This is a genomic window from Rhizobacter sp. (assembly GCA_019635355.1).
GTDB lineage: Bacteria > Pseudomonadota > Gammaproteobacteria > Burkholderiales > Burkholderiaceae_C > Rhizobacter.
The window spans coordinates 4,197,185-4,252,071 of record JAHBZQ010000001.1; the positions used below are offsets into that span (position 1 = coordinate 4,197,185).

General features: G+C 68.3%; 56 protein-coding genes, 8 tRNA genes and 1 riboswitch (2 of these 65 running past the window's edge). Of the genes, 31 read left to right on the top strand and 33 right to left on the bottom strand.

What is annotated here, in order from left to right:
• The 11 genes from KF892_19525 to KF892_19575 form a co-directional block, all read right to left on the bottom strand.
• Positions 1-1,590: the start of a DNA repair ATPase gene (locus KF892_19525; protein ID MBX3627215.1), read on the bottom strand. 3,561 nt of this gene lie to the left of the window's left edge; only the first 1,590 of its 5,151 coding nucleotides appear in the window; it begins with the start codon at positions 1,588-1,590; its stop codon lies off the left edge, out of view.
• A gap of 21 nt (positions 1,591-1,611) precedes the next feature.
• Complete coding sequence (locus tag KF892_19530) at positions 1,612-2,160, bottom strand: hypothetical protein (GenBank protein ID MBX3627216.1); 549 nt, start codon at positions 2,158-2,160, stop codon at positions 1,612-1,614.
• A 25-nt stretch (positions 2,161-2,185) separates the two neighbouring features.
• Positions 2,186-4,354, bottom strand: a complete 2,169-nt coding sequence (locus KF892_19535; GenBank protein ID MBX3627217.1) for a hypothetical protein — start codon at positions 4,352-4,354, stop codon at positions 2,186-2,188.
• 78 nt (positions 4,355-4,432) lie between these two features.
• Complete coding sequence (locus KF892_19540; protein ID MBX3627218.1) at positions 4,433-5,062, bottom strand: ubiquinone biosynthesis protein; 630 nt, start codon at positions 5,060-5,062, stop codon at positions 4,433-4,435.
• A 33-nt stretch (positions 5,063-5,095) separates the two neighbouring features.
• Positions 5,096-5,431, bottom strand: a complete 336-nt coding sequence (locus KF892_19545) for a hypothetical protein (GenBank protein ID MBX3627219.1) — start codon at positions 5,429-5,431, stop codon at positions 5,096-5,098.
• Positions 5,428-6,138, bottom strand: coding sequence for a PspA/IM30 family protein (locus KF892_19550; protein MBX3627220.1), 711 nt, complete (start codon positions 6,136-6,138; stop codon positions 5,428-5,430). Before KF892_19550 ends, KF892_19545 begins: the two co-directional genes overlap by 4 nt.
• 22 nt (positions 6,139-6,160) lie before the next feature.
• On the bottom strand, positions 6,161-6,577 hold the full coding sequence (locus KF892_19555; GenBank protein MBX3627221.1) for a DUF2170 family protein: 417 nt from the start codon (positions 6,575-6,577) through the stop codon (positions 6,161-6,163).
• 123 nt (positions 6,578-6,700) lie between these two features.
• The gene (metF, locus tag KF892_19560; GenBank protein ID MBX3627222.1) at positions 6,701-7,540 is read right to left on the bottom strand and encodes a methylenetetrahydrofolate reductase [NAD(P)H]; all 840 of its coding nucleotides are present in this window, start codon (positions 7,538-7,540) and stop codon (positions 6,701-6,703) included.
• Positions 7,541-7,550: 10 nt separating this feature from the next.
• On the bottom strand, positions 7,551-8,309 hold the full coding sequence (locus tag KF892_19565) for a TlyA family RNA methyltransferase (protein ID MBX3627223.1): 759 nt from the start codon (positions 8,307-8,309) through the stop codon (positions 7,551-7,553).
• A 5-nt stretch (positions 8,310-8,314) separates the two neighbouring features.
• Positions 8,315-9,742: an adenosylhomocysteinase gene (gene ahcY / locus KF892_19570; protein ID MBX3627224.1), complete on the bottom strand. Its 1,428-nt coding sequence runs from the start codon at positions 9,740-9,742 to the stop codon at positions 8,315-8,317.
• Between the two features lie 82 nt (positions 9,743-9,824).
• Positions 9,825-9,911, bottom strand: a riboswitch (S-adenosyl-L-homocysteine riboswitch).
• A gap of 82 nt (positions 9,912-9,993) precedes the next feature.
• Complete coding sequence (locus KF892_19575) at positions 9,994-11,160, bottom strand: acetyl-CoA acetyltransferase (GenBank protein MBX3627225.1); 1,167 nt, start codon at positions 11,158-11,160, stop codon at positions 9,994-9,996.
• 239 nt (positions 11,161-11,399) lie between these two features.
• Between KF892_19575 and KF892_19580 the strand changes: the two genes are divergently transcribed.
• From KF892_19580 to KF892_19605, 6 genes are read left to right on the top strand one after another with little or no spacing between them, the layout of a single operon-like run.
• Positions 11,400-12,575, top strand: a complete 1,176-nt coding sequence (locus tag KF892_19580) for an MFS transporter (GenBank protein ID MBX3627226.1) — start codon at positions 11,400-11,402, stop codon at positions 12,573-12,575.
• Positions 12,572-13,165, top strand: coding sequence for a TetR/AcrR family transcriptional regulator (locus KF892_19585; GenBank protein MBX3627227.1), 594 nt, complete (start codon positions 12,572-12,574; stop codon positions 13,163-13,165). Before KF892_19580 ends, KF892_19585 begins: the two co-directional genes overlap by 4 nt.
• Complete coding sequence (locus tag KF892_19590) at positions 13,162-13,962, top strand: HAD-IIB family hydrolase (protein ID MBX3627228.1); 801 nt, start codon at positions 13,162-13,164, stop codon at positions 13,960-13,962. The genes KF892_19585 and KF892_19590 overlap by 4 nt, the downstream gene beginning before the upstream one ends.
• Positions 13,963-13,967: 5 nt before the next feature.
• Positions 13,968-15,146, top strand: coding sequence for a YbfB/YjiJ family MFS transporter (locus tag KF892_19595; GenBank protein ID MBX3627229.1), 1,179 nt, complete (start codon positions 13,968-13,970; stop codon positions 15,144-15,146).
• Entirely contained in the window at positions 15,143-16,102 is a 960-nt protein-coding gene (locus KF892_19600; GenBank protein MBX3627230.1) for an MBL fold metallo-hydrolase, read from the top strand. Before KF892_19595 ends, KF892_19600 begins: the two co-directional genes overlap by 4 nt.
• Positions 16,103-16,115: 13 nt before the next feature.
• Positions 16,116-17,081: a hypothetical protein gene (locus KF892_19605; GenBank protein ID MBX3627231.1), complete on the top strand. Its 966-nt coding sequence runs from the start codon at positions 16,116-16,118 to the stop codon at positions 17,079-17,081.
• Positions 17,082-17,093: 12 nt separating this feature from the next.
• Here KF892_19605 and KF892_19610 read toward each other — a convergent pair whose 3' ends face one another.
• A complete protein-coding gene (locus KF892_19610; protein MBX3627232.1) occupies positions 17,094-18,191 on the bottom strand; it encodes a YcaQ family DNA glycosylase in 1,098 nt (365 codons plus the stop codon).
• A 169-nt stretch (positions 18,192-18,360) separates the two neighbouring features.
• Between KF892_19610 and KF892_19615 the strand changes: the two genes are divergently transcribed.
• The 3 genes from KF892_19615 to KF892_19625 all read left to right on the top strand — a co-directional run bounded on the left by KF892_19615 (position 18,361) and on the right by KF892_19625 (position 21,484).
• Positions 18,361-18,915: a carboxymuconolactone decarboxylase family protein gene (locus KF892_19615; GenBank protein ID MBX3627233.1), complete on the top strand. Its 555-nt coding sequence runs from the start codon at positions 18,361-18,363 to the stop codon at positions 18,913-18,915.
• Between the two features lie 80 nt (positions 18,916-18,995).
• Positions 18,996-19,652: a response regulator transcription factor gene (locus tag KF892_19620; GenBank protein MBX3627234.1), complete on the top strand. Its 657-nt coding sequence runs from the start codon at positions 18,996-18,998 to the stop codon at positions 19,650-19,652.
• On the top strand, positions 19,652-21,484 hold the full coding sequence (locus KF892_19625; protein ID MBX3627235.1) for a sensor histidine kinase: 1,833 nt from the start codon (positions 19,652-19,654) through the stop codon (positions 21,482-21,484). Before KF892_19620 ends, KF892_19625 begins: the two co-directional genes overlap by 1 nt.
• A gap of 217 nt (positions 21,485-21,701) precedes the next feature.
• On the opposite strand, the gene KF892_19630 is transcribed toward KF892_19625, so the two are convergent.
• The gene (locus KF892_19630) at positions 21,702-22,547 is read right to left on the bottom strand and encodes a helix-turn-helix transcriptional regulator (protein MBX3627236.1); all 846 of its coding nucleotides are present in this window, start codon (positions 22,545-22,547) and stop codon (positions 21,702-21,704) included.
• Positions 22,548-22,684: 137 nt separating this feature from the next.
• On the bottom strand, positions 22,685-23,869 hold the full coding sequence (metK, locus tag KF892_19635; protein ID MBX3627237.1) for a methionine adenosyltransferase: 1,185 nt from the start codon (positions 23,867-23,869) through the stop codon (positions 22,685-22,687).
• 136 nt (positions 23,870-24,005) lie between these two features.
• Between metK and KF892_19640 the strand changes: the two genes are divergently transcribed.
• The 8 genes from KF892_19640 (at position 24,006) to KF892_19675 (ending at position 30,461) form a co-directional block, all read left to right on the top strand.
• Entirely contained in the window at positions 24,006-24,869 is an 864-nt protein-coding gene (locus KF892_19640) for a lysophospholipid acyltransferase family protein (protein MBX3627238.1), read from the top strand.
• A gap of 44 nt (positions 24,870-24,913) precedes the next feature.
• Positions 24,914-25,765 carry a lipid A biosynthesis acyltransferase gene (locus tag KF892_19645; GenBank protein ID MBX3627239.1) on the top strand — a complete coding sequence of 284 codons (852 nt, stop codon included), beginning with the start codon at positions 24,914-24,916 and terminating at the stop codon, positions 25,763-25,765.
• 36 nt (positions 25,766-25,801) lie between these two features.
• Positions 25,802-26,659, top strand: coding sequence for a diaminopimelate epimerase (dapF, locus tag KF892_19650; protein MBX3627240.1), 858 nt, complete (start codon positions 25,802-25,804; stop codon positions 26,657-26,659).
• The gene (locus KF892_19655; protein MBX3627241.1) at positions 26,656-27,333 is read left to right on the top strand and encodes a DUF484 family protein; all 678 of its coding nucleotides are present in this window, start codon (positions 26,656-26,658) and stop codon (positions 27,331-27,333) included. The genes dapF and KF892_19655 overlap by 4 nt, the downstream gene beginning before the upstream one ends.
• 6 nt (positions 27,334-27,339) lie before the next feature.
• A complete protein-coding gene (locus tag KF892_19660) occupies positions 27,340-28,275 on the top strand; it encodes a tyrosine recombinase XerC (GenBank protein ID MBX3627242.1) in 936 nt (311 codons plus the stop codon).
• A 96-nt stretch (positions 28,276-28,371) separates the two neighbouring features.
• Positions 28,372-28,806: a MarR family transcriptional regulator gene (locus tag KF892_19665; GenBank protein MBX3627243.1), complete on the top strand. Its 435-nt coding sequence runs from the start codon at positions 28,372-28,374 to the stop codon at positions 28,804-28,806.
• A complete protein-coding gene (locus KF892_19670; protein MBX3627244.1) occupies positions 28,803-29,240 on the top strand; it encodes a DUF4442 domain-containing protein in 438 nt (145 codons plus the stop codon). Before KF892_19665 ends, KF892_19670 begins: the two co-directional genes overlap by 4 nt.
• A gap of 36 nt (positions 29,241-29,276) precedes the next feature.
• Entirely contained in the window at positions 29,277-30,461 is a 1,185-nt protein-coding gene (locus tag KF892_19675; protein MBX3627245.1) for a class I SAM-dependent methyltransferase, read from the top strand.
• Here the strand turns inward: KF892_19675 and KF892_19680 are convergent.
• Positions 30,448-30,936 (bottom strand): Lrp/AsnC family transcriptional regulator, encoded by a 489-nt coding sequence (locus tag KF892_19680; protein MBX3627246.1) that lies wholly within the window; start codon positions 30,934-30,936, stop codon positions 30,448-30,450. The genes KF892_19675 and KF892_19680 overlap by 14 nt on opposite strands.
• A 137-nt stretch (positions 30,937-31,073) precedes the next feature.
• Here KF892_19680 and glmS point away from each other — a divergent pair, with 137 nt between their 5' ends.
• Complete coding sequence (gene glmS / locus KF892_19685) at positions 31,074-32,966, top strand: glutamine--fructose-6-phosphate transaminase (isomerizing) (protein ID MBX3627247.1); 1,893 nt, start codon at positions 31,074-31,076, stop codon at positions 32,964-32,966.
• Positions 32,967-33,007: 41 nt separating this feature from the next.
• Here glmS and KF892_19690 read toward each other — a convergent pair whose 3' ends face one another.
• Positions 33,008-33,322, bottom strand: coding sequence for an acylphosphatase (locus KF892_19690; GenBank protein MBX3627248.1), 315 nt, complete (start codon positions 33,320-33,322; stop codon positions 33,008-33,010).
• Positions 33,323-33,412: 90 nt separating this feature from the next.
• Here KF892_19690 and KF892_19695 point away from each other — a divergent pair, with 90 nt between their 5' ends.
• Positions 33,413-33,679 (top strand): hypothetical protein, encoded by a 267-nt coding sequence (locus KF892_19695; GenBank protein ID MBX3627249.1) that lies wholly within the window; start codon positions 33,413-33,415, stop codon positions 33,677-33,679.
• 14 nt (positions 33,680-33,693) lie between these two features.
• Here the strand turns inward: KF892_19695 and KF892_19700 are convergent, their stop codons facing one another.
• The 16 genes from KF892_19700 to KF892_19775 all read right to left on the bottom strand — a co-directional run bounded on the left by KF892_19700 (position 33,694) and on the right by KF892_19775 (position 43,453).
• On the bottom strand, positions 33,694-35,895 hold the full coding sequence (locus tag KF892_19700) for a response regulator (GenBank protein ID MBX3627250.1): 2,202 nt from the start codon (positions 35,893-35,895) through the stop codon (positions 33,694-33,696).
• A 58-nt stretch (positions 35,896-35,953) separates the two neighbouring features.
• On the bottom strand, positions 35,954-37,171 hold the full coding sequence (locus tag KF892_19705; protein MBX3627251.1) for an RtcB family protein: 1,218 nt from the start codon (positions 37,169-37,171) through the stop codon (positions 35,954-35,956).
• A gap of 50 nt (positions 37,172-37,221) precedes the next feature.
• A complete protein-coding gene (locus KF892_19710; protein ID MBX3627252.1) occupies positions 37,222-38,367 on the bottom strand; it encodes a slipin family protein in 1,146 nt (381 codons plus the stop codon).
• Between the two features lie 307 nt (positions 38,368-38,674).
• Positions 38,675-38,745: transfer RNA gene (locus KF892_19715), tRNA-Gly, on the bottom strand.
• Between the two features lie 181 nt (positions 38,746-38,926).
• Entirely contained in the window at positions 38,927-39,946 is a 1,020-nt protein-coding gene (locus KF892_19720) for a hypothetical protein (protein MBX3627253.1), read from the bottom strand.
• Positions 39,947-40,008: 62 nt separating this feature from the next.
• The gene (locus KF892_19725; GenBank protein MBX3627254.1) at positions 40,009-40,587 is read right to left on the bottom strand and encodes an HNH endonuclease; all 579 of its coding nucleotides are present in this window, start codon (positions 40,585-40,587) and stop codon (positions 40,009-40,011) included.
• Between the two features lie 39 nt (positions 40,588-40,626).
• A tRNA-Ser gene (locus KF892_19730) sits at positions 40,627-40,717 on the bottom strand.
• A gap of 33 nt (positions 40,718-40,750) precedes the next feature.
• On the bottom strand, positions 40,751-40,867 hold the full coding sequence (locus tag KF892_19735; protein ID MBX3627255.1) for an SEC-C domain-containing protein: 117 nt from the start codon (positions 40,865-40,867) through the stop codon (positions 40,751-40,753).
• Between the two features lie 121 nt (positions 40,868-40,988).
• Positions 40,989-41,073, bottom strand: a tRNA-Leu gene (locus KF892_19740).
• Positions 41,074-41,106: 33 nt separating this feature from the next.
• Positions 41,107-41,177: transfer RNA gene (locus KF892_19745), tRNA-His, on the bottom strand.
• A 19-nt stretch (positions 41,178-41,196) separates the two neighbouring features.
• A complete protein-coding gene (locus tag KF892_19750) occupies positions 41,197-42,345 on the bottom strand; it encodes a PcfJ domain-containing protein (protein MBX3627256.1) in 1,149 nt (382 codons plus the stop codon).
• 35 nt (positions 42,346-42,380) lie between these two features.
• Positions 42,381-42,456: transfer RNA gene (locus KF892_19755), tRNA-Pro, on the bottom strand.
• Positions 42,457-42,545: 89 nt separating this feature from the next.
• Positions 42,546-42,631 (bottom strand) — tRNA-Cys (locus tag KF892_19760).
• Between the two features lie 7 nt (positions 42,632-42,638).
• Positions 42,639-42,715: transfer RNA gene (locus tag KF892_19765), tRNA-Arg, on the bottom strand.
• Between the two features lie 22 nt (positions 42,716-42,737).
• A tRNA-Asp gene (locus KF892_19770) sits at positions 42,738-42,812 on the bottom strand.
• 482 nt (positions 42,813-43,294) lie between these two features.
• A complete protein-coding gene (locus KF892_19775) occupies positions 43,295-43,453 on the bottom strand; it encodes a hypothetical protein (protein MBX3627257.1) in 159 nt (52 codons plus the stop codon).
• Between the two features lie 142 nt (positions 43,454-43,595).
• Here KF892_19775 and KF892_19780 point away from each other — a divergent pair, with 142 nt between their 5' ends.
• The 3 genes from KF892_19780 to KF892_19790 all read left to right on the top strand — a co-directional run bounded on the left by KF892_19780 (position 43,596) and on the right by KF892_19790 (position 45,963).
• A complete protein-coding gene (locus KF892_19780; protein MBX3627258.1) occupies positions 43,596-43,967 on the top strand; it encodes a hypothetical protein in 372 nt (123 codons plus the stop codon).
• A gap of 400 nt (positions 43,968-44,367) precedes the next feature.
• Complete coding sequence (locus KF892_19785) at positions 44,368-45,132, top strand: hypothetical protein (protein MBX3627259.1); 765 nt, start codon at positions 44,368-44,370, stop codon at positions 45,130-45,132.
• A 57-nt stretch (positions 45,133-45,189) separates the two neighbouring features.
• Entirely contained in the window at positions 45,190-45,963 is a 774-nt protein-coding gene (locus tag KF892_19790) for a methyltransferase domain-containing protein (GenBank protein ID MBX3627260.1), read from the top strand.
• Here the strand turns inward: KF892_19790 and KF892_19795 are convergent, their stop codons facing one another.
• Positions 45,964-46,812 (bottom strand): SDR family NAD(P)-dependent oxidoreductase, encoded by an 849-nt coding sequence (locus tag KF892_19795; protein MBX3627261.1) that lies wholly within the window; start codon positions 46,810-46,812, stop codon positions 45,964-45,966.
• A gap of 85 nt (positions 46,813-46,897) precedes the next feature.
• Between KF892_19795 and KF892_19800 the strand changes: the two genes are divergently transcribed.
• From KF892_19800 to KF892_19840, 9 genes are all read left to right on the top strand, one after another.
• Positions 46,898-47,524 carry a TetR/AcrR family transcriptional regulator gene (locus KF892_19800; protein MBX3627262.1) on the top strand — a complete coding sequence of 209 codons (627 nt, stop codon included), beginning with the start codon at positions 46,898-46,900 and terminating at the stop codon, positions 47,522-47,524.
• Positions 47,525-47,800: 276 nt separating this feature from the next.
• Positions 47,801-48,718, top strand: a complete 918-nt coding sequence (egtD, locus tag KF892_19805) for an L-histidine N(alpha)-methyltransferase (GenBank protein MBX3627263.1) — start codon at positions 47,801-47,803, stop codon at positions 48,716-48,718.
• Complete coding sequence (gene egtB, locus KF892_19810) at positions 48,715-49,893, top strand: ergothioneine biosynthesis protein EgtB (GenBank protein MBX3627264.1); 1,179 nt, start codon at positions 48,715-48,717, stop codon at positions 49,891-49,893. Before egtD ends, egtB begins: the two co-directional genes overlap by 4 nt.
• Positions 49,894-50,075: 182 nt before the next feature.
• Positions 50,076-51,116: a LacI family DNA-binding transcriptional regulator gene (locus KF892_19815; protein MBX3627265.1), complete on the top strand. Its 1,041-nt coding sequence runs from the start codon at positions 50,076-50,078 to the stop codon at positions 51,114-51,116.
• A gap of 124 nt (positions 51,117-51,240) precedes the next feature.
• Entirely contained in the window at positions 51,241-52,203 is a 963-nt protein-coding gene (locus tag KF892_19820) for a tripartite tricarboxylate transporter substrate binding protein (protein MBX3627266.1), read from the top strand.
• Positions 52,204-52,206: 3 nt separating this feature from the next.
• Positions 52,207-53,547 (top strand): glucarate dehydratase, encoded by a 1,341-nt coding sequence (gene gudD / locus KF892_19825; protein ID MBX3627267.1) that lies wholly within the window; start codon positions 52,207-52,209, stop codon positions 53,545-53,547.
• Between the two features lie 54 nt (positions 53,548-53,601).
• The gene (locus tag KF892_19830) at positions 53,602-54,228 is read left to right on the top strand and encodes a hypothetical protein (protein MBX3627268.1); all 627 of its coding nucleotides are present in this window, start codon (positions 53,602-53,604) and stop codon (positions 54,226-54,228) included.
• 15 nt (positions 54,229-54,243) lie between these two features.
• On the top strand, positions 54,244-54,759 hold the full coding sequence (locus KF892_19835) for an OsmC family protein (protein ID MBX3627269.1): 516 nt from the start codon (positions 54,244-54,246) through the stop codon (positions 54,757-54,759).
• An 11-nt stretch (positions 54,760-54,770) separates the two neighbouring features.
• Positions 54,771-54,887: the start of a GFA family protein gene (locus KF892_19840; protein MBX3627270.1), read on the top strand. Its footprint extends 288 nt past the window's final position; only the first 117 of its 405 coding nucleotides appear in the window; it begins with the start codon at positions 54,771-54,773; its stop codon lies off the right edge, out of view.

The following is a 54,887-nucleotide window of genomic DNA, read 5'->3' on the forward strand; positions in this document are numbered from 1 at the left end:
GGCCTCGGCCTGTGCGAGTGCCCGCGCCGTTTCACGCCGGATGGCGTCGACCTTCTCGAACTCGGCGAGCGTGGCGCGCGAGGCCTCGGTGATCTGCTTCAGCTGTCCTTGCAGGCCGCCCGCTTCGGGCGCATCGAGCCAGAAGTAGGCATCGGCCACACGCGTGCACTGGCGGATCAGGTCTTCATACGCCGCCTTGGTCGGCGCCTGCTCGCGCACCGCACGCGCGATGCCCATCAGCTCGGCCACGCCACGCACCAGCTCCGCATTGCCGATGCGGCCGTAGAAGCCGCTCGCCACCGGCTGCGCGCTCGCATGCTCTTCGCTGGCGAAGGGCGTTTGCCACAGCTGCATCGGGTGCACGCGGGTGGGCTCGCCGCGCTCGTCCTGGAACACGAGCACACGGCCGTCGTCGAAGCGCGCGTAGCCGTTGGCGACGATGGGCGTGCTGAGCGTCTTGTTGATGAGGTTGTAGCTGAAGAGCGCGTACTGGCCGGAACCTGGCTGGTAGAAAACGTAGAGCACGTCTTCGCCGTTGGGCGAGCGCAGCATGCGCTTGAAGCGCAGCGCGCTCACCATGTCGTGTGGCAGGTCGAAACGTTTGTGTTCGCCCGACTGCAGGTAGTAGCCGCCCGGGAAGAGGATGCCGTGATCCTCGGGCAGCTGGATGCAGCTGCCGCCGATGGCATCGATGCGCTCCACGCCTTGCGTGCGGGTGTTGAACACCAGGTGCCGCACCGTGGTCTCGCGGTACGGGCGGATGCGCAGCAGGATCAGGAGGCCGAGCTTCGCGTAGGACACCTCGGCATCGGTGAGCGACTGCGTGCGGTCGTCGACCGGCTCGCTGTAGACGCCCAGGCCCGTCTCGGTGTTGTTTTCGACCTTGACGGTGAGGTCGCCGCCCACCGTCTCGACGAACACCGTGTCGAGGATGTTGATGTGCGGGTGCTTGCCGCCCACGTGGTGCTCGCGGGTGGTGGGCGTCCACTCGAAGTCGTGGCTGGCGGGCAGGGCGATGTCGCGCTCGCCGCGGTTGTCGGTGTAGCGCACCGAGCCGTCGCGTTCGATGTGCCAGCGGAAGACGCGCACGTCGTGGAGTTGCTGGCCGATCTGGAACGCGGCGAGCAGCTTGTCTTGTGTGACACGCAGCTGCAGCAACGTCGCTTGCTTGTAGTACGAATAGAGCTCGCGGAAGTCGGACAGGAAACGCGGGTCATCGAGGAAGCTGCCGGCCAGCGGCACGGCGGCCAGCTCGTCGCTGCCCTCGGCGGGCAGGCGGTACAGCGCGAACACGTCGCCGACCGCCGTTTCCTTGCGCAGCCCGATGAAGACGTTGTAGCCGAACACCAGCAGGTCGCCGATGCGCACGATGTCGCGCGCCACGCAGTTGTTCTCGGTGCGCGCGCGGGTGCGCAGGATGAGCGCCTGCTCGGACTGGCCGAACTCTTCCAGCCGCGCGGCGTTGAGCGACTGCGTCTGCGCGAGCAGCGTGTCGCCCAGCGTGGCGAGGCGCTTCTTGAGCAGCTCGTAGCTGCCGCTGTCGGCCACCATCTGCTCGGTGGTGGCGTCCGTGGGGTCGGGTGCGTGCATCGTGCGTCGGGGTCGTGCGGCTTACCAGCCGGCGCGCAGCAGGGCGTGCAGTTCTTCGCGTTGGGGTTGCGTTGCGAGCCAGGCGCGGATGCGGTCGATCTCGTCCATGCAGGCATCGCCGTGACGGGCGCGCAGGGCGGCTTCGCGCTGGCGGTCGACTTCCTCGTCGCGCAGCTGGCGTTGCCAGGCGTCGGTCAACACGTTGCGCAGGCGGCCGGCCAGGCCCAGGTCGGCCAGGGCTTTCCACTCGTCACGGTCGAACCACACCAGTTGGCAGGGCGAGCAGCGGTCGATCCAGAACTCGAGCTCGGTGCTCGGGCGGTAGCGCTGCATCAGGCGGGCGCAGTTGGGGCAGGCGCGCACGCGCGAGTCGGCGTCGTCGTCCTGCAGCAGGGCGATGGTGTCGCTCGCCAATGGCTGCGGCGAGCGCACGCGCCAACGGCGGTAGTCGTCGAGCTTCAGGGCGGTGCCCTCGCAGGCCTCGCATTGCAGGGCTTGCAGCTCGTCGGCCAGCTCGATGGCGGCGAAGTCGGTGGAAGCGGCGGCGCAGCCGCAGCGCAGGTTCATCATCTCGGTCTCCCTCCGTGGCCTGCGCTCAGACGCGCAGGCCTTGCATCAGGTTTTGCAGCGCCGTCTTCTGGGTTTCGCTGCCTTCCTTCATCACCTTGGCGACGAAGGCGGCGACGCTCAGGTTCTGCAGCTCGCCGGTGGAGTTACCAAGCGCCCCGACGATGTCGCGCAGATCGCCGACCACGTCGCGCTTGCCGGCGAGCTGGTCCTTGAACGCGACCTGCAGCGTGTTGCTCTTGGCGATGGTGCCGTCGATGTTCTTGCCCACCGAGATGGCATTGACGAAGCGCTCGAAGTAGTCGCCCTGGCCGCCGACGATGTCGATGTTGGCCTTGGCGAGCGCGGTGCCGAGTACCTCGGCCTGCTCTTTCGCGATGTGCGTCTGCGCGTCGATGCCCTTGAGCGTCTCGGTGTGCGCCATCTCCAGGCGCATGCGGTATTCCTCGTGGGCGCGGGTCTCGGGGCCCATCGCCTTCATCGCCTCGAATTTCTCGCGCAGGCCCTTGGCCTCGGCGTTGAACTTCGCTTCCACCACCTGCGCGTCGGCCTGGCCGGCCTTGAGCGCGGCGTCGGCATCGGCGGCGCGCACCGCCACTTCGGCCAGGCCGAGCTTTTCCTTGCCCTGCGCTTCCGCTTCAAACTTGGCACGCAAGCCGGTGGCCTGCGCCAGCGCATCGGCTTCGACGGCGCTGGCCTTCGCCTGACCTTGCGCCTGGATCACGCTGGCTTGCGCCTGGCCGGTCTTGAGCACGGCATCGGCCTTGGCCAGCTCGACCTTGGCGTCGACCATGCCCTGCTTCTCACGCGCATCGGCGGAAGCGAGTTGCACCTTGGCACTGGCGAGGCCCGGCGCGGCGGTGATGGCTTCCAGGCCTTCGGCTTCGCGCTTCTTCGCTTCGGCTTCGCGCTCGGCGACCTTGAGCTTGGCTTCCGACAGCGTGAGCTCTTCGGTCGCCTTGTGGCGAGCGCGGCGCTCCTGCGCTTCGGCGGCCTTCACCTCGATGACCAGCTTCTCTTCGGCCTGGCCCTCGGCCATGATGATGGTCGACTTCTTGGTGCGGTCGGCCTCGGCCACCACACGCACGTCCTTGATGGCCTCTTCCTGCTCGGCCACCGTGCGCTCGACGACGATGCGCTCGCGGATCACGTCGGCGATCGCCTTCTTCTGCACCTCGACGGCCTTGTCTTTCTCGATGCGCTGCAGCGTCACTTCCTTCTCGCGGTCGACCACTTCCAGCTCGCGGGCGCGGATCACCTTTTCCTCTTCGATGGCGACGGCGCGCTTGCGGTTGTTCTCGGCAACTTCCTTCTCGCGCTGCACGTTTTCCTGCTGCACCGAGACGGCCTGCAGCGCCTGCAGGCGGGCCAGCTCCGACTTGGTCTTTTCCTCGGCCTGCACCTTGGCGGTCTCGGCCTCTTCACGGGCGCGCACAGACGCCACTTCGCGTGCCTGGCGGGCGGCGGCGTCGGCCTGTTGGCGTTCGAGTTCGAGCAGGGCTTCCTGCGTCTCGACGTCCTTCTTCTTGATCTGCATCTCCTCGTTGCGGCGCAGCTCGTTGGTGCGCACATGCTCGGTCGCCGTCAGTTCGGTGATCTTCTTGATGCCCTGGGCGTCGAGGATGTTGTTGCTGTCGAGCTTGCCGATGGGCGTCTGCTCCAGGTAGTCGATGGCGGCGTCGTCGAGGCGGTAGCCCGAGAGGTCTTCGCCGATCGCACGCAGGATGCGCTCGCGGAAGTTGGCGCGGTCTTGATAGAGGTCGACGAACTCCATCTGCTTGCCGACCGACTTCAACGCTTCGGAGAACTTGGCGGAGAAGAGTTCCTCGATGGTGTCCTGGCTGGAGGCGCGCTCGCAGCCGATGCTCTGCGCCACCTTCAGCACGTCACCGGCGATGTTGTTCACCCGCACGAAGAACTTCACCTTGATGTCGGCGCGGATGTTGTCCTTGCAGATGAGGCCCTGCTGGCCCGAGCGGTCGATCTCGATGGTCTTCACCGAGATGTCCATCAGCTCGGCCTTGTGGATGATGGGGTAGACCATGCGGCCCGTGAACGTGACGTCGGGCTCGGCGCGCAAGGTGTTGACGATCAGCGCGTAGCCCTGCTCCACCTTGCGGTAGAACTTGGCGAACAGCGCGAACAGCACCAGCAGAAAGAAGGCCAGCAAGCCGACGGCGATGTAGATGGGTGTCATGAGCTCTCCCTAGACGACACAAACAAGCGACACAAACAAGCGACACAGACAGACAACAGGAAATCGAGACGAGGTGGTTCAGAGTTCGGGTTCGATGAGGAACCGCTCGCCCGCCGCGTCGTACTCGGCGAGGCGCGCGTTCGACCCCTTGGTCAAGGTGTTGGGGCTTCGCGCCCAGACCTTCACGTTGAGGCCGGCGCCGCGGCGCTTGACCTCGGCGTAGCCGAACTGCTCGTCCACGGTCGACGTGGTGACGACGCAGGGCTGGCCCACCAGGCCGCCGTTCGACACGGCGTTGTGGGTGACGAAGAGCTTGCGCGTGGGGCGCAGCAGGCGGGCGGTGATGGGCAGCGCGAGCGCGAAGCTGCCGAGCAGCACGCCGGTGCCGGCCACGAAGCCGAGCAGGGCGGTGGGCACCAGCGGCAGCAGCCACATGCCCGCGAGGCAGCTCAGCGTCCACGAGGCGAGCACCAGCAGGCTGACGACGATGGAGAAGGGCACGCCGTCGAGGCCGAAGGCGATCACGAAGCCGGCCAGCGACCCGATGTCGTTGACGGCGCCGTCGACCTGCAGGTCGAGGTCGAACCCGGAGGAGTCGAAATCGACCAGGCCGACGAGGGCCAGCACCCAATAGAACAGCACCGCGCCCAGCAACGCGGTGTAGATCGCCGTGGGGTAGCTGGTCACGGCATCGAAGAAGCTTCCCATTTCCCTCCTCCAGTTCAGGCCTGCGCCGGGCCGCTATTTGCGGCGCTTATGGGCGTGGGCGAATGCAATCAACTCGGCGGTCACCTTTTCCTTGATGGTCAGGCGCTCTTCCGGCGGCACACCATAGCGCATGCCCAGCACTTCGTAGTCGGCCGCACTCAGCGACACCGTGAGCCGGGGCCGCTTGGGCCGCGTGGCGGTCGGCAGGTCGAGCAGCTTGCGGATCTGGTCGGACGTCGACAGGTCGTTGTGAAACGCCGCCGTGCGCACCGCGCTCAGCACCGCCTCTTCCACGTCGAAGGCCACCTGGACGGCGCGGATCGCATCGTCCGAGCTCGACCAGCGTGCCGGCTTGCGCTGCACTGTCATTCGGCCGTCTTCGCGCCGGCGGCCTGGCGGGCGCGGATGCGCTCCATCGCCTTGCGCGCACGGTCGCTGCCGTCGCCGATGCCGGCTGCGGCGAGCTTCTTTTCGAGCGCGCTGTGGCCGATCTCGCTTTCGAGCTGCTCGGCGGCGGTCATGCGGTCGGCGAGGTCTTCGTGGCGCTGCTTGATGCGCTCGAGCGACTGGCGTGCGCTCACGAGCTTGCCGCCGCTGCTGCCGATGCTGTCGGAAATCGATTGCGTGGCGCGGTACACGCTCTCGGTGGTCTTGGCCATGGCAAGCTGGCGCTCGTGCTCTCGCACGCGGGCCTCGGCGGTCTTGATCAGCTCCTTGAGCTTGACCACCTGCACGGCGTAGGCGGCGTGGGCCTGGGTCTGGGACTCGAGCTCCTGCTCGATCGACGCAACCTTGCCGGCCACTTCCTCGGCCAGCCCTTCGTGCGACTTGTCGAGCGCTTCGACGGCCAGCGTCTCGAAGCGCGCCACTTCGGACTTCAGGCGCTCGATCTCGCGGGCGCTCTGCATCTCTTTCGCCATCACGAGCGTGAGGTCGCCGCGCGCCTGCTCGATGTTGTGGCGGGCGTCGCTGATCTCCTGCTCATAGATGCGGGTGGCGTTGGCATCGACCACGCTCTCACCGATCTCGCGCACGCTGCCGCGCAGCAGCGTGACCATCTTCTTGATGACGGACATGGGGGTCTCCTTCTCGAACGAGTCAGATGAGGAAGTCGGACAGCGCGTCGAGTGCGTCCAGGGCGTTGTCGCTCAGCACGGCCACGTCTTTCGCGACGTCTTCGACACGCGCGTCACGCGACAGCGCGCCGCTCAGCACGTAGCGGTCACCGATGCGCCCGAAGGACGACAGCGGCACCGAGGGGTTGAGGTCGAGCAAGGTGCCGAGCAGATCGGTTCGGCGCTCGGGGTGCACCTCGGCATCGGTCCAGAGGTAGCACATGCACAGCACTTGCGAGTCGGAACTCGTGATGAAGATGGGCAGCTCTTCGCGCCCTTCGATGCTGACCTGGATCACCGGCACCTCGCCCGGGATCGGTTGCAGCTGCACCTGCAGCCCGCCCATGGCGAGGCTGGTCAGGGCGTCGAGCCCACGCAGTTGGTCGGCAAGTGGTTTCATGTCTCCTCTCGTCGCCGATCAGGTCGATCGGTGACGGAAGAGTAGGGTGTGCCGACATAACATGTCAACTACCCCCGATGGGGGAGTTGCTGGCCTCGGCGCCCAGCTGGCGCTATGGGCGTCTTACGCGAGCAGCCCGAGCCGCCGGCAGATCTCCAGCGGCGCGACCGACTGGTTCATCGTGTAGAGGTGCAGCCCCGGCACGCCGCCGGCGATGAGCCTCTCGCACAGCGAGGTCACCACGTCGAGGCCGAAGGCCTTGATCGACTCGGTGTCGTCGCCGAAGGCTTGCAGGCGCAGGCGGATCCAGCGTGGGATCTCGGCGCCGGAGTTGTCGGCGAAGCGGATGATGCCGGCCGAGTTGGTGATGGGCATGATGCCGGGCACCACCGGGATGTCGGCGCCGGCCTTGCGGGCGTCGTCGACGAATCGGAAGTACGCGTCGGCGTTGAAGAAGAACTGCGTGATCGACGAGTTGGCACCGGCGTGCACCTTGGCGAGGTAGGCGTTGAGGTCGTCTTGCGGCGAGCGGGCCTGCGGGTGCATCTCGGGGTAGGACGCCACTTCGATGTGGAAGTGCTGGTCGGTCGCTTCGCGGATGAAGGCGATCAGATCGCTGGCGTAGCGGAACTCACCGAAGCCGCCATAGCCGCTCGGCAGGTCGCCCCGGAGCGCCACGATGCGCTTGATGCCCGCGGCCTTGAACTGCTCGATCTTCTGCAGCACCGACTCGCGGTTGGCGCCGATGCAGGTGAAGTGCGAGGCCGCGTCCACGCCCTCGGCGAGGATGGCCTGCACCGCGGCGAGCGTGCCGTCTTGCGTGGAGCCGCCCGCGCCGTAGGTGACGGAGCAGAACTGCGGCTTCAACGCGTAGAGCTTCTGGCGCACGACGGCCAGCTTCTCCACGCCTTCGGGTGTCTTGGGAGGGAAGAATTCCAGGCTGATTGGAAGTCTCTTCATCATCTGGTCCTTGTCAGGCGGGCTGCTTGGCCCACACGAAGAATTCGGTGTTGCCATTGCCGCCCTGGATGGGGCTCCGGAAGTACTGCTGCACCTTCAAGCCCTGTGCCTTGCAGGCCTGCCACAGGCGGTTTTCCACTTCGACGAAATGCGCCGGGTCTTTCACGATGCCGCCCTTGCCGATCTGCGCGGGCTGCAACTCGAACTGCGGTTTGACCAGCAGCAGCAGGTCGCCACCGGGCTTCAAGTACTTCACCATCGTCGGCAAGACGTGCGTGGAGGTGATGAACGACAGGTCGGCGGTGACGAAGTCGAAGCTGTGCTCGGCGTGTGCGGCGGCGAACGCGCTGCCCGCCACGTCGCGGCCGTTCACACCTTCATAGGCTTCCACGCGTGCGTCGGCGGCGAGCTTCGGGTGCAACTGGCCGTGGCCCACGTCGAGGCCCACCACCTTCACCGCGCCGCCTTGCAGCAGCGCATCCGTGAAGCCGCCGGTGCTCTGGCCGAGGTCGAGGCAGGTCCTGCCCGTCACGTCGATGCCGCAGTGCTTCAAGGCCCCTTCGAGCTTCAACCCACCGCGCGACACGAAGCGCAGCTCCGCGTCGTCGGTGATCTCCATCTCGCAGTCTTCGGGCACGTCGAGGCCCGCCTTGTTCACCACGGCCCAGCCCTTGGGGCCGAGCCAGCGCACGGCATTGCGCTCGATCAACCGTTGCGCGGCCGACCGGGTGGGCACGAGTCCCCGTTGAAGGATCAACTGGTCGGCGCGCATCGTGATCAGTAGCGGTACGTGTCGGGCTTGTAGGGCCCTTGCTTCGGCACGCCGATGTACGCGGCCTGCTCATCGGTCAGCTCGGTGAGCTGAGCGTTCAGCGTGGTCAGTTGCAGACGGGCGACCTTCTCGTCGAGGTGCTTGGGCAGCACGTAGACCTTGCCGATGTCATACGAGTCGGGGTGCGTGAAGAGCTCGATCTGCGCGATGGTCTGATTGGCGAAGCTGGAGCTCATCACGTAGCTCGGATGGCCCGTGCCGCAGCCGAGGTTCACCAGGCGGCCCTTGGCGAGCAGGATGATGCGCTTGCCGTCGGGGAAGATCACGTGGTCGACCTGCGGCTTGATCTCTTCCCACTCGTACTTCTCGAGCGACGCGACCTGGATCTCGTTGTCGAAGTGGCCGATGTTGCACACGATGGCGTTGTTCTTCATCGCCTTCATGTGGTCGTGGGTGATGACGTCCTTGTTGCCGGTCGTGGTGACGAAGATGTCGGCCTTGTCGGCGGCCCAGTCCATCGTGACCACGCGGTAGCCTTCCATGCAGGCCTGCAGGGCGTTGATCGGGTCGATCTCGGTGACCCACACCTGGGCGCTCAGGGCACGCAGCGCTTGGGCCGAGCCCTTGCCCACGTCGCCGTAACCGGCCACCACGGCGATCTTGCCGGCGACCATCACGTCGGTCGCGCGCTTGATGCCGTCGACCAGCGACTCGCGGCAGCCGTAGAGGTTGTCGAACTTGCTCTTGGTGACGCTGTCGTTGACGTTGATGGCGCGGAAGGGCAGGGTGCCCTTGGCACTCATTTCCTTCAGGCGGTGCACGCCGGTGGTGGTCTCTTCGGTCACGCCGATGATCTGGGCCGACTTGCGGGTGTACCAGCTCGGGTCTTCTGCCAGCTTGGCCTTGATCGAGGCGAAGAGGCAGGTCTCTTCTTCGTTCGTCGGGTTGGCGATCACCGACGGGTCCTTCTCGGCCTTCTTGCCGAGGATCATCAAGAGCGTCGCATCGCCACCATCGTCGAGGATCATGTTCGGGCCTTCGGTGGCCGAGCCCTTGGGGCCGAACTCGAAGATGCGGTGGGTGAAGTCCCAGTATTCGGTGAGCGTCTCGCCCTTGTGCGCGAAGACGGGGGTGCCGGCGGCCACGAGCGCGGCAGCGGCGTGGTCTTGCGTCGAGAAGATGTTGCACGAGGCCCAGCGCACTTCGGCGCCGAGCGCTTGCAGCGTCTCGACGAGCACGGCGGTCTGGATGGTCATGTGCAGCGAGCCGGTGACGCGCGCGCCCTTGAGCGGCTGGGTCTTGGCGTATTCGGCGCGGATGGCCATCAGCGCCGGCATCTCGCTCTCGGCGATCTTGATTTCCTTGCGGCCCCAGTCGGCAAGCGAGAGGTCGCGGACGGCGTGGTCTTGGGTGGGTTTGAGGACGGCGTTCATGTCGGGCTCCGGTCAATGAGGAAACCCGCACGCGGCACTCAGGGGAAGGGGGACGTTCACCACTCACCCACGAGGACTGTCGTGCGGGTGAGCGCGGTTGCAGATGAATTTCCGAGCCTGGGGCACACGCTCTGGTGACAGAAGGTGCCTTGCAACGCTCCTCGGAAAGTGGCGGGATTGTAGTTCAGGGTGGCGCGAACGCCAGGCCTCCCACCACCACGATCCGGTGCTCCGTCACGGGAGCGGCGTGTTCAGCGTGTGCGCTCCAGGATGCTCACGTAGCTGGCCACCGCCGCACCGCCCATGTTGAACACGCCGGCCAAGCTGGCGCCGGGCACCTGCAGTTCGCCCGCTTCGTCGCACAACTGCATGGCCGAGACCACGTGCATCGACACGCCGGTGGCGCCGATGGGGTGGCCCTTGGCCTTGAGGCCGCCCGAGGCGTTGACGGGCAGGCGCCCGCCGCGCATCACCACGCCTTCTTCGAGCAGGCGGTGGCCCTGGCCGGTGGGCGCGAGGCCCATCGCTTCGTAGCTCAGCAGCTCGGCGATGGTGAAGCAGTCGTGCACCTCGGCGAGCGAGAGGTCGTGCACGCCGCAGCGTGCGGCATCGAGCGCCTGCTGCCAGGCGCGGCGCGGGCCTTCGAAGCTGACGGTGTCGCGGCGGGCGAGCGGCAGGTAGTCGTTGACCTGCGCCCGCGCGCGCATCGACACCGCACGGGTGAAGTCACCGGCGAGCGAATCGTCGACCAGCACCAGCGCCGCGGCTCCGTCGGAGACGAGCGAGCAGTCGGTCTTGCGCAGCGGTGCGGCGATGAGCGGGTTCTTCTCGCTCACGGTGTTGCAGAACTCGAAGCCCAGGTCGCGCCGCATGTGCGCCCAGGGGTTGGCCACGCCATTGGCGTGGTTCTTGGCGGCGATGCGCGCGAGCGTGGCCGAGTGGTCGCCGTGCCGCGCGAAGTAGGCCTGCGCGAGTGTCGCAAAGATGCCGGGGAAGCCGCCGGCCGGCGCGTCGACTTCCGCCGAGTAGGCGCATTGGCCGAGGATGCGCGTGGTGTCGGCGCCCGACACCGCCGTCATCTTTTCGGCGCCGATCACCAGCGCCACGCGCGCGCGGCCGGCCTCGATCGCATCGCACGCCGCATACACCGCGGCCGAGCCCGAGGCGCAGGCGTTTTCGAGCCGGGTGGCGGGTTTCCAGCGCAGCGCGTCGTCGGCCTGCAGCGCGAGCGACGAGGCGAACACGTCGGGCGTGAAGCCGCCGTTGAGGTTGCCGAGCCAGAGGCCGTCGACCGCATCGCCGCCGAGGCCGGCGTGGGCGAGGGCCTCGCGCGCGGCGCGGGTGATGAGGTCTTCGAGCGAGAGGCCGTCCAAGCGGCCGAACGGGAGGTGGGACCAGCCCACGATGGAGACGCTCACGGCGGGCTCCTCGAACAGTTGCAATGAGCCGCATGGTGGGGCGCCGGCCGCGGCGGCAACAGTCGACTGAATACGCCAGGGTTTTCCCTTGGCTTTGTCTTCGGGCGCGGGTGACGCCCCGGTGACATGCGGGGGTAAACCGATCGGTGTACTCTTCGCCGGCAACCACTGGAGACCGACCCATGACCCACCTTCGCGCGCTGGGGCCTGCGCTGCCGATCCTTGTCGGCGCCTCGCTGATGTTGAGCCTCAGCATGGGCTTGCGACAGAGCCTGGGCATCTTCATGCCGCCGCTCACCAAGGACGTGGGCATCTCCGTCTCCGACTTCACCCTGGCCGTGGCGGTGCAGAACCTCGCCTGGGGCTTCTTGCAGCCCTGGGCCGGCGCGGTGGCCACGAAGCTCGGCTACAAGCGGCTGATGCTCGCCGGCTCGCTGCTCTACATCGTGGGCCTGGTGCTGCTGGCCACGGCGCAGGGCTTCGTCAGCGTGCTGCTCGGGGCCGGCGTGGCGATCGGCGCCTCGATGGCGCTCACCGGGCCGGCGTTTGCGATGGCGGTGGCCTCGCGGGCGGTGTCGGCGGCGGTGCGCAGCTCGGTGCTGGGCATCGTGTCGGCGGCGGGCTCGCTCGGCGCGCTGATGGCCGCGCCGCTCGGGCAGGCGCTGGCGCAGGCCTCGGGCTGGCGCGTGGGGCTTTATGGATTCATCGTGCTGTCGCTCGTCATCCTGCCGGCGGCCTGGTACGCCGGACGGGCCGATGCGATGCCGGTGCCGCCCTCGCCTGGCGGCGACGACAAGAGTGCCGGTGACGTGGTGAAGGGCGCGCTGCGCCACCCGCCCTTCGTCGTGATGACGGCGGCGTATTTCGTCTGCGGCATGCAGCTCATCTTCCTCACCACGCACCTGCCCTCGTACCTGGCGCTGTGCGGCATGGACCCGATGCTCAGCGCGCAGGCGCTCGGCGTGATCGGCGGCTTCAACGTGCTGGGCAGCCTCTTCTTCGGGTGGGCCGGCGGGCGCTGGAACAAGCTCCTGCTGCTCGGTGGCATCTACGTGCTGCGCTCCATCGGCATCGCGTGGTACTTCATGACCGCGCCCACGCCGGGCAGCACGCTGCTCTTCGCCGCGATCATGGGTTTCCTGTGGCTTGGGGTCGGGCCGCTCGTGGCCGGCTCGATCAGCGAGACCTTCGGCGTGCGCTGGCAGGCCATGCTCGGCGGCGTGGCCTTCATGAGCCACCAGATCGGCAGCTTCGTCGGCGCCTATGGCGGTGGGCTCATCTACGACGCGCTCGGCTCGTACACGCTGGCCTGGCAGATCGGCGTGGGCATCGGCCTGGTGGCAGGCCTCGTGCAATGCGCTTTTGCGCTGGCGCGGCCACCCGAGCCTCGCACGCCGGTGCCGGTGCCCGCATGAAGACAGCTGCCCCTGCGGTGCCGATGAAGGACCGCATCCTTGACGCTGCCGACCGCCTGTTCTACGGCCAGGGCATCCAGGCCGCGGGTGTCGACGCGGTGGCCCATGAAGCCGGCATCAGCAAACGCACGCTCTACAAGCACTACCCGAGCAAGGACGAGCTGGTCGCCGCCTACCTGTCGCGCCGCACCGGCCAGGCCATTCCGTTCGAGGGCGCTCCGGCAGCGCAGCTTCTGGGGCTTTTCGACGGGCTGGAACGGCTCTTCGCCAGCAAGAGTTACCGCGGCTGCGCCTTCGTGAACGCCGTGGCAGAGCTGAGCGGCGAGCGGGAGCATCCGGCGGTGGTCGTGGCCTGCGAGCACAAGGCGCGCCGGCTGGCGCAGGCGCAGGCGCTGCTCCAGTCGCTGAAGGCCAAGGACCCGCTGCTTCTGGCCGAGCAGATCATGGTGCTGTTCGAGGGGGCGGTGGCCGTCTCGATGGTGCGCGGCGGCGACCCGCAGGTGGCGCGGTCGGCGCGCGAGGCGGCCCGGGTGCTGCTGCGCAACGCCGGCGTGGCGGTCGATGACCTTGGGCGAGACTCCGCACGATGAACCCCATTCCTTCCCGCCCCTGGCCTGAGTTGCCCGCCGAGCACGCCCGCTCGGTGCTGGGCGTGCTCACCGACATCGACGACACGCTCACCACGACCGGCGCCATCACCAGTGACGCCCTGCGTGCGCTGCACGACCTGCAGGCCGCCGGCATCCCGGTCATTGCCATCACCGGCCGGCCGATGGGCTGGAGCGAGCCTTTTGCGCGCCAATGGCCCATCGCCGCCATCGTGGCCGAGAACGGCGCGGTGGCGCTCTTTCGCGAAGGCCACGAGCTGCGCATCGAGTACGCGCAAGACGCCGCCACCCGCGAGCACAACGCGCGCCGCCTGCGCGAAGTGGCGGCTCGCGTGTTGCGAGAAGTGCCCGGGGCGACGCTCGCGCAAGACAGCGCCGGCCGTGTCACCGACATCGCCATCGACCACAGCGAGTTCGCGCAGCTCGACCCCGCACGCATCGAGCAAGTGGTGGCGCTGATGCGTGACGAGGGCATGACGGCCACGGTCAGCTCCATCCACATCAACGGCTGGTTCGGCGAGCACACCAAGCTCTCGGGGGCTCGCTGGATCGTGCAGCGGCTCCTGCAGCGCGATCTCGACGCCGAACACGCCCGCTGGGTCTACGTGGGCGACTCCACCAACGACCAGCTGATGTTTGCCCACTTCCCCTTGAGCGTGGGCGTGGCCAATCTCGTGCACTTCCGCGACCAGCTGCGCACCTGGCCGGCCTACCTCACGGTGGGCGAGCGGGGCGAGGGTTTTGCGCAGGTGGCGCAGGCGCTGTTGGCGGCCCGTTGAACCGCATGCACGAGCGCCCGTTGCCGCCCCTGGCCATTGCCACCGCGCTCGCGCTGGGCGCCGCGGTGTCGCTCGGCCTGGCGCGCTTCTCCTATGCGCTGCTGCTGCCGCCGATGCGCGCCGACCTCGCCTGGACTTACCTCACCGCGGGGGCGATGAACACCGCCAACGCGGCCGGCTACCTGCTGGGCGCGCTGCTGATGCCACGTGCGCTGGCGCGCTGGGGCGCCCGGCCGCTGTTGATCGCGGGCAGCGTGTCGGCTGCCGCTTTGCTTGCCGCGCATGGCCTTGGCCGCGGCGACGCCGTGCTGTACGCGTTGCGCCTGCTGACCGGCGTGGCCAGTGCGGCGACCTTCGTTTCGGGCGGCCTGCTCGCGGCACGCCTCACCGGCGCCCCCGCGGGCCTCGTGCTCGGCATCTACTACGGCGGCACCGGCGCCGGCATCATCGCCTCGGCCCTGCTCGTGCCGCCGCTGGTGTCGCTGCCCGACGGGCACGGCTGGCGCTGGGCCTGGGTGGCGCTCGGCGCGCTGGCGCTGCTGGCGACCGCCATCGCCGCGCGCGCCACGCGAGGCCTCACGACGGCTGCGGCGTCGTCGGCCCACCACGCGCCGTTCCGCTGGGCGAGCCTCGGCTTCGGCCTCGCGTCGTACTTCCTCTTCGGCCTCGGCTACATCGGCTACATGACCTTCGTGGTCACGCTCCTGCGCGAGCAGCAGATGAGCCTCGGTGTGGTCACGCTCTTCTACGGCCTGCTCGGCGTGGGCGTGATCGCGTCGTCGTTCCTCTGGGCCGGGCTCCTGCAGCGGCACCGCAGCGGGCGCCCGATGGCGGTGCTCAACGTAATCCTGGCCGTGGCCACCGTGCTGCCGGTGCTCAGCACCCATGTGCTGGCGGTGTTCGCCTCGGGCGTGCTCTTCGGCGGCGTGTTCCTGTCGGTGGTGGCGTCGACCACTGCGCTCGTGCGGCACAACCTCGGGCCCGCCGCGTGGCCGGCCGGCATTGCCGCTTTCACCATCGTCTTCGCGGCCGGGCAGATCGTGGGCCCGAGCCTCGTGGGTTGGCTGGCCGACGGGGCCGGTGGCCTGCGCGCGGGCCTGGCCGTCTCGGCCGGCGTGCTCGCGCTGGGCGCGTTGCTGGCGTCGTGCCAGCGGGCACTGCCCTTGCCGGAGCATCATCCATGACCGTGAAGCCACCCTCCGTCGACCTGCAAGCGCATCCGGCCCTGGCCGGCCTCACCGTCTTCGAGCGCGGCTGGCTGTCGTCGAACAACGTGCTGATCCATGCGCATGGCGACGAGCCCGGCGCGGTGCTCGTCGACAGCGGCCACGTCACGCATGCGGCGCAGACCGAGACGCTGGTGCGCCATGCACTGCAGGGCCGGCCGCTCGGGCGCATCGTCAACACGCATCTGCACTCCGACCACTGCGGTGGCAACGCGGCGCTGCAGCGCGCCTTCGGCGCCGTGGTGCTCACCCCGCCCGGCCATGCCGACGCCGTGCGACGCTGGGACGAAGAGACCTTGAGCTACGCGCCCACCGGCCAGCTCTGCGAGCGCTTCGAGCTGCACGGCACGCTGGCGCCGGGCGAGCCGGTGCGGGCGGGAGGGCGTGAGTTCGAGGTGATCGCCGCGCCGGGCCACGACCCGGAGTCGGTGGTGCTGTTCGACGCAGCGTCCGGCCTGCTGATCTCGGCCGATGCCTTGTGGGAAAACGGCTTCGGCGTGGTCTTCCCCGAGCTGGAAGGCGAGGCCGCGTTCGCCGACGTGGCCACCGTGCTCGACATGATCGAGCGCCTGCCCGTGTCCGTCGTGGTGCCGGGCCACGGCCGGCCCTTCACCGACGTGCCTGCGGCGCTCGCACGCGCCCGCACGCGCCTGGCCTCGTTCGTCAACGACCCGCAGCGGCACGCGCGCTACGCGGCGAAGGTGTTGATCAGCTTCCACTTGATGGAAGTGCGTGGGCAGACGCTGCCCGAGCTCTTCGAATGGGTGGCCAGCACGCGCTACTTCGCGAGCGTCTGGCAGAGTGCCGGCCAGGCCGACGCAGAGTCGCCTGCTGCCTGGGGTGAGCGGCTGGTGTCGGAGCTGGTGGCCAGTGGCGCCGCACGCCGTGTCGGCGAGCGCATCGAGCCTGCATGAGGAGCCCGCCTGCATGAAACGTCTTGCCGCTGTCGTGATGCTGTGCGGCCTGGCCGCCTGTGCCACGCCCGACACCTTCGTCGCCGCCGACCTGGAGCCCGGGCGCCTGCCCACGCCCGACACCACGCTCGACATCCCCGGCCTCGGCCCCTGTACCGACAACCCCGACCGCCGCTTGCACATCGACGCGAGCCAGCCGGTGCAGGTGCTGGTGCACGGCTGCTTCGGCTCGTCGGGGCAGTTCCGGGGGCTGGCGCAGGTGCTCGCCTTCCACGGCCAGCAGGCCGCCTGCTTCACGTATGACGACCGGGCCAAGCTGGCCGACAGCGCGGCCGAACTGCGCAGCGCCCTCACGCAGCTCGCCGCGCGCTCGCGCGTGCCGCAGGTCACCGTGATCGGCCACAGCCAGGGCGCGCTCATCGCACGCCGGTCGCTCACCGACACGCTCGCCGAGCCGCTGCCTGCGCGCCCGCTCGGCCTGCGCCTGGTGACCGTCTCGGGACCGTTCGCCGGCATCGAGGCGGCGCGAACGTGTGGCCGCACCTGGCTGTATCCGTTGACGCTGGGCCTGCTGCCCGTGAGCTGCTACGTCACGACCGGGGCCAAGTGGACCGACATCACCTTCTCGTCGCGCTTCATTCGCGAGCCGGGTTCGTTGGCCGCGCCGGTGCTCGACCACCTCAAGATCGACACCGACGAGCGCAACACCTGCCGCCGCACCGAGGCCGGCCGCTGCGTCGAGAGCGATGACATCTTCTCGCTCGACGAGCAGCGCCATCCCGCCGTGGAAAGCGAGCCGCGCCTGAAGCGTGTGCTGGTGAACGCCGGCCATGTGGAGATCGTGGGCGACAAGCGCGAGGCGCCGATGAAGCTGTTGAGCGTGTTGCAGGCCGAGGGCGTGTTGCGCCCGACGCCACCCACGCAGGCGCTCGCGTTCGAGCGGCTGCTGTCGCGGGTCTACCGAGACGAGCCTCGCTGAGGCGCGCGGGCGTCAGTCGCCCAATCGCAGGAAGCGGCGCATGCGCGCGAGTTCCGCGTCCAGCTCGCGGCGGAAGAGAGTGTCGCGCGGGGCTTTCGCTGCGAAGCCGAGTGTGTGCGTCAGCTGCGCATCCACCACCGAGAGCGTGCCCCAGCCGATGACACGCTCGCCCCACAAGAGTGGCAGCGCGTAGTAGCCGAGCCGGCGCTGTGCGGCGGGGGTGTAGGCCTCGAACTTGTACGTCCAGCCCCAGAGCAGCTCGAAGCGGCGGCGGTCCCACACGATGGGGTCGAAGGGCGCGAGCAGGCGCACCTCGTCGTCGGGCGCATGGCGGGCCGAGCGCGGGTTCTCGTCGGCCGGCCAGTACCAGGTGGTGCCGTCGAGTTGCAGGCTCGCGAGGTGCTCGCGTGCGAGGCGCATTGCGGCCTGCGTCTGCGTCTTCAGGTGCGGCGCGCCGTAGCCGAGCAGGCGCGCGAGGTAGGTGAGGCTGGCGGCCGGCAAGGGCGCGTACTTGCGCACGATGAGCTCGATCAGCGCGGCGGCGCGCAGCGTGCGGCCGGCCGGGCTGTCGTCGCCTTGCGGATGCGCCGCCACCTCGTAGATGCGGGTGCCGTTCTCGCGCCGCGCCACGCGCAGCAGGCCGCGGTAATGCATGCCGTCGAGCAGCTTGGTGCTCGCGCTCGACGAGCCGCCCCAGTAGTTGGTGATGCGGCCGTGGGCGAAGTGTTCGTCAACCTCGCGCGGGTGCACCTGGCCACGTTCGCGCACGAAGGCCAGCACCTCGTTGGCCTGGCGTTTCGTCGTGGGCTTCCACGGGTGCGCCGCGACGCGCGGGTGCATCAGCGCCAGGTGCTCGCGCGGCAGGAAGCCGTAGTTGACGAGGCAGTCTTCTTCGATCGGCAGGCGTGCGTAGCGGCGCTCGAGGTCGCCGGCCATGTAGCCCTTCACGCGGTGGCGCAGCGTGAGGTCTTGCGCGCGGGCCGGTGCGCGGATCGGGTCCGCCTGCACGAAGCCAAGCTTCTGGATCGCCCGCGCGAGGGTGGTGGGTGCAAAGAGCGTGCGGGCGACGGCGTAGCGGCGCAGGTCGTCGATGGTGATCGGGGCGGGCATGCGATCGATTCTGTCGCCGGGGGTGCGCGGATGTACAGGTCCGGAAACGGCGTGTCAGCAGGCTTGCAGCCGCGCGGAAAGCATGGCGGGGCAGTGGGATCGAATGCTTTACTTTTTATAGCGTTTTGACTAGAGTGGACGCTATGAAAAATGAAGCAATGAGTCCCCGATGACTGCCACTGCCCGCATCGCCGCCGCATCGTCGCCGTTCCCACCCGAGGTGCAGGCAGCCCTCGACCGGGTCATGCCACCCGGCATGCCGCCGCTCGTGCTCTTCACCACGCTGGCGCGCGACCCGCGGCTCTTCGGCAAGTTCTTCGCCGGCGGCCTGCTCGACCGCGGCCACCTCACGCTGCGCCAGCGCGAGCTGGTGATCCACCGCACCACGGCGTTGTGCAGATCCGAGTACGAGTGGGGCGTGCATGTGCGTGGCTTCGCCGACAAGGCCGGGCTCGATGGCCCGCAGCTCGCCTCGACCGTGCACGGCAGCGCCGACGATGCCTGCTGGAGCGACGAAGACCGGCTGCTGATCCGCCTGTGCGATGCGCTGCACGGCGGCTGCGATGTCGACGACGCGCTGTGGGCCGCGCTGAGCGCTCGCTTCAGCGAGCCGGCGTGCCTCGAGCTCCTGATGTTGTGCGGCTTCTACCGCACCGTCGCTTACCTCACCAACGCGCTGCGCCTGCCGCTGGAAGCCGGCGCGGCGCGCTTCCCCGAGGCGTAGGGAGGGCTCTCGGTCCTCCCATGTTCTGAGGAGGCAAAAGGGCGCTTCTCCCCGGGGGCTCGTGAGAACATCCGGGCCTCATGGAGCCCATCACCGTAGCCCTGGTCGAAGACGATGCCCGCGTGCGCGAGCGCTTCCAGCGCGTCATCGCCGCGGAGCCCACGCTGCGCCTGCTGCACGCCGCCGGCACGGCGCAGGAGCTCTTGACCTGGTTTGCCGAAAACGCGGTCGACGTGCTGCTCGTCGACCTGGGCCTGCCCGACACGCCCGGCCTCGAAGTGATCCGCCAGGCGCGGCGCATGCAGCCCGCGTGTGCGGTGATGGTGATCACGATGTTTGCCGACGAGGCCAACATGCTGCAGGCCTTCGAGGCGGGGGCCGGCGGCTATTTGCTGAAAGACGGCACCGAGGCCGACCTTGCGGCCCACGTGCTCAGCCTGCATGGCGGCGGCTCGCCGATGTCTCCCATCATCGCGCGGCAGTTGCTCGTGCGCTGGCAGGCCAGCGCGCCGCCGACCGCGCCGCGCGTGGGCACGCCGGTGGCCTTGTCGAGGCGCGAGTCCGAGGTACTCGACCTCATCGCACGCGGCTTCATCTACCCCGAGATCGCGCAGCAGATGGGCCTGTCGGTCAGCACCATCCAGACCCACGTGCGCAACATCTACGGCAAGCTCGACGTGCACAACAAGACCGAAGCCGTGTTCGAAGCGCGGCAGCTGGGGCTGCTTCGCGGGTGATGATCCGCGCCTGTCTCGCGTTGCTGGGCGTGTGCCTGGCACTGTGCCTCGCACCGGCCTCGGCGGCCGAGCCGGTGATCACGCTGGACCGCGCCCAGGCCACCCTGCGCCCCGACGGGCTGCCAGCGCACGAAGGCGAAGTCGACCTCGCGCGCCGCTGGGACATCGACTTCCCCGGCCGCGACGGCAGCGCCACCTATCGCCTCGCGCTGCCCCCGCGCACGCACGACGAGCCGATGGCGCTGCTCTTCTCGCGCGTGGGCAACCAGGTGCTGGTGCAGGTCAACGGCGTGACGGTGCAACGGCTCGGCACGCTGGGCGAGCCGGTTTTCAATGCGGCGAAGACGCCGTACCTCGTCAGCGTGCCCGCGGCCCTGCTGCGCGCCGACCGTGCGAACGAGCTGCGGGTCGACGTGACCATCCAGCGCCAGCGTTGGGGCGGGCTCTCGCTCGTGCTCTACGGTACGCAGGCGGCCGTGGAGCCGATGTATGCCGAGCAGCGCCGCTGGCGGCATTTCTCGTCGGTCATCTTCGCGGTGAGCCTCACCGTGATGGGCGGGCTCGCGGGGGTGTTGTGGTGGCGGCAGCGCGATGCGCTCTATGGCTGCTTCAGCGCGGCCGCCTTTCTCGGCGTGGTGCGCAACCTCGACCAGGTCTGGCCTGACGTGCCGATGTGGTGGCCCTTGTGGGGCGCCATCACCGCGGTGGCCTACATCTGCCACCTGGCGCTGATCTGCCGCTTCGCCTTGCTGGCGCTCGGCGCCGCACCCGCTTGGACGGGGCGCGCCCTGTACATCGCGATGGGGCTGGCGTCGGCGTTGTCGATCGCGTCGTTCACCCTGGCGATGCCGATGCTCTACACCTTGGGGCTGGCCGTGCTCGTGCCCGTGGGGCTGACCACGCTCGCGATCATCGTGAGGGCGGCCCTGCAGGGGCGCGGCCGTTTCGGCTGGCTGCTCGTGGTGGCGGCGGTCATCGCGGTCGGGGCAGGCATCTACGACCTGAGCTTCGTGCGCTTCAGCCACTCGACCGGCCTGCGCAACAACCTCACGCCGCACGCGATCTTCCTCTTCGTGCTGATCATGGCGGGCCTCGTGGCCGAGCGCTACAGCCGCTCGGTGGCCGACTACCGCGCACTGAATGCGAACCTCGCACAGCGTGTGGCCGAGCGTGAGCAGCAGCTGCACCAGGCTTTCGGCGATCTGCAGAAGCAACAGCAGGAGCAGGCGGTGCTGACCGAGCGCCAGCGCATCATGCGGGAGATCCACGACGGCGTGGGCTCGCAGCTGGTGGGCCTCTTGAGCATGGTCGGCCAGCGCAACACCGACCCGGCCGTGCTCGAAGAGCATGTGAAGCAGGCGCTCGACGAGATGCGCATGGCCGTCGACTCGCTGCAGCCGGTGCATGGCGACCTGGTGGCGGTGCTGGCCACGCTGCGCTACCGCTTGCAGCCGCGCCTGGCCGCCGCCGGCGTCCAGGTGCGCTGGGACGTGTCGCAGCTGCCGACCCTGCCGCAGCTCTCGCCGCAGTCGGTGCTGCAGGTGCAGCGCATCCTGCTCGAAGGGTTCACGAATGTCCTCAAACACGCACGCGCCAGCGAGGTGGCCGTGCAGGCCCAGGTGGTCGACACCGAGGGCGGCGAGGTGATCCAGCTCTCGCTCACCGACAACGGCGTGGGCCTGCCGGCGCAGCGTGAAGGGGCGGGGCACGGGGTGGCCAACATGCAGTCGCGCGCGGCGAGCATCGGTGCGTCGCTTCGGGTCGAGCGGGGGCCGGAGGGTGGGACGTCGGTGGTGCTGCACTGGCCGATGCAGGCGGCCGGCAAGGCCTGAGAGGCTCTAGAAGACTTGGGCCCTCGAGGCCCGGTTGCGAAGCCCAGCGAGGACTTGCCGGTACCGGTCGACAAGCCCTCGCCGCTTCTCCCCCACCTCACCAATCGCGCACTCACCGGGCTGGCAGCGGACGACCCTCTTGCGAGCCGATCTCGACCTGCCTGGCAAGTGCCTCCCTTGCTCTCGTTTGCGTGACAGCGATGTATCGAGCGCAATCCTAGGGACGCGGGTCGAAGTGGTCTTGAACGTTTCGGCCTGCGCCGCTCGGCGGTGCGCTGCGCCCGATGAGCGGCACCTGCATCGGCACGGCGGGCGTGAAGCGGCCATAGCGCTGGAACTCGCGGTTCATGTGGGCCTGGTCGCTGTAGCCGGCCTCCGCCGCCACCACGCTCGGGCGCGCGCCTGGCTCGCGCATCAGCATCATGGCGCGGTGAAAGCGCACGATGCTCGCAATGCTGCGCAGCGGCACGCCCACCGCTTCGTTGACTTCGCGCCGCAGCGCGCGCTCGGAGACACCCAGTTGCCGGCACAGCAGCTTGAGGTCGGGGCGCTCCCGTGCGCTGCGCAGCAATCGCACGGCTTCGACGGCGAGCAACTGGCCAGGGGTGGTGCGCGCAGACTGCAGCAGCTCTTGCGCCGTCGACACCAGCAGGCGCTTCAGCTCCGTGAGCGAACGAGAGCGCTTCAGGCGCTCCGCGTGCTCGGGGAGCAAGGCGTCGGCGTCTTCGTGCAGGAGTTCACGGTCGCGCAGCAGTTTGGGCGAGATGCCCAGGCAGGCGCCCGCCCAGCCCAGGGTGAAGCGCAAGCCCATCAAGCCCGTGCCGGCCTGGGCGGGCACGTCTCGGGCGTGCAGGGTGGGGCCCGCGATCACGATGCGCGGGCGGGAGAGGGTTTCGCCGTCGTCTTCAAGGTGGAAGCGCACCACGATGTCGGTGCGGCCATCGGGCAGCACACGCTGCAGGTCGGGGCCGCTCGCGACGAAGATCCACAGCGCTTCGACACGCCCAGCGTCGAGGCCGTCGAGGGGCAACTCGGTGTAGGGGATCAGGGGAGGCTGGGGCACGGACGGCTCGCGGGACTGCCGCAAAAGTGTATGGACGTGCTCTTTGAGGGCCCATCCCCCTTGCTGGGGTGAGCTTTGCGCTGCGCTGCAAAAAAACGGGCCGCATGTGCGGCCCGTCTTCTTGTCTCGCAGCGGTCTTACTTGAGACCCGCCGCAGCGCGCAGCGCCTGTGCCTTGTCGGTCTTCTCCCACGAGAACTCCGGCTCCTCGCGGCCGAAGTGGCCGTAGGCGGCGGTCTTCTCGTAGATGGGGCGCAGCAGGTCGAGCATCTGGATGATGCCCTTCGGGCGCAGGTCGAAGTGCTCATTGACCAGCGCGGCGATCTTGTCGTCGGGGATCACGCCGGTGCCTTCGGTGTAGACCGTGACGTTCATCGGCTTGGCCACGCCGATGGCGTAGGCCACCTGGATCTGGCACTGCTTGGCCAGGCCAGCCTTGACGATGTTCTTCGCCACATAGCGGGCGGCATAGGCGGCCGAGCGGTCGACCTTCGACGGGTCCTTGCCCGAGAACGCGCCACCGCCGTGCGGGCAGGCGCCGCCGTAGGTGTCGACGATGATCTTGCGGCCGGTGAGGCCACAGTCGCCCTGCGGGCCGCCGATGACGAAGCGGCCGGTCGGGTTGATCAGGTAGCGGGTTTCCTTCAGCCACTCTTTCGGCAGCACCGGCTTGATGATCTCTTCGATGATGGCTTCGGTGAACGAGGCCTTCATCTTGTTCTGCGTCTCGCTCTGGTCGGGGCTGTGCTGGGTGGAGAGCACCACGGTGTCGATGCTGTGCGGCTTGCCGTCCACGTAGCGCATGGTCACCTGGCTCTTGGCATCGGGGCGCAGGAAGGGCAGGCGGCCGTCCTTGCGCAGCTGGGCCTGGCGCTCCACGAGGCGGTGCGCGTAGTAGATCGGGGCGGGCATCAGCTCGGGCGTCTCGTCGCAGGCATAGCCGAACATCAGGCCCTGGTCGCCGGCACCGATGTTGAGGTGGTCGTCGGAGGCGTGGTCCACGCCCTGGGCGATGTCGTTCGACTGCTTGTCGTAGGCCACGAGCACCGCACAGCCCTTGTAGTCGATGCCGTACTCGGTGTTGTCGTAGCCGATGCGCTTGATGGTGTCGCGCGCGACCTGGATGTAGTCGACGTGGGCGTTGGTGGTGATCTCGCCCGCCAGCACCACGAGGCCGGTGTTGGTCAGCGTCTCGGCGGCCACGCGCGAGCGCGGGTCCTGCTTGAAGATGGCGTCGAGGATGGCGTCGGAGATCTGGTCGGCGACCTTGTCGGGATGGCCTTCAGAGACGGATTCCGAGGTGAAGAGGAAATCGTTGGACACTCTTTAAACTCCAGTGGGTTGCACACATTGCGTTGCCGAGCTGGGTTCAGAGAGCGGCGAACGCTTTAGCAGGATTTTTGAATCGCCCCGCAAGTAGTTCAGTAACTCGGCGATTGGCGCTGATTATAAGAAGCAGATGCTCACGCTCTTCCACTGGTTTGCGGGGCTGCCCCTCGCAATGCTTCACGCCCTGGGCAGCTTTCTGGGCTGGCTCACCTATCTGCTGTCGCCCACCTACCGGCGCCGCATGGCGGCCAACGCGGCGCAGGCCGGGTTGGGCCCGCGGCAATGGAAGCCGGCCATCGCGTCGGCCGGCCGCATGGTCATGGAATTGCCGTATCTGTGGATGCGCAAGCCGGGCGAGCCCATCCTGCCCCGCGTGCGCTTCGAGGGCGAGGCGCTCCTGGGTGACGCGCTGGCGCGCGGCAAGGGTGTGCTGCTGCTGACGCCGCACATGGGGTGCTTCGAAGTGGCCGCGCAGGCGATCGCCGAACGCTTCGGCGGCACCCGCCCGATCACCGTGCTCTATCGCCCGGCGCGCAAGCCCTGGCTGCGCGAGCTGGTCAAGACCTCGCGCGAGCGGCCGCAGCTGCATGCGGCGCCGGCGTCGCTGTCGGGCGTGCGCCAGATGATCCGCGCCCTGCGCAAGGGCGAGATGGTGGGCCTGCTGCCCGACCAGGTGCCGCCCGAGGGCATGGGCGTGTGGGCCTCCTTCTTCGGCCGCGAGGCCTACACGATGACGCTGGCCACGAGGCTGGTGCAGCAGACCGGCGCCGAGCTGCTGCTGACCTGGGTGGAACGGCTCCCGCGCGGCGCGGGCTACGTGCAGCGCTTCTTCCCGTTTCCCGAGCCGCTGCCCGAAGAAGGCCGCGCGGCGGCCGAGGCCATCAACCGTGCGATGGAAGGTCTGATCCGCCAGTGCCCGCAGCAGTACCTGTGGGGCTATCACCGCTACAAGACGCCACGGGCGCAGGCGGTGGCCGACGAGGCGTCAGCATGAGCAGCCGCGCCGAAACCCTGGGTGCCCGCGTGCTGCTGGGCGTGATGTGGTGCCTGCACCTGCTGCCACTGTCGCTGCTCGCGGCGGTGGGCAACGGCACCGGCCGACTGCTCTACGCGTTGGCAGGCGCGCGGCGCAAGGTGGCGCTGCGCAACCTGGAGCTGTGCTTTCCCGAGCTGTCGGCCCGGGAACGCGAGCGCCTCGCCCGCGAGCATTTTCGCTGGCTCGGCCGCAGCATCCTCGAGCGCAGCCTGCTGTGGTTTGCCCCGGCCGAGCGGCTCAAGTCGATGATCCACGTCGAGGGCGACGTGAAGCTTGCCGAGACCAGCCCGCGCCCGGTGATGTGGCTGGTGCCGCACTTCATGGGGCTCGACGTGGCCGGCGTGGCGGTGCTGCTGTTCCAGAGCCAATACGCCTGCTCGATGTACCAGGCGCAGAGCAACCCGGTGATGGACGACATCATCCGCAAGGGCCGGCTGCGCTTCGGTGACAAGGCCGAGATCTTCCCGCGCAGCGACAAGGCGCTGCCGCTCATCCGCGCCATCCGCAAGGGCCACGCCTTCTTCAACCTGCCCGACATGGACTTCGGCGAGCGCGACGCCGCCTTCGTGCCCTTCTTCGGCGTGCAGGCCGCGACGCTGCTCGCACCCTCGCGCATGGCCAAGGCCTTGGACATGGTGGTGCAGCCCGTGGTGGCCGAGATGCTGCCGGGCGGGCAGGGTTACCGGGTGCGCTTCGGCGATCCGCTGCCCGGCTTTCCCAGCGACGATGCCGTGGCCGACACGGCCGCGATGAACCGCTGGATCGAGAGCGAGATCCGCCGCAACCCGGCGCAGTACCTCTGGGTGCACAAGCGCTTCAAGACCCGCCCGGCGGGCGAACCGTCGTTGTACTGACGAGGGCTTTTCGCAAAGCGGCCGGATAATCGCGAGATGCAACTCCGGTTCACCAAGATGCAGGGCGCGGGCAACGACTTCGTCGTGCTCGACGCCACGCAGCAGCCGCTCGACCTCACGCCCGAGCAGTACCGACAGCTCGGCGACCGCCGCTTCGGCGTGGGTGCCGACCAGATCCTCGTCGTCGAGAAGAGCCGCACGCCGGGCGTCGACTTCCGCTACCGCATCTTCAACGGCGGCAGCGGCGATGAAGTCGAGCAGTGTGGCAACGGCGCACGCTGCTTCGTGCGCTTCGTGCGCGACCGCGGCCTCACCGACAAGAAGGTGATCCGCGTCGACACCCTCAACACACAACTCGAATTGCGCCTGCAAGACGACGGCCGCGTGACCGTCGACATGGGGGCGCCGGTTTTCGAGCTGCCGCAAGTCCCCTTCGACCCGCAGGGGCTCAGCCCGCGCCGCCACGGCGATTTCGAACTCTGGCCGCTCGACGTGGGCGATGGCGTCATCGACGACGTGGCCGTGCTCTCGATGGGCAACCCGCACGCGGTGCAGGTGGTCGACAGCGTGGACCACGCACCCGTCGAGGTGCACGGCCCGCTGATCGAAGCCGACCCGCACTTCCCGCGCAAGGTCAACGCCGGCTTCATGCAGGTCGTGAGCCGCAACCACATCCGCCTGCGTGTCTACGAGCGCGGGGCTGGCGAGACGCTCGCCTGCGGCACCGGCGCCTGCGCGGCGGTGGTGGCGGGCATCCGCCTTGGCCTGCTCGACAAGCGCGTCGACGTCGATGCGCGTGGCGGTCGCCTCACCATTGAATGGCAAGGGGGCGATTCGCACGTGCTGATGACCGGTCCGGCCGTCACCGTTTTCGAAGGAGAAATTTCGCTGTGAGCATCCAAGGCATCACCGAGCAGGACATCGCCAACTACCTCGCCAACACGCCGGGGTTCTTCGAGCGGCACGCCGAGCTGCTGGCCTCTATCCAGATCATGAGCCCGCACGGGCAGCGCGCCGTCTCGCTGCAAGAGCGGCAGATGGAAATGCTGCGCGAGAAGCACAAGGGCCTGGAGCAGCGCATCGTCGAGATGATCCGCCACGGCCAGGAAAACGTGGCCATCGCCGACAAGCTGCACAAGTGGACGCGCGCCATCATGCTCACCCAGAACCCGGGCGACCTGCCCGACGTGCTGGTGCGCGAGCTGAAGCACCAGTTCATGATCCCGCAGGCGGCCATTCGCGTGTGGGGCGCGGCCGAAGCCTTCAGCATGCTCGGCTTCGCCAAGCCGGTGAGCGACGATGCGCGCAGTTTTGCGTCGAGCTTGAGCCTGCCGTACTGCGGCGTCAACGCCGGCTTCGAAGCCGCCTCGTGGCTTGAAGACCCGCGCTCGGTGGCCTCGATGGCGCTCATCCCGCTGCATCACGGCGGCGCTGGCGAGGCCTTCGGCCTCCTGGTGCTGGCCTCGCCCGACCCCACGCGCTACAGCGCCGACATGGGCACCGAGTTCCTCGTGCGCATCGGCGAGATCGCGAGTGCCGGCCTGGCGCGGCTGTTGCCCGTCACCTGACGCCCCATGCCCGACGCAGCGAGTCCCGACGACGACCTGCGTCGGCATCTCGTTCATCTCGAAGTCGAGCGGAGGCTCGCAGCGCGCACGCTCGCGCTCTATCGCGACGCGCTGCAGCGCCTTCAGGCATTCGCGGCGGAGGCGAAGCTTGCCTCACCGCGTGTCGCACAAGTGCACCACGTGCGCCGCTGGGCCGCGCAGCTGCATGCGCAGGGCCTGGCATCGCGCAGCATCGCGCTGATCCTCTCGGCCTGGCGTGGCTACTACCGCTGGGCCGGGCGTGAAGGGCTGGTCACGCTGAACCCGGTGGATGGCGTGCGTGCGCCCAAGGCCGCGAAGCCGCTACCCAACGCCTTGTCGGTCGACCACGCGGTGGCACTCGCCGAGCAAGCCGATGAGCACGCCGACCCTGCGTTGGCGGCGCGCGATCACTGCGTCGTCGAACTGCTTTATGGCTGCGGCTTGCGCGTGGGCGAGTTGGTGGCGCTCGACGTGCAGCCGAGCGGCACGGCGGCGGGCTGGATCGATTCGTCCGATGCCACCGCCCACGTGCTCGGCAAGGGCGGCAAGCGGCGCAGCGTGCCCGTCGGCGGGCCGGGGCTCGCGGCCTTGCGGGCGTGGCTCGAGCAGCGCGCCACGCTGGCGGCGCACGGCGAGCCGGCCCTCTTCGTCAGCCAGCGCGGCACCCGTCTCACCGCCAGTCAGGTGCGCTCGCGCCTGAAGGCCCGTGCGCTCCAAGCGGGCCTGCCGACCCACGTGCACCCGCACATGCTGCGGCACTCGTTCGCCTCGCACCTGCTTCAGTCGAGCGGCGACCTGCGCGCGGTGCAGGAGTTGCTGGGCCACGCCAACATCACGACCACCCAGGTCTACACGAAGCTCGACTTCCAGCACCTGGCGAAGGTGTACGACGCCGCCCATCCCCGCGCAAAGAAGCGCTGAGTCCTGTCGCTGTTTTCCGCTGACGGCTGCCCGATTGCATTTACTTCGCATGCGTACTAATATAGTCCGCATGCGAAGTAAATCGAACCGCGGCCGATGAAGCCGCGCCTCTTTCACCTGGTGGCCCAGGCACGCCAGAACCTGTTCCGCTCGGCCGACCAGGTGTTCAGCGCCGAGCTCGAGGTGTCGGGCACGCAGGTGGTGGCGCTCTTTGCCATCCACTCGCAGGAAGGCTGCCAGCTGAAAGACCTGACGGCGCAGCTGCAGCTCAAGAACTCCGCCATCACCGGCCTCGTGGGCCGCATGGAGGACAACGGCTTGATCCGGCGCCAGCCTTGCGAGCAGGACGGGCGCTCGACCCGCCTCTACCTCACCGACAAGGGTCGCGAGGTGGTCGCGCGGGCCCAGCCGCTGCTGGCGCGAGTGAACGCGCAGCTCACCAAGGGATTCACGAACGACGAGCTTGCGGTCGTGGTCCGCTTTCTCCACCACGCCGCATCCATCCACTTCACCACGGAATCTTCGACATGAGCCAGAACCTCGCCCTCTACCAGCAACTCGGCCCCGAAAACTTCTCGGCCGCCATCGGCAACGTGGCCCCGTACTTCTCGAGCGTCGAGCCGCAGTTCGTCGACCTGCGCAAGGGCTTTGCCGAAGTGCGCATCCGCAACCAGCGCAAGGTGCACAACCACATCGGCACGGTGCACGCGATCGCGTTGTGCAACGGCGCCGAGCTGGTGGCCGGCACCTGCACCGACGTCTCCATTCCACAGGGCGCGCGCTGGCTGCCCATCGCGATGACGGTGCAGTACCTGGCCAAGGCCAAGACCGACATCCGCGTGGTGACCGAGGCCGATGGCGTCGACTGGTCGCAGCCGGGCAACATCGAAGTGCCGGTGGGCGCCTACGACACCGAGGGCACCAAGGTGCTGAGCGCGGTGATCACGATGAACGTCAAGCACTGAAGATGGCAACGGCCATCGAGCGCGACAATCGCGCCCATGAAAGCCATCACCCTGCGAGACGGCAAAGAGCGCTCGCTGCAAAAGCGCCACCCCTGGGTCTTCGAGAGCAGCATCCACTCGGGCAAGGCCGACCCCGGCGAGACCGTGCGGGTCAACGCCCGCGACGGCAAGTTTCTCGCGTGGGCGGCCTTCAGCCCGCAGTCGCAGATCCGCGTGCGGGCGTGGAGCTTCGACGAGACCGAGCGCATCGATGCGGCCTTCTTCGAGCGGCGAATCCGCAAGGCGATCGACATTCGCGCTCGCCTGCCGATCGCGAGCGACGCAGTGCGGCTCATCCATGGCGAGGCCGATGGCTTGCCGGGCCTCATCGTCGACCGTTATGGCGACACGCTGTGCGCGCAATTCCTGAGTGCCGGCGCCGAGCGCTGGAAGAAGACGCTCGCCGACCAGCTGCTTGCCGCCACGGGCCTCACCCGGCTTTACGAACGCAGTGACGCCAGCAGCCGCGGTCTCGAAGGCCTGCCCGAAGTGACGGGTTGGCTGCGGGGCGAAGGCCCGACCGAGCTCACCATCCACGAACACGACTGGCAACTCACCCTCGACGTGGCCGAAGGCCACAAGACCGGCTACTACCTCGACCAGCGCGACAGCCGCAAGCTCTTTGCCGACACGGTGCACCACTTCGGCTGCCAGCGCGTGCTCAACTGCTACAGCTACACCGGCGGCTTCAGCGTGGCGGCACTCGCTGGCGGGGCCACGCAGGTGACGAGCGTCGACTCGTCGGCCCCGGCGCTGGCCCGCGCCACCCGTCACGTCGCGCTCAACGGCTTCGACGCCTCGCGCCACACCGCGCTCGATGCCGACGTGAACCAGACGCTGCGCGAAGCGCTCAAGCGTGGCGAGCGCTTCGACGCCATCGTGCTCGACCCGCCCAAGTTCGCCCCCACCGTGAGTCACGCCGAGCGCGCGGCCCGCGCCTACAAGGACATCAACCGCCTCGCCTTCCAGCTGCTGGAGGTGGGCGGGCTGCTGTTCACCTACTCCTGCTCGGGCGGCATCAGTGCCGACCTCTTCCACAAGATCGTGGCCGGCGCGGGGCTCGATGCGAACGTGGATGGCCTCGTCTATGCGCGCACCGGCGCGGCGCCCGACCACCCGATGACGGTGACCTTCCCCGAAGGCGAGTACCTCAAGGGCCTGGTCGTGCTCAGGACCGCGTAGGCGCTGACGGCAAGACGATCGCGGGCTCGAACTTGGCCCGGTGCACGCTGAAGAAGGCCTTCACGTTGCGCACGTTGGCGTCTTGCGTGAAGAGGCGCTGCACCAGCGCGTGGTAGCCCGCCATGTCGGGCGCCTGCATCACCAGCATGAAGTCGGGCCCGGGTGAGACGCGGTAGCACTGCTGCACGGCGGCGTCGGCCACGGCCCGCGCCTCGAACGCGGCCAGGTGCTCCGCGCCCTGGCGGTCGAGCGTCACCTCGGCCAGCACGGTGAGCCCGGCGCCCAGCCGCTCGCTGGAGAGAAGGGCCACGCGCCGCTCGATCACGCCCGCGTCGACCAGGCGCCGCACGCGGCGCAGGCAGGTGGCCGGGGAGGTGTGGGCGGCGGCCGCGAGGTCCTGGTTGGACAGGGAGGCGTCCCGCTGAAGGAGGTCCAGCAAACGGAGGTCGGTGTCGTCGAGCGACATTTCTTCCATACTTGATCGAGATTTGAAGAATTATTCCGGCGGTCAAGGCGAGTGACGGATTATTTCGTTTGGCATTGAATATTGCAAGCATCGACCAAAGCCTACTTCCTACCATTCCCGCCATCCCATCTTTTTGGAAGCGCACCATGTGTGGCATCGTCGGCGCCGTCAGCACCAAGAACATCGTCCCCATCCTCATCGAGGGCCTGAAACGGCTCGAGTACCGGGGCTATGACTCCTGCGGCGTGGCCGTGCACCAAGGCGGCGAGCTGAAGCGCGCGCGCAGCACCGCCCGGGTGGCCGAGCTCGACGCGCGCGTGGCCGAAGACAAGATCGACAGCGGCACCGGCATCGCCCACACCCGCTGGGCCACGCACGGCGCGCCGGCCGAACACAACGCCCACCCGCATTTCTCGCCGGGCCCGCAACCCAAGCAGGGCACCGACGCAAGCGGCGTCACGGCCGTGGGCCGCATCGCCCTCGTGCACAACGGCATCATCGAAAACCACGACGAGCTGCGCAACGAACTCAAGACACGCGGCTACGTCTTCGACAGCCAGACCGACACCGAGGTCATCGCCCACCTCGTCGACCATCTGTACGAGGGCGACCTGCTCGCGGCCGTGCAGCAGGCCACGCTGCGTTTGCGCGGCGCGTATGCCATCGCAGTTTTTTGCCGCGACGAGCCGCACCGCGTGATCGGCGCACGCGAAGGCTCGCCGCTGGTGCTCGGCGTGGGCGCCGGTGACCGCAAGGGCGACTTCTTCCTCGCCTCCGATGCGATGGCGCTGGCCGGTGTCACCGACCAGATCGCGTATCTGGAAGAGGGCGATGTGGTCGACCTGCAGCTCGGCAAGGTGTGGATCACCGCGCGCTCGCATGGTGGCGTGATGTTCAAGAGCGTCGAGCGCGAGGTGCGCACGGTGCACGTGCACACCGGCGCGGCCGAACTCGGGCCTTACCGCCACTACATGCAGAAGGAAATCTTCGAGCAGCCGCGCGCGATTGCCGACACGCTCGATGCGGTGGAAGCCATCACGCCCGAACTCTTTGGCGACGGGGCCTACCGCGTGTTCAAGGATGTCGACAGCGTGCTCATCCTCGCCTGCGGCACCAGCTACTACAGCGGCTCGGTGGCCAAGTACTGGCTGGAGAGCATCGCGAAGATCCCGACCAGCGTCGAGATCGCGAGCGAGTACCGCTACCGCGACAGCGTGCCCAACCCACGCACGCTCGTCGTCACCATCACGCAGAGCGGCGAGACCGCCGACACGCTCGCCGCGCTCAAGCACGCGCGCAGCCTGGGCATGAGGCACACGCTGACCATCTGCAACGTGGCCACGAGTGCGATGGTGCGCGAGTGCGAGCTGGCCTACATCACCCGCGCCGGTGCCGAGATCGGCGTCGCGTCGACCAAGGCCTTCAGCACGCAGCTCGTGGGCCTCTTCCTGCTCACGCTGGCACTGGCGCAAGTGCGCGGCCACCTGAGCGAGCAACAGGAGCTGGCGCACCTCAAGGCGCTGCGCCATTTGCCCGTCGCCGTGCAGGCGGTGCTGGCGCTGGAGCCGCAGGTCATCGCCTGGTCGGAGATCTTCGCCCGCAAGGAAAACGCACTCTTCCTCGGCCGTGGCCTGCATTACCCGATCGCGCTCGAAGGCGCGCTCAAGCTGAAAGAGATCAGCTACATCCACGCCGAGGCCTACCCGGCCGGTGAGCTGAAGCACGGGCCGCTCGCCCTGGTGACGGCCGAGATGCCGGTGGTGACGGTCGCGCCCAACGATGCGCTGCTCGAAAAGCTCAAGAGCAACCTGCAGGAAGTGCGCGCCCGTGGCGGCGAACTCTTCGTCTTCGCCGATGCCGACACGCACATTGAAAGCGGAGAAGGCCTGCAAGTGATCCGCATGCCCGAGCACTACGGCGTGCTGTCGCCCATCCTGCACGTGGTGCCGCTGCAGTTGCTGGCGTATCACACGGCGTGCGCGCGCGGGACCGACGTGGACAAGCCGCGCAACTTGGCCAAGAGCGTCACGGTCGAGTAAATCAGCCGTTCGGCGGTTCGTATGGCCGGCGCAGCGCCGTGTCACGCGGTGGGCCGCCGTTCGAAGCTTTCGCAGTCGGGATACGGCGGCACCACCGGCGTCACGCCGACCTCGTCGACGCGCGCTGCCGGCGGGCCGCGTTGCAACCATGCCACCAGCTGCTGCAGTTGCGCCGGAGGCCCCAGCATCAGCGCTTCGACGGAACCGTCGAGCCGGTTGCGCACCCAGCCCTTCACGCCCAGCCTTTCGGCCTCGCGCGCGCAGCTGTCGCGGTAGCCGACACCTTGCACACGCCCGCGGACGCGGGCTGACCAGCATTCAACAGGTTCTTCGGGTGGACCCGCAGCGAAGCTCATCTCTCGACCTCTTCTCCCCCTCGGTCCGGCGGGTGCTGTCCCCGCAGGCGCGGTGTTGAGCGCGGCTGCATGTGGTTACAGAATTTCACCATGCGCCGCCCTCCCGATTTCAAACCCACCCAGGTCTTCGACTGGGCCCATGAGCCGTCCGACGAGCGGCCCACCGATTTCGGCCGTTCCACAGGGTATTCCGCGCTGTCGGGTTTCGGCAGCCTGCAGGAGGTCTCGGGTTCCGCCCATCGGCGGCAACGGTCGCAGGGTGCCAGCATGGCCCGGCTGATGGCCGTGACCTGCGTCGTGCTGGGCCTGAGCGTGTCGGCGCTGTACACGATGGTTCACTACCTGCGCGGGGGTTGACACCCGCGCACGCATCACACGCCGCTGGCCGGCTTGGCCAGCAGCATGTCGACCGAGTGCAGCAGGGCCGAGGGATCGGCCGGCTTGGTGAGGTGCACCGAAAACCCGGCCGCGGCGGCGCGGGCCTTGTCGGCCTCCTGGCCATAGCCCGTCAACGCGATGAAGCGGCCACGCCAGCCGGGGCTCGCGTTGCGCAGGGCCTGCGCGAGCTGGTAGCCGTCCATCTCGGGCAGGCCGATGTCGAGCACCACCACCTCGGGCTGCAGGCGCGCAAACGCGGCCAGCGCGTCGCGCGGGTGTCCGGCGGTCTGCACCTCGTGGCCGGCGTCGCGCAGCAGCTCGGCGGCGGTGTCGAGGGCATCGGTGTTGTCGTCGACCACGAGGACACGCCCCACGCCGTTGGCGGCCACACGCTGCGGCACGGTGTCGGCCGACAACGGCGGCTCGATGGTCGGCAGCTCGAGGGTGAAGCGGCTGCCGCGCTGCAGGCCCTCGCTGTGCGCCTGCACCTCGCCGCCATGCAGCTGCACGATGGTGCGCACGATCGCCAGGCCGAGGCCCAGGCCGCCGGTGGCGCGCTCCGAGGTCTGCGGCGCCTGGTAGAAGGGCTCGAAGACACGCTCCAGCGTCTCGGCCAGCATGCCTTCGCCTTCGTCTTCCACGCACAGGCGCGCGCGCTGGTGCAGCTCGTCCAGGTTCAGCGAGAGGGCGATCGTGCCCTGGCCGCCGAAGCGCAGCGCATTGGTCAAGAGATTCGTCACTGCCTGCACGAGGCGGGTTTCGTCACCTTCCACCCACAGCGGGCGTGAAGGCAGCTCGACGAACAAACCCTGGCTGCGCTTGGCCGCCACCGCCGGCTGCACCGCTTCGACGGCCCGCTCGACCACGCTGAAGAGGTTGACCGGCTCGCGGCGGATCTCGAGCTTGCCGCGCGTGATGCGCGAGACGTCGAGCAGGTCGTCGACCAGCCGTCGCATGTGGGCCACCTGGCGGCCCATGATCTCGCGCTCGCGCGCGGTGCTGTCGTCGCTCTTGCGGTTGAGCAGGTGCAGCGTGGTGAGCATGGGCGCGAGCGGGTTGCGCAGCTCGTGGCCCAGCACCGCGAGGAACTGGTCTTTCGCCTGCGCGGCGGCCGTGGCCTGGCTGAGTGCCTGGCGCATCGACTCGGTGGTCTCGCTCAGGCGCTGCGAGGCCGAGCGCAGCGCGCGGGCCATCTGGTCGATCTCCTGGATCTCGCTGTGCGTTTCGGCCACGGCCTGGCCTTCGCCGAGCCGCACGGCGCTGTCGCGCACGGCATGGATGTCTTCCGTGATGCGGTCGGCAATGCGCCGCGCGAGCGCCAGGCACAGCAGCACCGTGGCCAGCGCGCCCGCCACGTACCAGGCGAGGCTCGTGGCCAGGGCCTGGTCAGGGCCTTCGGTGGGCGCGCCGACGGCGACCGTCCAGCCCAGGTCGCGCAGGCGGGTGAAGCCGGTGTAGACGTCATCGCCTTCGAGCGACTGGGTGAGGCCGCTGCCGCTGCTGGCTTCGCGCGCGAGCAGCGCCTTGAGCGAGGGCGACGGCCCGCGGCTCTGGTGCTCGCGTGTGCGGGCGACGCGGTTCTGTGCACTGTCAAACACCGCGATCACCCAACCCGGCGGCACGCTCTGCTTCTGCAGCACGTCGAGGATGGGTTCGGGCTTCACCGCGGCCGTGAGCACGTGTGCGAGCTTGCCGTCGGCGACGATCGGCCAGCGCGCGGCAAAGGCACCCGACTGGCGCGGGCCGAAGGAGAGGGCGCCCACCACCGGCCGGGCGGTGCGGATCACCTGCGCGAGGCTCAGCGGGTCGACGACTTTCAGATCGCGGCTGCCGTAGGGCTCGGCCGTGTTGAAGAGCACCTCGCCTGCCCCATCGGTGAGCACGACGGCAGCCCACGCGGGGCGGGCCGCCACCTCGTTCTGCGCGACGTCGTAGAACGCAGCGATGTGGCCCTCGGCCAGCGGCCGCGAGCGCGCCATCGCGGCCAGCGAGCGCAGGGTGGCGTCGATCTCCGATTCCACCGCGCTCGCCAGCGCACGAGAGAGCTCCAGCGTGGAGCGTTCGAGGTTTTGCCGCTGCGTCTGGATGGCGCTCCAGATGCCCCAGCCGCCGAGCAACGACACCGGCAACAAGCCCACCGCCGCCAGCAGGATCAGCTTGTGGCGCAAGGGGCGGGCAGGGCGGGTGGCGGGCATCGGAGGGCAGGGTGAATGCGCGGGCGAGCTTACCCAATGGCCTGCGCGCCGGTGGCTTTCACCCTTTGACGCACACCACCTGCTTCAGCGTGTGCACCACGTCGACCAGCTCGCGCTGCGCTTCCATCACGGCGTCGATGTCCTTGTAGGCGGCGGGCGTCTCGTCGATGACGTCCTTGTCCTTGCGGCACTCGACACCTTGGGTGGCGTTGCGGTGGTCGGCCAGCGTGAAGCGGCGCTTGGCCTCGCCACGGCTCATCGCACGGCCGGCGCCGTGCGAGCAGCTCTCGAACGAATCGGCGTTGCCCTTGCCGCGCACGATGTAGCTGCGCGCGCCCATGCTGCCGGGGATGATCCCGAGCTGGCCGGCCTTCGCACTCACCGCGCCCTTGCGGGTGACGTACACGTCTTCGCCGAAGTGGCGTTCCTTCTGCACGTAGTTGTGATGGCAGTTCACCGCTTCGATGTGCGACTGGAAGTTCTTGCGGATCACCGTCTTCGCGGCTTCGATCACGCGCCGCATCATCACCTCGCGGTTGATGGCGGCGAACTTCTGCGCCCAGCCCACGGCACGCACGTAGTCGCCGAAGTAGCGGCTGCCTTCCTCGAAGTAGGCGAGGTCGCGGTCGGGCAGGTTGGCCTGATGGCGCATCGCGTCTTGCTTGGCCAGCTCGATGAACATCGTGCCGATGAAGTTGCCCACGCCGCGCGAGCCCGAGTGCAGCATGAACCAGACGGCCTTCTGCTCATCGAGGCACACCTCGATGAAGTGGTTGCCCGAGCCCAGCGTGCCCAGGTGCTGGATGTGGTTGGTCTTGGCGATCTTCGGGTAGTCGCGGCAGAGCTCGGTGAACTCGGGCTCGAGCTGCGCCCAGGCGGTGTTCACCGAGCCGGGTGGCTTCTGCCACGCGCCGGGGTCGCGCGCACCCGGCGAGCGGCCGTGCGGCACGGCGCGCTCGATGGCGGCACGCAGCGGCGCCAGGTTGTCGGGCAGGTCTTCGGCGGTGAGCGTGGTCTTGCACGCGATCATTCCGCAGCCGATGTCCACGCCCACCGCGGCCGGGATGATGGCCTTGACGGTCGGGATCACCGAGCCGACGGTCGCGCCGATGCCCAGGTGCACGTCGGGCATGGCGGCGATGTGCTTGAAGACGATGGGCAGGCGGGCTGCGTTGCTGAGTTGGCGCTTGGCTTCGTCTTCGACGGGCACGCCTTGCGTCCACATCTTCAGCGGCACGCCACCGGGCACGTCTTCGTGGATGTGTTGGGGTTCCATGATGTTGTTCCTTGTAGCACCCGCCTCCGTCGTCGGGAGGCGGGCAGGGTTTAGCGGAGCTTGACCAGGCCGTTGAGCACCTGATCGAGGCCTCCGAAGACGGAGATCTTGTCGATGCGCTCGGCCACGCGCTCCAGCGTCTCCAGCTCCTTCAGGCGCAGGGCGGTGGGGTTGTCCTCCATCACCTTGGCCGTGTTGAGCAGGGAGCGCGTGGCCGCGGTTTCCTCGCGGCGGCGGATCACGTTGGCCTCGGCCGCCTTGCCGGCCTCGACCACCTGGGCGAGGATGGTCTTCATTTCGCCCGGCAGCACGATGTCTTTCACGCCCACGCCGTCGATCTCGAGTCCGAAGACCGAGAGCTTGGCGCGCACGTGGGCCGACACGACCTCGTCGATCACCGACTTGTTCTCCAGCAGCTCGTCGAGCGTGCGCGTACCCACGGCCGCACGCAAGCCGAACTGCAGCTCGCGGTACAGGTGGTCCGCGGGCTTGGCGAGCTGGGTGTAGGCGGTCAGCACCGCATCGGCGTTGGCATAGCGCCAGGTGGCCGAGAGGTTCAGACGCAGGCCCACCTTGTCGCGGGTCAGGATCTCCTGGCCGGTGACGTCGAGGGCCTGCAGGCGCAGGTCGACCAGCTCGACCGACAGCGTGCGGTTGAACTTCCAGAAGCCGTGCGGGCCCGGCGGCAGCAGGCGCTCGACCTTGCCGTCGACGGTCAGCACGCCCACGCTGTGCTCGGGCACCTGCACGGTGAGCACGCCGGTGAGGCCGGCGACCGCACGCGAACGCAGCTGCGTTTGCGTGAGGCGTTGCACCAACGTGGCTGGCAGCTCGGCCGTGTCGGCGATGTCGATCACCTCGACATGCACGTCGACCAAACCCTTCCAGTACAGGCGACGCGTCGCCGGTGCCAGCAGCTCGACCAGCACGCCGTTCTCATAGCGCAGGCCGACCTGGGTTTCAGTGAGTTCGACGCGCACGAACTCCGCCTCGACCACCGCCGGCTCCTTGGCCAGCAGATAGTCGGACAGCGGGTGGGTGAACGCCGGCTGCTCGATCGAGAAAGTCTCGACGCGCAGGCGGTCGAGGCCGGAAGCGAGCCAGTGCGTGCCCGGTTGCAGCACGCGCTCGAAATCGCCATTGCGCAGCAGGAGGCCGCGTTCGTTCTTCTTGACGGTGACACGCTTGAGTTCCATGTTGGTTCTCCTTCTTGTGATTTGCGTGTGGATGAATGGATGCCCCCAAGCGGCGTCACCGCCGCTGCCCCGCGAGGGGGTTGAGTCAACTTGGGGCGGCCCGGCGTTGACTCAAAGGGTGCCGTTACAGGGACGGCAGCGGACGTTGGATGCCTGGGCCCGGGTGACACGGTGCGCGTCGGTGCTCGCCTCCCAGTCGAGGCACCTCGGCTTGCCGTGCACGCGAACCCCGCGTGTCCCACGTGCGGGCTGCCGCCGCTGATGAGGCCTTGCGGCTTCACGTCCGGCGGAGGTCTTTCGACCGGTTTGGCTTGGAACGGGAGTCGAACCCGCGACAGACACATGGGAAATGTGTTGCTCTACCACTGAGCTATCCAGTTGGCGGGCCACCCGGGGGTCGAACCCGGCGCAATGCGACCGATTCGGTGGCCCCTATCAGCTGCGACCGGCGTGCGGCATATGCCACCACGACGGATTGCTCCGGCAGCGGCACACCGGCGGGGCGGGAGTGACTCCCGAGCCCCTGCCTGTGAGCGGTTCGCCGTTCGCAGCAGATTCTTTACGCGACGTGCAGTTCCGAACGCACGATGCGCTTGCCCACACGCTCGATGCGACGCCAGCCGCTGTTGTCGTTCAGCGTGATCCAGCGGCGCTCTTCGGCACGGTAGAACCAGTCCTTGTCCTGCTGGTAGTAGACCTGCGATGCGGCCGACTCCCAGATGTTCAAGATCTCGTTGCTGTGGGCGTGCGTCTCGTCGAAGTCGGTCGTCGCCTTCTGTCCCATCTCGCTGTAGTGAGCGTTCAGCTGCAAGAGCATCGCATTCACATCAGGCGGCATGCGCTCGGCCTTGAGGCCGATCTTCACCGCCTCGTCGAGCAGGATGGGGTAGCTGTGCGACGGGTACTTGCCATTCAGCGCGGTTGCGATCGCCTCGGCCTTGTCAGCGTCGGTGACGTGGTAGGCCAGCAGCTCGCGGCACAGCATGATCGACAGCGACTCCGCACGGTCCACCGCGCCGATCACCAGCGGGTGCACGTACTGGAACAGCGACTTGTAAGCGTTCTCGGGATGCTCGCCTTGCTGCTCGCGCCACAGGCGGATCACGCGCTGCAGCTCGTTGAGGCTCACGCTCACGCGGTCGTTGTCACGGTCGACCGGCGAGAGCGGGTGGTTGAGCGAGGTGTCGACGGCGGTGAGGTAGGCGGTCGGGCCCATCTGGATGCCGTCGGCGCCGAGCGCCACCATCGTGGCGGCCGAGGCGCACTCCAGCGGCACGAGCGCCACCAGGCGATCGCAGTGCTGGCGCAGCAGGTTCACGATGCGCAGCGAAGTCTGGCCGCTGCCGCCGTCCGACTTGAGGAAGAGGTACAGCACCGGGTGGCGGCCGAGCTTCGCGAGCACGTGGTGCAGCGCGATCACGTCGTTGCTGCACACCGAGCCGCGCGGGCCGTTCCAGTAGGTGACTAGCGGCCCGCCCAGGCGGTCGGCCAGCTTCGCGATCAGGGCCTGCGTCTTGCCGAAGAGCACAGGCGGCTGCTTGACCTTGAGGTCGAGCGCTGGGAGTTGTTCGTTCTTCATGAGGCGTCTTTCGTTTGAATGAGAGGAGGCGGGATCGCCCCCCGCACACTCAAGCGTGATTCTCATGAGTGCAGGCGCGACCCCTTGGGCAGGCGTGCGGCCAGCCACTCGTGCACGTCGGCACGGATGCGGCGGCCTTCGAGCAAAAAGTTCTCGAAGCGGCTGGGCACGTAAGGCAGGTACAGCAAAGGCATGCCGGCTTCCTCCGGCGTGCGGTCGGCCTTGCGGCCATTGCAGTGGGCGCAGGCGGTGACGAGGTTCATCCAGCTCCAGGGGCCGCCACGCGACTCGGGCTGGATGTGTTCGCACTGCAGGTCGCGGTCACCGAACACCTGCCCGCAGTAGGCGCAGGTGTGGCGGTCGCGGCGAAAGAGCTTCAGCTTGGTGATCGCCGGCACGATGTCGTGCAAGTTGATCTTCGAAGCGCCACGCAAAGCGACGATCGGGTGGATCTCGATCAAGGACTGGCGGCTGCGGGCGACGTTGAAGCCGCCGCGCAAGGTGGCGAGCGGGCCATCGCCGTCGACCCACGCGACCGAGCCCGTGGCCACGTGCAAAGCGGCCTGTTCGAGCGAGATCCACGCCTGGGGCGTGCCCTGGAGGTCGAGTTGCAGCACGTGTTGGTGATGGTCTTGATGCACGGGGGCCTCCTTTACGCGGCCGAAGTTGGGTAGATGTGTTGGCGGAGAGCGGGCGGATCGAACGCCCGCGGCGATGCGATCGCCGACCTCGGCTTAGCAAGCCGGTCCCTTGCCGCTCGGGCAGCTCTCCATGTGCGGCGTCAACGCTGGTAGTGATGGCGGTTCACGCCGTCGAAAGCAGCCGCTGCGCATGCAGCAGTGCTTGAAACAACCTCCCGGACCTGCAAGGGCAGGGGTCGTTGCGACCGAGTTTCTCGATCAGCTCCTTCTGCCCGCGCACGATGCGGTCGCCACGCTTGACGCCGGTCTCAGAGGGGAAGCCCTTGCGGCGCTTGCGCGTGACCTCGAAAGCAGGCGTGCTGGTCGTCGTCGAATGGTTTCATGGTGTTCTCCTGTGAAAGTGGTCCCCTCGGTCCGAGTCGAACGGACATGCCTTGCGGCCCCGGCTTCTGAGACCGGTGCGTTTGCCTGTTTCGCCACGAGGGGTTGGGTTGAAGAAAAGAATCACATGCGCTGAGGGGTGACCGGTCGGACTCGAACCGACACCAGCGGCACCACAAACCGCGGCTCTACCCTTGAGCTACGGCCACCCCTCAGCGCACGCGCATTTCACGGCAGGGCAATGCCGCGTGCCTTCGCCCAGCGCTCGATTACCTGTCGCTCGGCCGCTTGCGCCAGCCGGTTGGCAAACCCGCGCACTTGCACCGCCCGGTGTTGCGGATCGAGTTCGATGGTCAGCAGCCGATCGATCTGATGCTTCGTGCATCGCCGCAGCGACCAGATCGAGGCGCGACCGGAGATGCACTTGCTGGCGTAGGTCGACACGCAGTGGCGCATCGCGCGGCTTTCCATCACCAGGTCTTCGGCCTGTTTCAACTGCCGGATCACGTAGCGCTCGCCCTTCGTCTTGGCCTCCCTGGACGAGGGCGCCCACTCCCAATCGGCGAGCGGTGAGCCTGACCAGACTGCATTGGCCGTGCACGCGTTAGCAGCGCGCCCGTGGGCACGGCGCTGCATGGCTTCGATGCGCTCGATGGCCGCGATGTCGTGGTGCCACTCGTGCATGCGACGGGTTAGCGCGTGCAAGGTGCGGCCCTCGAGGCTGTAGTGCGAGTCACGGCGCCGGCATTCGGCCAGGTAGTCACACAGGTCGTCGATCGTTTCCACCGGCACCGGGTTGGCGCAGAAGAACCGTGCCACCCCGCGCCAGAACTCGATCTCGCCGCGCGGCGTGCGAGCGATCTTCGAGCGTGCGATGCGCAAGGCCACGGCGGGATCGTCGGTGTAGGAGCGCGCGATGGCTTCCCAGAAAGCTTCATCGAAGCCCAGGCCCGCCGACGAGTGGAGAAACTGGTGCACTTCCTTGCGCGTCAGCCAGGTGCTGGCGCCCGCCTTGTAGAGTGAGCCACCGCGCGCCGCCGTGACGTACCACTGCCGGCGCAGCCGAACCTCCTCGACACTGAGCCCCGTGTCGTCGATCCAGATGCGCTCGAGCGTCTCGGGCACGGGATACAGCGCAAAGAGGTGCCGCGCCGCAGCCAGGCGCAGGCGGGCGGCGTCGCGCGTCTTCATCTGCGGATGCCAGGTCTGGTGGTCGCGCACCACCTCGCCAGAGAAGCCGCGCTCGGCTTCATTGAGCGCCTTTCCGAAGTCCGGCGTGGGGCGTGGGCGGCGCATCACGCGGCGAAGCGCGGCATCGCAGAGTTCTAGTCGTTCGCGCTCGGCGTCCTGCCTGCGCTGGATCATCGAGCGTTTCATGATGAGTAGAGTGGGTTGTTGAAAGAGAAGGTGAATGGTCTCGGTGGCAGGTTTCGAACCTGCGGCCTCATGCTCCCAAAGCACGCGCGCTACCAGCTGCGCCACACCGAGAGAGAAACTGGTACCCGCGGGTGGGAACGATCCACCGGCCTCCGCCTTATCAAGACGGCGCTCTGCCACTGAGCTACGCGAGAACTGTCTGGACTCGACGACCCGATTCGAACGGGTGCGGGCTGTTGCCGTCTGCTTTGCAGGCAGATGCCTTCGACCACTTGGCTACGTCGAGACAGAAATGGCACCTCGTGCACGATTCGAACGTGCGACCTCCTGCTTCGTAGGCAGGCGCTCTCATCCACTGAGCTAACGAGGTATGTAAATGGATATAGACAAACTGGCGCCTCGTGCGGGACTCGAACCCGCGGCTTCCGGCTAGACAGGCCGGCACTCTGCCACTGAGTTAACGAAGCAATTCCATCCGGTCACGGGTTCCGGCGCCGCCCAATCGTTGCGGCCGATTTCCACCTGCGAAGCGTGAGCTCCACGCAGGCTCTTGTTCAAGATCCCACTTCGGCTGTGTCCACACGCGAGCGCCTCGTCAGGCGTCGGTGTCTCGCTGCACAGGGCTTGGCACGTCGACCTGGGTCCAGGGGTCGCGTACTGCCATGCACATCCCGAGCCGCCCACACCAGGTTTGCGAGCTGCGGAGTGCATGGGCACAGCCGAAGTGAGGCGGTCGGCGGCCCTCGTCGAGGGCTCGCCTTCCGCACTTCTTGCAGGCATGCAGTGCCGGCCAGTACCGGCGCATGTCCTGCGGCAAATTGTTAAAGAGCTGCGACTCCGAAGAGCCGCGACCTTCGCGCCGATGCACGAGGTCAGGTCCAGCAAAGCAAAAGGCCCGGTTCCTGTTGGAAACCGGGCCTCTGGGGTACAGAGCTAGAAGGGCGTGCGCCTAGGCGCTTCCCTTTCCCGGTGTCGATGTGGGCTCGCTGCGATCAAGCTGCGAATAACCCAGCGACTGCATGTCAATGCCGAATGCACAAGCGAACGCATGCAGGCCGCGCAGTGCGCTTCCTTGCGTGTTGCCGTCGATGTGCTTGCGGGTTGTCACGATGCAGCCTTGATTGAAAACGGATGCTCTTGCGAGCGAGGAAGCGGACTGTAAAGACTCTTTACCCAACTGGTCAACCCCCTGCGACAATGTTGTTCGACATCGTTGCAACCAAACACAACGTCAGCACACACCAGACCTCGTGGCGAACATCACCCTCACGCGCCGGCACAACGTGCTGGCCCTTTTCCAAGAGCATGCCGAGCAGGCCGTGGCCGCCGGCGCACCCCCCAAGGGCCTGGAGCAGGCCTTCGCCGCCAAGCTGCAGATCTCGCCCAGCATGTGGAGCCAGATCAAGTCGTCGCGCCCGATCGGCGACAAGCTCGCGCGGCAGATCGAGGTGATGTGCGGCCGGCACGTGAACTGGCTCGACGAGCCGCGCAAGAGCGCGGCGCCCACGCCGGCGGAGAGTGCCTTCCTCGAACTCGCGCTCACGGCTTGGCGCAGCAACAACGTGGCGGGCCGCAAGGCACTCACGGTGCAGATGAAGGCGATCGTCGAGCGCGGCAGTTGACGCGGGGGTTGACGGCGCATCGGCGATGCATAAGATGCGCGCCTCTCGAGTCAACGTCGGGCCGCCCCAAGTTGACTCAACCCCCTCGGGGGGGCGGCGCGAAGCGCCGTCGGGGCCCATTACTCAACGCAACACGACAGACCCATGACCCAGTGCCATCTCCCGATGCACTGACCGTTGCGCCAAAGCCTGGCGCGTGACGGTCACCGTGCACTGCACACCGCTGTAGACCGTTCTCGACGCGCCCAGGACTCTCCAAGTCCATCTGCTCTCGAACACCTGCCCCCTCGGCAGGCGCGAGCCTGCGCGTCGCACATCGCCAGGCTGTTGGATCGACATCGAAGGAGGCCCGTCATGGGCAATCGAAACATCTCGCGCGTGAGCGAACAAGGAGTTCGCCATGCGTGAGGACATGAGCAAGGTGCTGGTGGAGGAGCCCCGCTGGGGGCGCGCTTTTGCCCGCACCATGAAAGGCAAGCGTCGCCAGAACCGGCAGCGTGTGGATGCCGACGGAGAAGGTGCGCCGGTGCACCTGGGCATGAAGCGTGACGGCGGTGGCCAGAAGTGGTTTGGCGAACACCTCGGGCCTTTGCGCCGCTACCTGCGCCAGCAGGTGAACCGGCCGTGGTCCAAGGTGTACGGCGAGCTGTGCGCTGCGCTCGACAAGCGCAGCGTGGTGCAGGCCCATCTGTTCCAGCACATCCGCGACACCGTGGAGCACGAGACGCTGTGGCAGGGCGGTGAGGTGTGGTGCCACAACTGGCGGGGGCTCGTGCCCATCGCCGAGAGCCGCGCCGAGCTGTTCGTGCACCCGCTCACCGGCATCGTGCTGGTGAACCGGAAACGGCAGCAGGCGCGGCGCGAAGCCAAGGCGGCGAAAGCCGCCAAGGCCCAAGCACCGCTGGCCGATCGGCGCGAAGGGCAACCCGGCATCGCACCGGGCTGCCAGTGGCACCGCGTGGACGGCCAGTGGTACGAGGTACGCCTCGGCACGCTGGACCCGTGCGATCGCAAGGCCAAGGCCTACGACCTGCTGCTGCGCCGCGAGGTGGGGCACGGTCATCGCCTGGAGCTGAAGGAGCGCTACGGCCGCGGCGATGCGTATGCGATGCACAAGCGCCAGCTCGGCCACCGCGAGCTGCGCCGCCTGAACCTCGCGGCATGAAAGGTCGCCCGCCACCCGGTTTGCAAGACCGGCGTGGCGGGCGCACCATTCAGCGCCATGAGCTGGAACCCCTCCCAATACCTGAAGTTCGAGCAGCCCCGCCTGCGCCCGGCGCTGGAGCTGCTGGCCCGCGTGTCGCTAGAAGCGCCGCGCACGGTGTATGACCTGGGCTGCGGTGCTGGCCAGTTGAGCCGGCTGATGGCCGAGCGCTGGCCGAAGGCGCAGGTGACGGGCGTCGACGCGTCGGCCGCGATGCTCCAGCAGGCGGGCGATGCGCTGCCCAACCTGCGCTGGCAGCAGCAAGACCTCGCGAGCTGGAAAGCCGAGTCACCCGCCGACCTGATCTATTCGAACGCAGCGCTGCATTGGCTGCACGACCACACCGCGCTGTTCGAGCACTTGATGAAGCAGCTCGCGCCGGGCGGTGTGCTGGCCGTGCAGATGCCGCGCAACTTCGCCGCACCGTCGCACACCTCGATCGCCGATGCCGTGCGCTCGGGCCCGTGGCGCGCGCGGCTCGAGCCCTTGCTGCGCGAGAAGCTGCCGGTCGAAGAGCCGGCCTGGTACTACGACCTGCTGGCCCCGCTGGCGCAGGACATCGACCTCTGGGAAACCGAGTACCACCAGGTGCTCACCGGCCCCGACCCGGTGAAGGAATGGACCAAGGGCACTTGGCTCGCGACCTTCCTCCATGCGCTCGCCGACCCGGCCGAGCGTGAGGCTTTCGAGCGCGACTACGCCGCGCGGGTGGCCGTCGCCTATCCGATGCGCGCCGACGGCACCACGGTGTTCCCGTTCCGCCGCCTCTTCATCGTGGCGCGCCGGCGCTGATCAGGGCGCGGCCGCAGCCTGCTGTTGGGCGGCGCCGCGCTGGGCCCGCTTCTTGAGCACATTCCAGTAGCGCACCGGCAACAGCCGCGCCAGCCGGTCGAGGAAGCGCGCGTCGGCCCCGATGCGGATGCGCACTTGGCCCTTGTCGAGCCCGTCGAGGATGCAATCGGCCGCTTCGTCGGCCGTGGTGCGCACGCTTTGCACGAAGCCGTCGGCCATGGCCTTGCGGGCAGCGGCGTCGACGCTCTCGAGGTGGCGCATGTCGTGCGCGATGTGGGTCTTGATGCCGCCCGGGTGCACCTGCACCACGCGCACGCCGGTGGCTTCGAGTTCGTGGCGCAGCGCTTCGGTGAAGCCGCGCACCGCGAACTTGCTCGCGCAATAGGCCGACTGCCCCGGAATGCCGACGAAGCCGAACACGCTCGACACGTTGACGAGGTGGGCCGATGGCTCGCGCAGCAGCAGCGGCAGGAAGGCGCGCGACATGTTCACCACGCCCCAGAAGTTGATGCCGAGCACCCACTCGAAATCGGCCGCCGGCTGCTGGCGGAAGTCGCCATACGCCGACACGCCGGCGTTGTTGAACACGGCGCTCACGCGGGTGTGCGCAGCTTCCACGGCGGCGGGCAGGGCGGCCACGGCGGCGGCGTCGGCCACGTCGACGACGTGTTCGCTGACACGGGCACCCAAGGCACGCGCTTCGCGGGCCACCTCGGCCAGCCGGATCGCGTTGATCTCGCACAGTGCGAGGTCGTGGCTCCGCCGGGCCAGGCGCAGCGCCAGACTGCGGCCGATGCCGCTGCCCGCGCCGGTGATCACCGCCACAGGGCGGAAAGAGGTCGTGTTCATCGAAACACTCTAAGGTGGTTACCTTATGCGTCGCATCCGGGCTTGCCCGGGTGAGCAGTGCGGGTTTGTGGCGACAATTGCGTCCATGAGCAAAGCCCAGCCCACGACCCGCGAGCGCGTGCTTGAAACCTGCCGCCGTCTCTTCAACGAAAAGGGGCCGGGCGCGGTCACCACCGCCGAGATCGCGGCCACGGTGGGCATCAACGAAGGCAACCTCTACTACTACTTCAAGAAGAAGGATCAGATCGTGCTGGCGCTCTTCGACCAGTTCGAGCTGGCGCTGGGCGAGATGGCGCGCCGGCAGATGGAGCACATCGAGCAGGACAAGGCCAACGAAGACAGCATCATGGACTTCTTCAAGTTCGCCTGGGAGTGGCGCTTCTTCTACCGCGACGCCCAGTCGCTCTACGGCCTGGCGCCTGATCTTCGCGAGCGCAACAAGCTGCTCTCGGAAACCTCGCACGAGGCGGGCCGCCGGCTGCTGCAACACGCCATCCAGCACGGCCGGCTCAAGGTGCCGGAAGCCGCGGTGGAGCGGCTGGTCGTCAACGCCTGGATCATCTGCACCTTCTGGATCGAATACCTGCAGGTCGCCAAGGGCGTGACGCGCATCACCAAGAAGCACCTGGAGATGGGCTACGAGCAGGTGCAGTCGCTCTACTGGCCTTACGCGCCGCGGGGCACCGAGCGGCCCAAGCCCCGCTGGTCCTGAGCTCTCAGGCGCGCCTTGCGCGCGCCGCGTGCGGGAAAGCCCGGCCACGGCGTGGCATGTCACTTGCCGAACACGGCGTAAGAAACCCTGCTCGCAACACGACATGAACCCCGCGGCCCACACTGCGGGGTCAAGTCGCAGGGTGCCGTGTCGGGGATGTGTCGACCACCGGGCTCAGATGCGCTGTCAGGGCGTGGCAGTGTGCTTGTGCGGGTGCGATGCCTCCGACGAACATGGCCGGCTGGAAGTCCCGCAGGCCGCACACGAGGAGAGAGCATGCCCGCCCAACCCGCGCACGAGATCATCGAAGGCCTGAGCCGGCCCGAGCCCAGCATTTCGCCCAAGTACTTCTACGACGCCAAAGGCTCGCGCCTGTTCGAGCAGATCACCCGCCTGCCCGAGTACTACCCGACGCGCACCGAGCAGGCCATCGTGGCGCGCAACGCCGCCGAGATCGCCCGCCGCGTGGGCAAGGGCCGCATCGTCATCGAGCCGGGCGCCGGCAATTGCGAGAAGGCCCGCTTCCTCTGCCGCGCGATCGACGCGGCGCGCTATGCGGCGGTCGACATCTCGGCCGACTTCCTCACCGAAGCCGCGCAGCGCCTGCGCGACGAGATGCCCCAGCTGCAGGTGCACGCCGTGGGCGGCGACCTCACGCAGGCGATCGTCTTGCCGGAAGACTTGCCGCGTGCGCACCGGCTCGTGTACTACCCCGGCTCGTCGATCGGTAATTTCGACAGACCGCAGGCGCTCGACATCCTCGCCCGCATGCGCGGCCTGGTCGAGCACGATGGCGCGCTGCTGATTGGCGTCGACCTGCGCAAGGAGGTCTCGGTGCTGGAGCCTGCGTATGACGACGCCGCCGGCGTCACCGCCGCCTTCAACCTCAACGCGCTCGACCATGTGAACCGACTGGTGGGCAGCGACTTCCACCTGCACCAGTGGCGCCACCGCGCCTTCTTCAACCCCGAGGCCTCGCGCATCGAGATGCACCTCGAAGCCAAGACCGAGGTCGACGTGCACTGGCCCGGTGGTGGGCGGCATTTCGCGCCGGGCGAGCGCATCCACACCGAGAGCAGCTACAAGTACGACATTGAAGGCTTCGCCCACCTGCTGCACGCGGCCGGCTTCCACCACAGCGTGGCGTGGACGGACGAACGGCGCTGGTTCGCGGTGGTGCTGGCCACGCCATGAACGAGCTCGACGCCCACGCCCTGAACGCCGCCTACCGCGCGGTGCGCGCGCACACCGACGCACTGGCCGCGCCGCTGTCGGCCGAAGACGCCAGCGCGCAATCGATGCCCGATGCGAGCCCCGCGAAGTGGCACCTCGCGCACACCACTTGGTTCTTCGAGACCTTCGTGCTCGAGCGCTTCGAGCCCGGCTTCGTGCCGCACGCCGCCGCGTACCGCGTGCTCTTCAACTCGTACTACAACGCGGTGGGCGACAAGCACCCGCGGCCCCAGCGCGGGCTGCTCACGCGGCCCTCGCTCGACGAGGTACGGGCCTACCGCGCGGCGGTCGACCGCCGGGTGCTCGCGCTGCTGCCGCGCCTGCCGCAGGACGCGCTGCAGCTCGTCGAACTGGGCTTGCACCACGAGCAGCAGCACCAGGAGCTGCTGCTCACCGACGTGCTGCATCTCTTCTCGTGCCACCCGCTGAAGCCCGCCTACCGTGCCGCCGAGAGCGGGGCGAGTGCACCGGCGTCGCCATTGCAATGGCACACGTTCGAAGAAGGCGTGGTGCAGATCGGCCACGACGGTGCGGGCTTTGCGTTCGACAACGAGTCGCCGCGCCACCGCGTCTACCTGCCACGCTACGAGATCGCCTCGCGCCTCGTCACCAACGCCGAGTACGCCGGCTTCATCGAAGCCGGTGGCTACCGCGAGCCCGGCCTCTGGCTGTCCGAAGGATGGGACTGGGTGAAGGCGCAGGCGCGGGAACACCCGGCGTATTGGCAGCAGGGCGCGAGCGGCTGGCAAGCCTTCGGCCTCTCGGGCCTGCAAGACGTGCAAGCACACGAACCCGTGCTGCACCTGAGCTACTTCGAAGCCGACGCCTATGCCCGCTGGGCCGGCGCACGCCTGCCGACCGAAGCCGAGTGGGAGCACGCGGCCACCACCTGCCCCGAGCTGCGCCAGCTCACCAGCCACGCCTGGCAATGGACCTCGAGCGCCTACTTGCCGTACCCCGGCTTTCACGCGAGCGCCGGCGCCGTGGGTGAGTACAACGGCAAGTTCATGGTCAACCAGATGGTGCTGCGCGGCGGCTCGCTGGCCACGCCGCCCAGCCACGTGCGCACCACCTACCGCAATTTCTTCCCCACCGGCGCCACCTGGCAGTTCACCGGCCTCCGCCTCGCACGCTGAAGGCGACCGATGCCAGAGCGCTCGCCCGCGCGGGGCCGGGGTGGCGTGCGCAGCGAAGTAGAGGAGGAGACAAAGACCGCGGGAGCGGCCTTTGTCGGGGGACATGAGCGGAGCACGCCACCCCGGCTCCGCGCCCGCTCAGACTCCCGCGTTGGTAGCGTTGCCATCGCTACACTGACCTCATGAGCGAGCCGACGATTCCGCCCCAGACGCCCAGGCGCCGCCGCGGTGCCGGCGCCATCACGCTGGGCGACGTGGCGCGACTGGCCGGGGTCTCCCCCATCACCGCCTCACGTGCGATCAACACACCGGAGCAGGTCGCGAAGGAAACGCTCGAGCGTGTGCGCGACGCTGTCTCCCGGACCGGCTACGTGCCCAACCGAATGGCCGGTGGCCTGGCCTCGTCGCGCAGCCGCCTCGTCGCGGCCGTGGTGCCGACCATCGCCGGCCCGGTGTTCATGGAGATGGTGCAGTCGCTGACGCACGAGCTCGACGCGGCCGGCTACCAGCTCATGCTCGGCCAGAGCGGCTACACCGCCTCGCGCGAAGACGCACTGCTCGACGCCATCATCGGCCGCCGCCCCGACGGCATCGTGCTCACCGGCATCATGCATTCGGCCGAAGGGCGCAAGCGGCTGCTCGCCAGCGGCATCCCCGTCGTCGAGACCTGGGACCTGACGCCCACCCCCATCGACATGCTCGTCGGCTTCTCGCACACCGATGCTGCTGCCGCCGTGGTGCGCCACCTGCATGCCAAGGGCCGCAAGCACCTCGCGCTCTTGAGCGGCGACGACGAGCGCGCCGAGCGCCGCAACCGCGGCTTCATCGCCGAGGCCAAGGCGCTGGGGCTCGACGCCGACATCCCCGTGCTGCGCGTGCCCGCGCCCACCACCTTGCGCAGCGGGCGTGAGGGCCTGGCCCGGCTGCTGGCCCAATCGCCCGAGGTCGACGGCGTCTTCTGCAGCTCCGACCTGCTGGCGCTGGGCGTGCTGACCGAAGCGGCGGCGCGCGGCCTCTCGGTGCCCGAGCGCCTGTCGGTCGTCGGCTTCGGCGACCTCGCCTTCGCCGGCGACACCCACCCCGCGCTCAGCACCGTGCGCATCGACGGCACCGGCATCGGCCGCCAGGCCGCGCGTTTCATCGTCGACCGCGCGGCGGGCCGGCCGGTGGGCGACAAGGTGATCGACCTGGGCTTCCAGGTCATCGAGCGCGGCAGCAGCTGACCAGACGACTTAAAACCAAGGGTTAACCCTCGAAATCGGACGTGGATGCGCTCAACCGGTAGCGCTACCATTCAGACATGGAAGCGCTACCAGTGGTCGGTCGCGCCCACTTGGAGACCCGCCGATGAAGTCCCTGCTCGCTGCCCTGTGCCTGTCACTCACCGCCCTGGCCGCCGCGCCCGCCCATGCCTGGCCCGACAAGCCCATCACCCTGCTCGTGCCCTTCCCCCCGGGCGGCTCGACCGACTCGCTGGCGCGTGTGCTCGCGCCCAAGCTGCAGGAAAAACTCGGCACCAATGTCATCGTCGACAACAAGCCCGGCGCCACCGGCACCATCGGCGCCGGGCAGGTGAAACGTTCGCCGGCCGACGGCTACACCGTGCTCGTGTCCTCGCTCGGCCCCTTCGTGATCGCGCCGCACCTGATCAAGGGCGTGCCGTATGACGCCGGCAAGGACTTCGACCTGCTCACGGTCGCCGTGCAGGCGCCCAACGTGCTGGTCGTGCCGGCCGCGTCGCCGCTCAAGAGCGTGGCCGACGTGATCGCCGAGTTGAAGAAGAACCCGGGCCAGATGAGCTTCGCGTCATCGGGGAACGGCTCGTCCGACCACCTCACCGCCGAACTCTTCTGGCTGCAGACGGGCACGAGCGGCTCGCACGTGCCCTACAAGGGCGGCGCGCCTGCCATTCAAGATTTGCTCGGCGGCCAGGTGCAGACCTCATTCCAGAACGTCAACGCCGTGCTGCAGCACATCCAGAGCGGCAAGCTGCGCGCACTGGCGATCACCGGCGACAAGCGTTCGGCCGTGTTGCCCCACGTGCCCACGCTCGCCGAGAGCGGCGTGAAGGGCGTCGACGTGTACTCGTGGCAAGGGATCGCCGCGCCGCGGGGCCTGCCGAACGACGTGAAGGCCAAGCTCCACGCGGCCCTGGTCGCGTCGCTCAACGACGCCGCGGTCAAGGCCGAGTTCAGCAAGATCGCCATCGAGGTCGTGGCCAACACGCCCGAGCAGTTCGCCGTGTTCCAGACGGGCGAATCCGCGCGCTGGAAGAAGCTGATCGAGACCCGCAAGATCACCGCCGACTGAGCCATGAATCACGACACGCCCCGTGTGACGCAGATGCGCGTCATCCCCGTCGCCGGACGCGACGGCATGCTGCTCAACCTGAGCGGCGCACATGCCCCGTTCTTCACCCGCAACCTCGTCGTGCTCACCGACAACGCCGGCCGCACCGGCGTGGGCGAAGTGCCGGGCGGCGAGAAGATCCGCCAGACGCTGGAAGAGTCGTCATGCCTCATCGTCGGCCAACCGGTCGGTGACGTGCAGCGCCTGCTGCGCACGGTGCGCGAGCGCTTCGCCGACCGCGATGCTGGCGGGCGCGGCCTGCAGACCTACGACCTGCGCACCACCATCCACGTCGTCACCGCCATCGAGTCGGCGCTGCTCGACCTGCTGGGCCAGCACCTCGGTCTGCCGGTGGCCGCACTGCTCGGCGAAGGCCAGCAGCGCGAGTCGGTGGAGATGCTGGGCTACCTCTTCTTCGTGGGCGACCGCACGAAGACCGACCTCCCGTACACCGCGCCGGCCGACGAGCCCGCCGATGCCGACGACTGGCAGCGCCTGCGCCACGAGGCCGCGATGACGCCCGCGGCCATCGTGCGCCTCGCCGAAGCGGCGCGTGCCCGCTACGGCTTCAACGACTTCAAGCTCAAGGGCGGCGTGCTGGCCGGCGAGGCCGAGGTCGAGGCGGTGACGGCGCTGCACGAGCGCTTCCCCGACGCGCGGGTCACGCTCGACCCCAACGGCGGCTGGCTCCTGAAAGACGCGATCCGCCTGATGCGCGACATGCGCGGCGTGTTGGCCTACGCCGAAGACCCGTGCGGCGCCGAAGACGGCTTCTCCGGCCGCGAGGTGATGGCCGAGTTCCGCCGTGCCACGGGCCTGCCCACCGCCACCAACATGGTCGCGACCGACTGGCGCCAGCTCACGCACGCGCTGAGCCTGCAATCGGTCGACATCCCGCTCGCCGACCCGCACTTCTGGACGATGGCCGGCTCGGTGCGCGTGGCGCAGACCTGCCGCGACTGGGGCCTCACCTGGGGCTCGCACTCGAACAACCACTTCGACGTGTCGCTCGCGATGTTCACCCACGTCGGCGCCGCAGCGCCCGGCCGCGTGACGGCGATAGACACCCACTGGATCTGGCAGGACGGCCAGCGCCTCACGAAAGAGCCGCTCAAGATCGTGGGCGGCCACGTGCAGGTGCCGAAGAAGCCGGGCTTGGGCATCGAGCTCGACATGGCCGAGGTGGAGAAGGCACACGCGCTCTACCGGCAGCACGGCCTCGGCGCGCGCGATGACGCGATCGCGATGCAGTACCTGGTGCCCAACTGGAAGTTCGACCCCAAGCGGCCCTGTCTGGTGAGGTGAGCGCGGGGAAGGTCCGTCGATAAACTGGCGGACCCTACACGATGCTTCGATGTCATGCTGCGACTGCTTGCCTCCGCGGTGATGCTGCTCACGCTCCCCGTCCTGACGGGCTGTGCCCTCATGCGCACTGAGGGGACCTTTCAGTACCAGCCGCAGTCCTTGCTGTTGCCGATGCCACGGGGCCTTCTGAGCGACACCAGGCTGTCAGGCGTCGCTGTCGAAGATGCGCGCTACCGCGAGGACAAGCGCATCCTGGTCAACAAGCGAAACGGCTACGGCCAACTCATGTCCGGCACGTGGGCGACCGATCGACCGCTCAGCGAGTACACGCAGCAGGCCTTCGAAGCTGGCATCAAGCAGGCCGGCATCGCCGAACTGGCGGAATCGCCCTTGCTGCTTCGTGTGGCGATCCAGAGCCTGAATGACACCATCTCCGAGCGCGGCTTTCGCAGCACCCGGACCGACCTGTTGCTGGCGGTGCGCGTTGCGCTGGTCCGGCGTGATACCGGGCAGGAGGTCTGGCGCGAGGGGTTCATCGGCCGTTCGCAGGTGCATGCCCGCTGGCTCCACTATGGCGTGGACGACTACGCGCGAAGCCTGCAAACGACCCTGAACGATCTGGTCTCGCAGGTGCTGTCCGCACCAGAGTTTCAACGTGCCTTGAAGGCCGGTCCGGCCTGAACCGAAGGAGACTCCATGAGCACCACTCAGATCCGCGCGGCCTTGGCTGGCGTCCTCCAGCATTTCGAGCAACACCCGGAATTCGGGCCCACGACCGACTCGACCGCGGTGGCCGCCTGGCAAGGTGGCCTCCGCTTCGAGACCCAAGGCCCGAATGGCGCCACGCTCGTGAGCGAGATGCCGAAGGCCGTGGGCGGCGGCGGCAGCGCGCCCACACCGGGCTGGCTGCTGCGTGCGGCGCTCGCCAACTGCAACGCCTCGATGATCGCGCTGCGTGCGGCGCAGACCGGGGTCACGCTGACGAAACTCGAGGTGGCCGTCGACAGTGACTCGAACGACCGCGGCATGCTCGGCTTGAGCGACGACGTGCCGCCCGGCCCGCTGCAAGTGCGCCTGAAGGTGAGCCTTGCCGCCGAAGGGGCCTCGCCGGAGCAACTGAAGGCGCTCGTGGCGTGGGCCGACCGGCACTCGCCGGTGGCGGACGCCCTGCGGCGCGCCGTGCCGCTGAGCGCCTCCGTCGAGATCGGCTGAGCGAGGGCGGCATGGCGGGCCTCGACACCAGCGGCGGCTGCCTCTGCGGCGCGGTGCGCTACCGCTTCAGCGGCGAGCCATCGACCAGCAGCGTGTGCCATTGCCGCAGCTGCCGGCTCGCCAGCGGC

Bases quoted from the DNA above. Each gene is read 5' to 3' on its own strand.
- KF892_19545 (MBX3627219.1), bottom strand. From the start codon at position 5,431: ATGACAGTGCAGCGCAAGCCGGCACGCTGGTCGAGCTCGGACGATGCG.
- KF892_19665 (MBX3627243.1), top strand. From the start codon at position 28,372: ATGAAGCCGCGCCTCTTTCACCTGGTGGCCCAGGCACGCCAGAACCTG.
- KF892_19605 (MBX3627231.1), top strand. From the start codon at position 16,116: ATGAAACGTCTTGCCGCTGTCGTGATGCTGTGCGGCCTGGCCGCCTGT.
- KF892_19565 (MBX3627223.1), bottom strand. From the start codon at position 8,309: ATGCGCGCCGACCAGTTGATCCTTCAACGGGGACTCGTGCCCACCCGG.
- KF892_19700 (MBX3627250.1), bottom strand. From the start codon at position 35,895: ATGCCCGCCACCCGCCCTGCCCGCCCCTTGCGCCACAAGCTGATCCTG.
- KF892_19815 (MBX3627265.1), top strand. From the start codon at position 50,076: ATGAGCGAGCCGACGATTCCGCCCCAGACGCCCAGGCGCCGCCGCGGT.
- KF892_19550 (MBX3627220.1), bottom strand. From the start codon at position 6,138: ATGTCCGTCATCAAGAAGATGGTCACGCTGCTGCGCGGCAGCGTGCGC.
- KF892_19670 (MBX3627244.1), top strand. From the start codon at position 28,803: ATGAGCCAGAACCTCGCCCTCTACCAGCAACTCGGCCCCGAAAACTTC.
- KF892_19690 (MBX3627248.1), bottom strand. From the start codon at position 33,322: ATGAGCTTCGCTGCGGGTCCACCCGAAGAACCTGTTGAATGCTGGTCA.
- KF892_19830 (MBX3627268.1), top strand. From the start codon at position 53,602: ATGCTGCGACTGCTTGCCTCCGCGGTGATGCTGCTCACGCTCCCCGTC.
- KF892_19640 (MBX3627238.1), top strand. From the start codon at position 24,006: ATGCTCACGCTCTTCCACTGGTTTGCGGGGCTGCCCCTCGCAATGCTT.
- KF892_19625 (MBX3627235.1), top strand. From the start codon at position 19,652: ATGATCCGCGCCTGTCTCGCGTTGCTGGGCGTGTGCCTGGCACTGTGC.
- KF892_19530 (MBX3627216.1), bottom strand. From the start codon at position 2,160: ATGATGAACCTGCGCTGCGGCTGCGCCGCCGCTTCCACCGACTTCGCC.
- KF892_19795 (MBX3627261.1), bottom strand. From the start codon at position 46,812: ATGAACACGACCTCTTTCCGCCCTGTGGCGGTGATCACCGGCGCGGGC.
- KF892_19680 (MBX3627246.1), bottom strand. From the start codon at position 30,936: ATGGAAGAAATGTCGCTCGACGACACCGACCTCCGTTTGCTGGACCTC.
- KF892_19695 (MBX3627249.1), top strand. From the start codon at position 33,413: ATGCGCCGCCCTCCCGATTTCAAACCCACCCAGGTCTTCGACTGGGCC.
- KF892_19555 (MBX3627221.1), bottom strand. From the start codon at position 6,577: ATGAAACCACTTGCCGACCAACTGCGTGGGCTCGACGCCCTGACCAGC.
- KF892_19610 (MBX3627232.1), bottom strand. From the start codon at position 18,191: ATGCCCGCCCCGATCACCATCGACGACCTGCGCCGCTACGCCGTCGCC.
- KF892_19595 (MBX3627229.1), top strand. From the start codon at position 13,968: ATGCACGAGCGCCCGTTGCCGCCCCTGGCCATTGCCACCGCGCTCGCG.
- KF892_19835 (MBX3627269.1), top strand. From the start codon at position 54,244: ATGAGCACCACTCAGATCCGCGCGGCCTTGGCTGGCGTCCTCCAGCAT.
- KF892_19580 (MBX3627226.1), top strand. From the start codon at position 11,400: ATGTTGAGCCTCAGCATGGGCTTGCGACAGAGCCTGGGCATCTTCATG.
- egtD (MBX3627263.1), top strand. From the start codon at position 47,801: ATGCCCGCCCAACCCGCGCACGAGATCATCGAAGGCCTGAGCCGGCCC.
- KF892_19675 (MBX3627245.1), top strand. From the start codon at position 29,277: ATGAAAGCCATCACCCTGCGAGACGGCAAAGAGCGCTCGCTGCAAAAG.
- KF892_19720 (MBX3627253.1), bottom strand. From the start codon at position 39,946: ATGAAGAACGAACAACTCCCAGCGCTCGACCTCAAGGTCAAGCAGCCG.
- metF (MBX3627222.1), bottom strand. From the start codon at position 7,540: ATGATGAAGAGACTTCCAATCAGCCTGGAATTCTTCCCTCCCAAGACA.
- KF892_19800 (MBX3627262.1), top strand. From the start codon at position 46,898: ATGAGCAAAGCCCAGCCCACGACCCGCGAGCGCGTGCTTGAAACCTGC.
- glmS (MBX3627247.1), top strand. From the start codon at position 31,074: ATGTGTGGCATCGTCGGCGCCGTCAGCACCAAGAACATCGTCCCCATC.
- KF892_19535 (MBX3627217.1), bottom strand. From the start codon at position 4,354: ATGACACCCATCTACATCGCCGTCGGCTTGCTGGCCTTCTTTCTGCTG.
- KF892_19785 (MBX3627259.1), top strand. From the start codon at position 44,368: ATGCGTGAGGACATGAGCAAGGTGCTGGTGGAGGAGCCCCGCTGGGGG.
- KF892_19790 (MBX3627260.1), top strand. From the start codon at position 45,190: ATGAGCTGGAACCCCTCCCAATACCTGAAGTTCGAGCAGCCCCGCCTG.
- gudD (MBX3627267.1), top strand. From the start codon at position 52,207: ATGAATCACGACACGCCCCGTGTGACGCAGATGCGCGTCATCCCCGTC.
- ahcY (MBX3627224.1), bottom strand. From the start codon at position 9,742: ATGAACGCCGTCCTCAAACCCACCCAAGACCACGCCGTCCGCGACCTC.
- KF892_19585 (MBX3627227.1), top strand. From the start codon at position 12,572: ATGAAGACAGCTGCCCCTGCGGTGCCGATGAAGGACCGCATCCTTGAC.
- KF892_19660 (MBX3627242.1), top strand. From the start codon at position 27,340: ATGCCCGACGCAGCGAGTCCCGACGACGACCTGCGTCGGCATCTCGTT.
- KF892_19705 (MBX3627251.1), bottom strand. From the start codon at position 37,171: ATGGAACCCCAACACATCCACGAAGACGTGCCCGGTGGCGTGCCGCTG.
- KF892_19615 (MBX3627233.1), top strand. From the start codon at position 18,361: ATGACTGCCACTGCCCGCATCGCCGCCGCATCGTCGCCGTTCCCACCC.
- KF892_19710 (MBX3627252.1), bottom strand. From the start codon at position 38,367: ATGGAACTCAAGCGTGTCACCGTCAAGAAGAACGAACGCGGCCTCCTG.
- KF892_19820 (MBX3627266.1), top strand. From the start codon at position 51,241: ATGAAGTCCCTGCTCGCTGCCCTGTGCCTGTCACTCACCGCCCTGGCC.
- dapF (MBX3627240.1), top strand. From the start codon at position 25,802: ATGCAACTCCGGTTCACCAAGATGCAGGGCGCGGGCAACGACTTCGTC.
- KF892_19750 (MBX3627256.1), bottom strand. From the start codon at position 42,345: ATGAAACGCTCGATGATCCAGCGCAGGCAGGACGCCGAGCGCGAACGA.
- KF892_19645 (MBX3627239.1), top strand. From the start codon at position 24,914: ATGTGGTGCCTGCACCTGCTGCCACTGTCGCTGCTCGCGGCGGTGGGC.
- KF892_19540 (MBX3627218.1), bottom strand. From the start codon at position 5,062: ATGGGAAGCTTCTTCGATGCCGTGACCAGCTACCCCACGGCGATCTAC.
- egtB (MBX3627264.1), top strand. From the start codon at position 48,715: ATGAACGAGCTCGACGCCCACGCCCTGAACGCCGCCTACCGCGCGGTG.
- KF892_19620 (MBX3627234.1), top strand. From the start codon at position 18,996: ATGGAGCCCATCACCGTAGCCCTGGTCGAAGACGATGCCCGCGTGCGC.
- KF892_19600 (MBX3627230.1), top strand. From the start codon at position 15,143: ATGACCGTGAAGCCACCCTCCGTCGACCTGCAAGCGCATCCGGCCCTG.
- KF892_19590 (MBX3627228.1), top strand. From the start codon at position 13,162: ATGAACCCCATTCCTTCCCGCCCCTGGCCTGAGTTGCCCGCCGAGCAC.